This window comes from Candidatus Phytoplasma meliae (assembly GCF_016876135.2).
Genome location: NZ_JACAOD020000015.1, coordinates 1 through 46,811 on the forward strand (window position 1 = coordinate 1; position 46,811 = coordinate 46,811).

Sequence of the window (46,811 nt, forward strand, 5' to 3'; positions counted from 1 at the left end):
GTGCAACATTTAATAAAGCTATCTCATTCCAAAGAACTATGTGTGAATTTATCTAATCAAGCAAGACAAGCAGTTATATTTTATTCCCAAGAAAACTTTGGAGCTAATATTTTAAAACTTTATCTTGATGTTGTAACAAAATATCAACAAAATAATTAAATATTAATAAAAGTAATAAAAATTCACAATATTCAGTTTTTTTGTATGATTTATAATTTTTTTTTGTATAATTGTAAATGGTATTGTTTTGTTTCCATCATTAAAAGTAAACAAAAGCAAACTTATAAATATCTTTTATGTTATTTTTGTATTTTAGTTATATATGAAATATGTGAAAAGAAGAGTTTTTTTCTCTCGCCTGATTAATCTTGTAATTGATTTTTGGGCAAATAGCACGCAAATATTTAATTTTTTTGAAATTAAATACATTTTTATTTTTAGTGCTATTATTTTTATTTTTAAGAGAAATGCTTTTTGAATAGGCATTTCTTTTTTTGTTTATTTCGCGATAATTTTTTGCAAAAAATGATTTCGATTAAAGCTTGCAATTTGTTAAGTTTTAGCAAAACACACACTTTATAAAAACAAAAAGGAGGATTTAAATATTAAATTTCCTAAACCAAAATTAAAAAAAAGACCTAATAACACAGATTTATATAATGAGAAAATTCCACAAGGAAAATATTTAATCATTGATGAAAAAGGAGAAAAATTAGGCATTTTGAACCAAAACGAAGCTTTAAAATTATCAGAACAAAAAGAAATTGATATTGTAGTAGTTAATGCTGATGCCGTTCCAATGGTGGCTCGTTTAATGAATTACCAAAAACATCGTTATAATCAACAGAAAAAAAATCGTGCAGCTAAAAAAAAGACTTCTATTAGTGTTTTAAAAGAAATTCGTTTAAACCCCACTATTGATACTCATGATTTAAATACTAAAGTAAAACAAATTCAAAAATTTTTAAAACAAGGTGATAAAGTGAAAATTAGCATGCGTTTTCGTGGTCGTATGATTAAAAATTACCAATTAGGAGAAACGATTTTACAAAAAATTATTAAAGATTTAACAAGTTTGAGTCAAATAGAAAGTCCTTTAAAATTACAAGGGAATCAATTTATAGTTACCTTGTCTCCTTTGAAATAAAAATTATTGAAATTGGATTAAATTATTACAACTTAATTAAGAAAGGTCAAGCGATTACCAAATGATTAAAAAAAAATCCCATAGTGGTTTAAAAAAACGTATTAAAATCACTAAAAAGAAAAAAATATTAAGAGGTCATGCTTATAAAAATCACCTTGCATCATCAAAAACTACTAAACAAAATAGACAATTAAGAGGCGTGGTATGTGTATCTGCTTCAGATTATAAAAGAATCAAGCCTCTTATTAGAGGTTTATAGAAAGGATTTAGATTATGGCTAAAATTAGTTTTACACCAGCAAGGCATCAACGTCGCAAAAAAGTTTTAAAAATGGCAAAAGGCTATTTTGGTTCTAAAAGCAATCTTTACAAAACAGCTCATGAACAAGTAATGCGTTCTTTACAGTATGCTTATAGAGATCGCAAACAAAGAAAAAGAGATTTTCGTAAATTATGGATTTCTCGTATTAATGCAGGTTCTATGTTGTTGGGAATGAAATACTCTCGTTTTATGCACGGTCTTGCTTTAGCTAAAGTAGATGTTAATCGTAAAATGTTAGCAGATTTAGCTTATCAACAACCAGATGTTTTTGCCCAATATGTTAAATTAGCGCAAGCATCTTTAGAACAATTAAAGCAAGAAACAAACATTACTAAAAATACTCCAACAGTAGAAAGCAATCCTAAACAAGAGCAAATATCACAATCAAAGAGTCAAATAGAAAAACCAGCTATTAAAACAGATGTTTTAAAAACTCAACAATCTACATCTCCTGTGCAAAATAAAGAATCTCAAAAGAGTGTAGTGTTGCCAAACCAAAATTCTGATGCAACCGTTAAATCGGATTCTAAAAAAGAAGCATCTACAGCAAAATCTAATCCATCTCACCCGATTTCTGCTAAGAAAAATAAACCTCTTGCTGCTAAATTGCCTTATGATAAATTATCTCAAATGATACTTCCTGATTTAAGACAATTGGCCAAGCAACATCAAGTTGCTCAAGTTTATAAACTTAAAAAAAATGAAATTATTGATATTTTAACAAAAAAACTTATTAAATAAAATTATTATACCCTTTCGTGTTATAAAAATAAATATTTTTGGGTTTTTTAAGGCAAATAATATTTATTTGTATTTTATTATTTTTTAAAAAAAAGTAAGGAGTAGATGACATGAATCAAACAAAAAAAAGAACAAAGTTTAATTTAGGCTCTATTTTATTAGCTATTTTATTTCTTGCAGTGGCATGTTTTTGTTATTTTGACAGTAATAATTTTAAGGTTCCAGGAACAACTAAGTCAATACGTTTAGGAGATGTTTTTTTAGGAATTTTTTTACTTTTATTTACTTATTTAATGGTTTTTCAAAAATATAAAAAAACTCTTGGAAGAACGCGTTTTATTTTTGCTTTTGAAACCTTGTTATTTGTGTTAATTATTTTAACAGGTTTTTTGCTTCCAGGATTATCTATTTTAAACGTTGATCAACTTCACCGCGATTATCGTTTAATGCGTTTTTTTACTGATTTCAATAAATGTTTGGCTATCCTTTTTTTATTACATGGTTTGATTAACTTATATGTTGAATATTTCAAAAAAGATAATATTTATTTGTTTACTTTATATCTTTTAATGTTTAGCCTTGGTTGTTATGGTCTAAATACTCCTATATTTCAAAACGCTAGAGCCATTATTTTAAAAACATTAGCTTTGTTATCTTTTATAAAATTTCTTTATTTAATTTTTATAGAAATCAAAAAAATGAAAAATCATGTTTCTTATGATAAACACAAGGGGTTTTAAAAAATGAGTGATTTAGTTACTTTGTTAAAAGATTTATCCATGTTAAACGGTATTCCTGGTCAAGAAAAAGAAGTTTCTAAATATGTTGTTAATCAAATTAAAAATAAAGTAGATGCTATTGAATATGATAATTTGGGTTCTGTAATTGCTAGCAAAGGAGCTTCAGGCCCTCGAATTATGTTTGCAGGTCATTTAGATGAAATTGGTTTAGTAGTGACTCAAATTACTCCTGAAGGATTTTTAAAATTCCAAACTCTTGGAGGTTGGTTTTCGCAAGTAATGTTAGCTCAAGTTTGGAACGTTCATGCTTCACAAGGGACTTTAAAAGCAGTTACTGGTTGCAAACCACCACATATTATGACTTTTCATGAAAGAAATCGTATGGTAGAAATTTCTTCAATGTATTTAGATATTGGCGTTGCAACTAAAGAAGAAGCTTTAAAATTAGGCGTTCGCATTGGAGATATGGTAACCCCTTATGTTGAATTTAACTCTTTAGCTAATTCAGATTATTTATTAGGAAAAGCTTTGGATAATCGTGTGGGAGTGGCAATTATTATGCAAATTTTGGCAAACATTAAACCGGTTAATAATCAGTTTTTTGGTGCTTTCACCGTTCAAGAAGAAGTGGGTTTACGTGGAGCAAAAACTAGCGCTCATAAAATCCATCCTCAAATTGCTATTGCTGTTGATACCGGTATTGCCAATGATGTTCCAGGTGGCGATAAAGAAGGCCACACCCTAGGTAAAGGACCGCAAGTTTTAGTTTATGATGGTGGGTTAATAGCGCACCGAGGGTTGCGTAAATTAGTTTTAGAAGTTGCTGAAAAAAATCAAATTCCTATCCAAGAAGTTGGCGGTAGTGGTGGAAGCACTGATGCTGCAACAATGCATTTAGTGCACGAAGGGGCAGCGGCTTTATCATTGTGTGTTCCTGTTCGCTATATTCATTCTCATGCTTCCATAGTACATAAGCAAGATATCCAAAATACTATTAAACTTTTAACTTTATTGGTTAATCAATTAGATGAAACAAAAATACAAGAAATTTTATTTCAATAAATCATTACCACCAAAATTAAATTAATTTTAATTAACAAACTAAATTATTGTCATTAATAATTTAGTTTGTTTCTTTTAAATATAAGATAATTTTATTTTAATTATAAATGTATTACCTAAAACATGTTTTTTAGAGTATAATATTATTAAGTGATTATTTCTTTTTGAAGGAGAAATGTAAAATAATGATTTTAGAAAAAATTAAAACTTTAATTGCTACTCAATTATCTTTGGAACCTAATATAATTACTTTAAAAACACGTTTTAAAGAAGATTTAGGACTTGATTCACTTGATGCTTTAGAATTAGCAATGGAAGTAGAAAAAATATTCAACATTAGCATTAGTGATGTTGTTTTACAAAATTTCAAAACAGTGGAAGATATAGTAGTCTATATCACTAACAATACTTCTTAATTTTGATAGCATTATTTCCATAAATATTTGATTTTTTCAGATTGAATTTTTGTGGCTATAATGAAATTTTTAACTTTTGCAATATTAATGATAAAATTAACAAAATAACAATTAGAAGGTTTTTAATAGTGACTAAGTTAAATTATGATTTTAAAAAAATAGAACATAAATGGCAACTCTATTGGCAACAAAATAAAGTTTTTAAAACTCAAAACGATTATAATAAAAAAAAATTTTATTGTTTAGATATGTTTCCTTATCCTTCTTCAGAAGGGTTGCATATTGGACATATCGAAGGTTACACCGCCACTGATATTATGAGTCGTTTTAAAAGGATGCAACAATATAATGTTTTTCATCCTTTTGGATGGGATTCTTTTGGTTTGCCAGCAGAACAATATGCTTTAAATACTGGTAAAAATCCTAGAACTTTTACTTATGACAATATCAGTAATTTCAAAAAACAAATTCAAAGTATGGGAAAAGCTGTTGATTGGGATAAAGAATTAGCAACTTCTGACTCTTATTTTTATAAGTGGACTCAATGGATTTTTAAAAAACTTTATGAAAATAAATTGGCTGTTTTAGAAAATATAGAAGTAAATTTTTGTCCTAAATTAGGTACTGTTTTGGCCAACGAAGAAGTGATTTCCAATGAACAAGGTCTTTTTTCAGAACGAGGGAATCACCCTATTATCAAAAAAAAGATGCAACAATGGGTTTTAAAAATTACTAATTATGCAGAAAGACTTTTAAATGATTTAGAATTAGTGGATTGGCCTGATAATCTTAAGGAAATGCAAATTAATTGGATTGGTAAAACTTCAGGAGTGCTTGTTTCTTTTACTTCTTCTCAACAAAATATTTGTTTAAAAGCTTTTACTACGCGCCCTGATACTCTTTTTGGTGTTACTTTTTTAGTTATTTCTCCTGAACATCCATTAGTGCCCCAACTTACTACTAAACAACAACAGCAACAAGTTAATGATTATTTAACATATGTGAAACAAAAAAAAGATTTAGAAAGAAGTGTCAATAAAGAAAAAACTGGTGTTTTTACTGGAAGTTACACTATCAACCCTTGCAATAATCAAAAAATCCCTATTTGGATTGCTGATTATGTTTTACCTCATTTTGGTACAGGGATTTTAATGGCAGTCCCTTGCCATGATCAAAGAGATTTTGAATTTGCTCAAAAATATAATTTAAAAATGATTCCAGTCATTCAAGCTCCTGCTACTTATTATCTTTCTTCTGAAGAAAATAACTCAAATAATCAAATGATTAAAGCTTTTGAAGGAGATGGCATACACATTAATAGTGTTTTTTTAAATGGTCTCGACAACAAACAAGCACAAACTAAAATGATTCAATTTCTTCAAAAACACCATCTTGGCGATCTACATCATACTTATAAATTACATGATTGGGTTTTTTCGCGTCAAAGATATTGGGGCGAACCGTTCCCTATTTTTTATGATAGCGCTAACAACATTCATACTATTGACGACTCCCTTTTGCCTTTAGAATTGCCTATTTTAGATAAAATCACTCCTTCAGGAACAGGAGAATCTCCTTTATCGAAAGCATATTTTTGGTTATATTTTGAAAAAAATGGTCAAAAATATCGTAGAGATTCTAACACTATGCCTCAATTAGCAGGTAGTTCTTGGTATTATATTGGTTATATTTTAAAAAACTATTTAGGAATGATTCCTTTAAATACCGTTAAAGCTAAAAAATTACTAGATTATTTTTTGCCAGTTGATTTATATGTTGGCGGCGCAGAACATGCTGTAGGTCATTTATTGTATGCTCGTTTTTGGCATAAATTTTTATATGATTTAGGATTAGTTTCTTTGAAAGAGCCGTTTCAAAAATTAGTCAATCAAGGTATTATTTTAGGACATGATCATACTAAAATGTCTAAATCTAAAGGCAATGGCGTTAGCGCTTCTGGTATGCTTGATAAATGTGGTGCTGATGTTTTAAGACTTTATGTGATGTTTATGGGACCTTTAGAAGAGATTAAAAGTTGGCATGAAAAAGGTTTAAAAGGCATCCAGCGTTTTTTAAACAGAGTTTATCATATGTTTTCTTTTGAAATAACTAATCAAAATCAAGCAAGTTTAGAACCTTTCTTACATCAAACAATTAAACAAGTGACTCAAGATTATGAGAAATTAAAGTTTAATAAAGTTATTAGTCAATTAATGATTTTCGTTAATCAGGTTTATCAAAGGCATCAAATAGGAAAAAAGCAAATTCAAATTTTTTTACAATTATTAAACCCCATTGCCCCTCATATTACTGAAGAAATGAATCAAGTTCTTTTAAAAAACGATCAACAATTAGTAAATATGGAATGGCCTTCATATGATCTTCGATATTTACAAACAAAAGAATGCAAAGTAGTAATTCAAGTAAATGGCAAAATAAGAACGGTTTTAGAAATATCTTGTAACACCCCTTTAGAACAAATTAAAGCTTTAGCTTTGAAAGAACCAAAAGTACATCAATTCATTTATCAAAAAAATATTGTTAAAATGATTTACATTTCTAATAAAGTGTTAAATATAATAGTTGCTTAATGAAAATTATTTGATAATTTTCTTTGTTAATTGCAATTTTAGCAATAATTTTATTTTTTTCTTAAATTTTTTTTGTAGTTCTTCAAAATAATTTATTTAATGGTTTGATTTTTTTATTTCTGAAATATCCTAAAAATCTAAAAAATAAAAAATATCAAAAGTTACATCAAAATTTTGAAGAAAGAAAAAGGTAATTTAACATGAAATTAAATAAAAAAGGACTTTTAATAGTACTTTCAGGACCTTCAGGAGTGGGGAAAGCCACTGTTAGAAAAGCTTTATTTGAAATGACTAATCATAACTTTGTTTATTCTATTTCAGCCACTACAAGGTCGCCTCGTTTAGGCGAACAAGAAGGCAAAGACTATTATTTTCTAACTAAAGAAGAATTTGAATTAGGCATCAAAAAGAATCAATTTTTAGAATGGGCCAAATTTATTGATTATTATTATGGCACTCCACGTCAACAAATTCAAGATTATTTAAAAGCAGGTAAAGAAGTTTTTTTAGAAATAGAAGTAGAAGGGGCCACTCAATTAAGAAAAAAAAGAATTCCTAATGCTGTTTTTATTTTTTTAGTGCCGCCAGAAAAAAAAGCTCTTTATGAACGTTTAAAAAAGAGAGGGACTGAAGCTCCAGAAAACATTAATAAAAGAATTATGAAGGCTAATAAAGAATTTCCATTGGCTTATAAATATGATTATATCGTGGTTAACGATGATGTTGCAAACGCTGCTGATCGCATTATTGCCATTATTAGGGCTGAACACGCCAAAACAAAACGTAGTATTCGCAATTATTTAAAAATTTTGGAGGATAACGGTTATGCCGAACAATAAAAAAATCAATAAGGATGGGTTAAGTTACCCTTCTATTGACAAATTATTAGATAAAATTAATTCTAAATATAAATTAGTACATGTTTCAAGTCAAATAGCACATATACTCGAAACTCAAAAAAAAACATTACCAGATTGTTTATGTCATAAAGAAGTTGGTAAAGCTTTAGAAGAAATCATTCACGACAAAGTAGAATTTGTCTTTAAATAAAAAAATATCATTAATTTACCAAATTAAATACATATTGTTTTTTTAAAAAATAGTTAAATTACAATGCTGATTTGTAATTTAACTATTATTATTTTATACCCTAATAAAATCAATCAATAACTAATTCTAAAAATTATTGATATATCAAAAAAATATTTTTATCATCTTTTCAAAGGAGCAAATAGTGATTTTTAAACATATTTCAGTTCTTAAAAAAGAAGCTATCGCTTTTTTAAACATCAATCCTAATGGTCTTTATGTAGATGCCACTTTAGGGCAAGGTGGTCATTCATTAGAAATTATTAAATATCTAAAAAATGGTTTTTTATATTCTTTTGATCAAGATTTAACAGCCTGCAAACAGGCTTATAAAAATATATCACCTCATTTTCCAATTAACATTATTCATAGTAATTTCTCTTATTTAAAAGATAAACTAGCTGAAAAAAATGTTTTTCAAATAGATGGTATTTTATTAGATTTAGGACTGTCTTCTTGTCAAATTGATAATCCCCAAAGAGGTTTTAGTTACTTATATGATGTCCCTTTGGATATGAGAATGAACCAACAACAAAAACTAACAGCCAAAGATATTGTTAACAATTATTCTTTTCAAAAATTAAAAAATATTTTTTGGTTTTATGGCGAAGAACCCAAAGCATCTTATATTGCTAAAGAAATCATTAAAAGAAGGCCTTTACATACATCTTATGATGTAGTAGCTATTACTGATCTTTTTTATCGTTATCACAAAGGACATAGTGCTAAAAAAATTTTTCAAGCTTTACGCATTGAAGTTAATCAAGAATTAGAATCATTAAAAAAAGTTTTAACACAAAGCCTTGATTTACTTAAAAAACATGGTCGCATAGTGGTCATTAGTTTTCATTCTCTAGAAGATCGCATTGTAAAACGTTTTTTTAAAAAAAATAGTATTGTCGACTTGCCACAAAAACTTCCTATTGTTAATTTTCCTTGTTCTCCCTTGAAACTTATCACTAAAAAAGTTTTTGTGCCCAGTCAAAATGAAATGCAACAAAATCCACGCAGTATATCGGCTAAATTAAGAGTAGCTGAAAAAACATTTAATATTTTAGAAGATTAAATATTAAATCATCTTTAGAGGTGTATTTAGTTATGATACAATAATATTGTAGGTTATTATAATAACTTTTTTGTTTTTTTAAACAATTTTTATTTTTTTGATAATAGATAGTATCATTCCTTTCCTTTTGTCTTGTCATACAAATTAATTAAAAAAGTTTGTTAACCAATCAAGAATCATTAGATGGAGGTTTTAAATGGTTAAAACAGAAGGAATGACTAAATTTTTAATAACTGAAAAAAGAAATAGAAAATTTGTACTAGAAGGGAATCTATGGCAAGTTATTTTTTATTTCACTTTCCCTATTATTATTTATTGGGTTTTTCAAAATATATCTGATGTTATTGATATTTTGATTTTAAAAAGAAAATCTTTTCTCGATGCAACTATAACTTTTATTAGTCGGGTGCATTTATTCAAAGGTGTATTTTATCCCTTTTGGCATTTCAATAGCCACAGGAGGAGTTATTTTAGTAGGTCGCGCTTATGGAGAAAATAATATTACCAAGATGCGTCTTTATTTAGCTAAAACTTTTCTTTTATCTATTTTAACAGCATTATTAGTTTCTTTTTTATGTATTTTTGTTTTTCAAAACCCTATTTTAAAATTTATTTTAAAAATTAGTGCCATCCCACAAGAATATGCACAACAAAAACAATATTATAATTTGATTATTCTTTCTTTTGTTTGCATCATCATTAATACTGTATTTTTAAGTTTGGAACGCGCTAAGGGAAACAACAAAATTCCTCTTTTTTTAAATTTATTAAATGCTTTTAGTAAAATTATTTTATCTTTTGTGTTATTTAAATATTCCCCTTTTATCTCCTCTTTAGCTTGGGCAACTTTTATTTCTAATTTTATCATTACTTTATTCGCTCTTTGGTTTTTGTTTTTTGATCATCACAATCCTTTTAAAATTATTTTTAAAAACTTACGCTTTGATAAAGAGTTTATGAAAAAAATCTCTAAACTAGCTATTCCTGTTTGTGCTAGCATTAGTATTTATGGTTTAGGAAAATTGATTGTAAGTATTGTAGTTAGAGAGTTATATAACGGTGGGCCCGAAAGCCTTACTAGTAGTCAAATTGGGGCTAATTTAGCCTTAGCTGTTGCAATCAATAATATATTTTATAATTTATTAAATTCTTTTTCTGATTCCCAAAACGCTATTATTTCTCAAAATTTAGGTCATAATAATCTTAATCGGGTTTTTGAAGCTTTTAAAAAAATTATTTTATGTATGTGTTTTTTTGCTTTAATAGGAACTTTGGTTAACTATTTTGGCTATAAATTCTTTTTACCATTTTTTTATAATAAAGTTTGGGAGCAAATTCCTAATTTAGAAAGAGAAGCTTTCCGTAAATTGTTATTTTTTGAAACTACTAGTTTATGGTTATCTTGTGGCTCTATTATTTTATTTAATTTTTTAGTATCTTTTAAAAAAATCGCCCCTTCTTTTTATTTGAATTTTTTAAGATCTTTCTTTCGTATATGTTTTATCATCCTTTTTTCTTCTATTTGTTTAAATTGGGGTGTTACAGGTGTAGGATTAAGTATTTTACTTAGTAATTTACTATGTTTTATCATCACTTTTACTATTTTTATTTCTTTTTATCTAAAATTAAAACGTGAAAAATCATTTGAACGAGATTGATTTATTGATAAAATGTTAAAAAAGAGACTTTTGCAAGTCTCTTTTTATTTTTATTGTTTTTTAGTGTTGATCAAAGTAATTTAATTAAACTAATTTTTATAATCGTTAATAAAATGATTCATTTACAATAAAATCTTTTTTATTTCGTTTATTTTATTTCGCTTTCTTCTTGCCAATAGGTTAAACGAATCATTTTTAATCTAGGTTCCAACATTATCGTGCTAAAAAATAAGAAAAAATTTACAGTAACTGTAGGAATAAAATTTAAAACACCAATAATTAAAAACCACTTTATATTGCTTAAATCATTAAAACTATAGTCTCGTTTGCATAAGAGTTTCTCAATCCCTGGTCGAAAAATTATAAAACCATTTAAGGTTTGGGTTAAAGTTTGGATTAAAATAATAATTAATATAATCATTAATAAATGTAAATGGTTTTTGTTGCGTTTAAATGAATGATATTTGTTAGGATATAAAAAACCTGATAAAGAATAAGACAAAGAAGGGATTACAATCCCCAAAAAACAATGTATTAAAAGAAACATAAATGGTTCAAAATTATTTTGAGGATATATTGATTTGTAATGCTCAAAAGTACTAAAATGAAACCCTGTTATACATAATTCTATTAAAACATATATCAGTAACATAATGAAACTGAAACGGTATCCAAATAAAATCCCTATTAAAATCAAAGGTAAATAAGAAATTTAATAAAAGGTTTAAAAACTATAGGCATTGAAATTTTATTTAAATTAATAGTTTTTGCAATTTGTTCTAAAATAAAAGCTAAAGCAAGTAAATAAGAGGATAAAATAATTTTTCTTAAAATAATATTTTTTTGTTGTATATGTGTTTTCATAAACTAATTACCTTTATTTTTTTGAATGATTGAGTATTTAAACTAATTTAAATGATTAATTATAAAAATGTCATTACCAAAATAACTACTTATTTTGTTTATAAGTTATTTAGAAACCTATACTCTAGTATTATAACATTTTTTATAAAACTTGTTTTTATAATTGTTATTTTCTTGCCTTAAGCTTAACTATAATAGTTAATTGTAAATGTAATATTTAACTTAAATAGATGGAAATTTGATTTAAATAGTGTATTTATTACATTTTTTTATATTTTAATCTCCTAATATGTTTATTTATATTCACATTATGACTTGAAAATGTTATAATATGATCGAGTTGAGGTCATAATTATTAAAAAATGAAAAAAATATTTAAAAAAATTATTATTATTATTTGTTTGTTGTTGATGATATGTGGTTTTTTGCTTTATGCACAACAAAAACATTTTGTTTCAAAAACGCAAGAATTGCCAATTATTAAACAACCAATCTCAAAATTAGAATCAAGTCGAAAACCTAACAATTTTTTCATTTATAACGAAGAACCAAGTTCAAAATTAAGTAAAAAAAATTGGATGCTTGTTCAAAAATTAGCATATTTAGGATTAAAAAAATTCCAAAAAGGATTATTTGAAAAGAAAAAAGATTATCAAAATATTTTTGAAGGAGATCCCCAATTATTTCAAGAAAATGTTTTAAATGGGGGTTTATTAACAGCAAGCACTCCCTTGATTCAAGGAACTATAGACTTTTTATCTGAAAGGTTAAATCAAAAAATATGTTTAATAATTAATGATATTCCTTTATTATGTTCTACAACCCAACTTATTAATCCGCAAGAAAAATATATTGATTTAAATTTAAAAAATAATGGGAATCATTTTTTCATTAACACTCCTAGTGATACGGCATCAGATGGATATTGTTTTTTTCATGCAATAACATTTTTATTAAATCAAAAAAAGATTAAATGGGAACATATAATCCATCAAAATTGGGATGATGGTAACTTGATTTCACCAAACAAAAATAAATAATATATATATTATTTATGCCATTTATAATTTCTCTTTTTCAATTTTTACAAATAAGATAAAAAAAACCTGTTTCAATTATCGCCATTATATCAAGTTATTTATATAAAAATCATTAATAAAAAGAGGTTTTTATGTCAACTATTTTTACAAAAATTATTCAAAAACAAATACCTAGTTATGTGATTTATGAAGATGATTTAGTAATAGCTTTTTTAGATGTTACTCAATTTACCAAAGGTCATACTTTAGTTATAACTAAAAAAGAATATCAAAATATTGCAGATGTTCCTGAGGCTATTTTTACACATTTATTTAAAATTGTTCATAAAATTAGTAAAGTGTTGATTAATTCTTTTCACGCTCAAGGAATTAATTTATTAAATAACAATGGTGAAATTGCAGGACAAACTGTTTTTCATTATCATGTTCATTTAATTCCTCGTTTTGATAAAAATGAAGTTAAAATTAAAACATCTAATAATATGAATAGCTTAACAGCAAGTGATTATGAAAACATTCAAAATACTATTCTTAAAAATTGGCATAAGAGATAAACAAATAACTTAACAAAAACACCAATAAAAATAAAAAAACTTTCAAAATTTTTTTTCGCTTTTTATATAGCGACGTAGAAAAATTTCAACAATGTTTTTTCTTTTCTTGTTTAGCATCGCAACAAAATCTCCGACGAAAATTTTTAAACAGACTAACAAAACAACGAAAATCGTCCGCAAATCAAACAAAATTTCTTCAAATTTTAAACTTTTAACTAAAAAAACAACCATTTTTCCATAAAAATCATCAATTTTAAAATTTTCCTTTCAAACAATACAATAATAAAAAAACATTTTTTGTAATAGCTCAAAAACTCAAAATTTTGCCCCATTTTGACGTTTTACAATAAAACTTAGCTAAATTTATATCAAACAGCTTTTCTATTTTTTAATTAACAAATTAAAAATTTACTAAATAAAACCGTTTTCCGTCATTTCCAAAAAAATCAAAAAACAAATTTTTATACACCTTTTTTTTAGAAAAAACGCTAATACATGTATATGAAGAACGAAAAAACAAAACTTCCTTATTTCTTCGTTCCAATTTCTATCATTTTTAAAAATCCAGCCTTTTGGTCTAACTGAGATTTTTTTGTATAAAATTCTTTTTTTAGACTTTACAAAAGGACAAATTCAAGGTATAATATTTTATGTTGTTGAAATATTAAAAAAAGTTGGCGGTTGTGGCGAAGTGGTTAACGCGGCGGCTTGTGGCGCCGATATGCGTGGGTTCGATTCCCATCAGCCGCCCCAAAACACAAAATATTATATTAAGGCCCATAGCCAAGTGGTAAGGCAACGGACTTTGACTCCGTGATTCGTTGGTTCAAATCCAGCTGGGTCTGCCATTTTTTTAATTTTATAATTAATAAAATCAAATTTAAGCGGGTGTGGCGGAATGGTAGACGCACTAGATTTAGGATCTAGCGCTTGTAGCGTGCAGGTTCAAATCCTGTCACCCGTACCACAAACCTCACTTGTTCAAAGGGATATGATGTCAACGGTAGCATAACGGTCTCCAAAACCGCTCGTTCGGGTTCGAATCCTGATATCCCTGCCACTAAAAGATATTATAATTTTATTTTTTTAATTATAAAATATTTATCAAACAATCATTATTAATTAAAATAAAAAGGTTTTTTATACGGGAAATCCTTTTTATTTTGGTTAACTATATTAAAATAAAACTTATTTAACTCCAACAAAAACTTATTGTTGGAGTTTTTTTAATTTCCAAATAACGCCAAAAGGGGGTAAAATAGACAAAAAAGAGGTAAAAGTTAAAAATATTGCATCAACTAATTGACAATTTTGTTTTTTTTTGATTAAATAAAGTTGTAAGTTTAAGAATTTATTTGGTTATTGAAACAAAATAATTAATTTTAATTGTATGTTATTGTGTTATTGTTTTATGGTAAAATTGCAAAGTATAACAAATACTTTTGAATAGGGGTAATTTTTTGCTACTTTTAATATCTGAAATTATTGATAAAATTCAAAATTATAATAAACATGAATTAGCGATTATGATTGGTTTGATTGTTGTTTTTTTTCCGGTTGTGATATTCCTTTTAGGGAAATTAGTTATTAAGATAATTACGCTTATTTATCGCATTAATTTTTCCCTTGCGGCAGCCTTTAGTCATTCTAAAAAAAACAAAGAATCACAAAGTAAAAGTGGTGGGGATAATTCAAGTCATTTACCAAATATTTTAATCAATAACAAAGATTTTGATCCCAATTGCTTAATTAATTTAAAATTATTAGAAATGATGGATAATAAAAAAAACGATACATCAAAAACTGATTTTTTAGAAATGAAACAAAAAATGATGGAAACGTATTTTAATCAAAAATTGTTTGAATTAGAAATGAAACAAAAAATGATGGAATTGGAAGAAAATCAAAAAAGACTTCATGCTAATTCGCCTAAAAATTTTTTGGATGAAATACCTCAAACTTTAAGACGAATTTTAGAAAAATTAACTAATGTCGAAGAAATGCAATTTGAAATTTTAAAAGACGATACAAAAAAAACTTATTATAGCTCAGATGATCGTATATTATATGTCAATCCAGAAGATTTTTTATACATTAACAAAGCCTTAGTACGGCAAAAGCATCAACAACTTAACAAATAAATATTTTTTAAATATTTATTAATATCGCCCATCACTTTTTTTGATAAAGTGGTGGTTTTTTGATTTTTATAATTGCAAAAATGTGCAGAAATATAATTCAAAAATAAGAAAAAAGTTATCTTGAAAAATATTATAATGTTATAATAAGAACGTGAAAAATTAATTTTTTATCTTTTATTTTTTAAAATATCTTATTAAAAAAGTTGATGTCATTTTAATGTCGTTTATTATTTTAAACTTAATTTTTAATTTTAAAAACACAAATATATTGTAAAAATGTTAATTTATTAACATAGCATACTAATGGTGAGGCTATTTGCGTGAATAACAAAAGAATTTTAATACGCTTTGGAGAATTGTTTTTAAAAGGTAAAAATAAAATATATTTTATTCAAAAATTAAAAAAAATTTTACAAAACAAAACAAAAGACTTAAATAATATCGATTTGCAAATTAAACATGATTATGCTTATATAGATTATCCTTTAAATTTAGAAAAACAAATTTTAACAAGATTATCTTATGTATCAGGTATTTCTTCATTTGTAATAGCTACTCAAGCTCAAAAAAATCTTGATGACATCGTAAAACAAGCTTGTTCTTTGCTAAAAGAAAAAATTAATAAACAGGTTTTGTTTAAAATTGAAGTTACTCGAAAAGATAAAAGCTTTTTTTTAACTAGCATGGAATTAACTCAAAAAATCGCTCCTTTGATTTTAGAACCTTTTACAAAATTATTGCATGTTGATGTTAAACAACCACAAGTGATTTTAAATATTGAAATTAGAAAAGAAACAGTTTATCTTTATTGCAATGATGACCAAAAAGAAGCTTTAGGAGGATTTCCTAACTCTTCTATTGGAAAAGGTTTAGTGCTTTTAAGCGGCGGAATTGATTCTCCAGTAGCGGCTTATTTAGCAATGAAAAAAGGAATTGTAGTAGAATTATTTCATTTTGAATCAACCCCTTTAACTCCTTTAGAATCGGTTCAAAAAGTTATTGATTTAACAAAAATTTTAAGTCGCTATTCTATTAACAATCAAATAAAATTGCATTTGGTCCCTTTTAGATCTTTGCAAGAGGTTATCAGCAAAAAGGTTTCTGACTCTTATATTATTAATATTATGCGTCGAATGATGTACCGTTTAGCCGCTAATTTCGCACATTCAAACAAGCATTTATGTTTAATTAATGGGGAATCAGTAGGACAAGTAGCTAGTCAAACTTTAGAAAGTATGCAAACTATTGAACAAGTTACCAATATCAATATTTTAAGACCTTTGATTACTATGGACAAAGGTGAAATCATTAGAATTGCTAAGCATATTGATACTTTTAACATTTCTGTTCGCCCTTTTCAAGATTGTTGTACCCTTTATTTACCTAAATCCCCTGCAACTAAACCTAATATTTTAAAAGCCGAACGAGAAGAGTGTTTTTTTGACTATCAAGATCTATTGAAGATTATTTTAGAAAAAACAATTACTTTAAAAATTAAAGAAAACTCATCATTTAATATTTTAGATTTTGGTTTTTTTGATGTTCAAGAAGCGGTTGCTAATTTTTGTCAACAAAATCCAAATCAAAAAATAGTTTTAAAAAAATAAACAAGAATACTTTAATGAAAAGCACAAATTGAGTTAATATGAATTTATTAACGCTAAAATTATTAGTTTCATTGAAATAAGAATTATTTAAAAGGGAAATTAAATGATTACTTCTAAACAAAATCCTACTTTTAGAAAGTTAAAAAAGTTAAAATTAAAAAAATATCGCGATTTATACCAACAATTTTTAATATATGGCGATCATTTAATTGAACAAGCTGAACAAGAACAAAAAAATAATAAAAACAACTTTTTTATAGAAATTTACACATCTTCTCATACCAAAAAAGGGATTTTTATTGCTCCTGAATTAATGAAAGAATTGTCTCAAACAAAAACAGTTTTTGATCAAATAGCCCTTTGTCAATTCGCTTTATCATCTGAATTGGATTTGATTCATAATAAAATTTTAGTATTAGAAGATATTCAAGATCCTGCAAATCTTGGCGCTTTAATGCGTAGCGCAGTTGCTTTTGGTTTTAATCAAATTTTTCTTAGTTTTAATAGCGCTGATTTTTATCATGAAAAAACCATCAGAGCTAGTCAAGGGGCTTTATTTAACCTTGTTTTGCAAAGAGGCAACATTAAAAAGTTTTTAGAACAAGCTAAACAAAAAGGATATCCAGTTTTTATCACTTTACCACATCAAAAAGCTAATATTTCTTTGGAAAAGGCTAAATCTTATTTAAAAAAAATTTTAATTTTAGGAAACGAAGGATCAGGCATTTCTCTTACAGTAACATCACTTGCTGATTATTGTTTAAATATTCAAACTCAACAAGTAGAAAGTTTGAATGTAGCAGTTGCTGGTAGTATTTTGATGTATCTTTTATAAGATTAATTTTTACTACATAATTAAAATATTTAAAAACAACAAACCCGAAACAAAAAAAAAGAAGCAAAGAAAAAAGAAAGAATAAAAAGGTTGAAACAATGAACATATTACACGACATTAATCCTAAAAGAATTACAAAAGACAAATTTATTGCAGTTATTGAAATTCCTCAAGGAAGTAAAAAAAAATATGAAATCGATAAGGAAACAGGAATGTTAATGATAGATCGTTTTTTAACTACTTCCTTCAGATACCCCGCTAATTATGGCTTTATCCCCTTAACTCATTGTGAAGACAATGATCCTTTAGATGTTTTAGTTCTATCTCAAGAAAACCTTGCTCCTATGACTTTAGTAGAATGCCGTCCTTTGGGTGTTATTAAAATGATTGATAATCATGAATTAGATGAAAAAATTATTGCAGTTCCAATAGCTGATGCTTTTTGGAAACATTGCCATGAATTAACAGATGTTCCTAATTCTTTATTAGATGAAATAAAGCATTTTTTTCAACATTACAAAGAATTAGAACATAAAAACGTAACTATTGAAAATATCAAAGGGAAAGAAGCAGCTTTGCTGGCAATTGAAAAAAGTATTCTTTGTTATCAACAAGTTATTAAACCAAATTTAAAAAAAGCGTAATTTCATTTTTTAATTGCAACAATCACTTTTAGTTATTTTATGTACCTTTAATTAAGTTTGTAACCACATAAGCATTAGCATTAAATGCTTCCTCTCTTTTAATTTTTGTAAGATTTTATAAGAAAGTGTATTTTTGATTATGAAAACAATAATTACTAATAAAAAAGCATTTTATGATTTTTATTTAGAGAAAAAAAAATATCATGCAGGGATTCAATTATTAGGAAGTGAAGTTAAATCAATTCGTTTAGGAAAAATCAATCTCACTAATTCTTATATTTATATCAAAAATCAAGAGATTTTTATAGTTAATATGGTTATTTTAAACTACCCTTTCAGTTGTTGCTTGCAATGCGATGAAAATAGAACCAAAAAACTTTTATTACTCAAAAAAGAAATTATCCAAATTCAAAATAAAATTAAAACTCAAGGATTTTCAGTGATTCCTTTAAAAGTTTATTTTAACAAAAATTTAGTAAAAATAGAAATTGTGTTGGCTAAAGGTAAAAAAAAACATGATAAACGAAATGCTTTAAAAAATAAAGATGCTAATTTATTAATTCAAAAAACTTTAAAAAAAATTAACCAATAACAAAGTTTATTGAATTAACTATTATTTCTTTTTTGTTAGCTGCCCTGTTCCGAAATTTTATAAAAGATCAAAAAAACAATTTTGAAAACATTTATCACTTGACTTAAAAATTTAAAAGTTTATCCAATCTAATTAGAAATTAACGGAAGTTGATTATGAACATTTCAAAAACTCGTTTTATTAAATTTTTAAAAATGCTTAAATATTTAAAATACAAAACACTTTATCAAAATAAAAAACAATTTTTGCTAGATTTTTCTAATGAATTAAAAGTTTTAATGAATGAAGAAACTTTAGATAAAAAAATAAGTTTTTTATTACAAACATATAATGATGAAGATCAAGAAACGACGAATTTAAATGAAAAACATTTAGAAATTATGCAACCTTATTATCAACAATTAGAAATACTTTTAGGCAAATATCTTAAAAATAATTTTCAAGGAAATATCGTTTATTCTTTGGAAACGCACAAACAAAAAAAGTTTCAAATGCAAAAAAAAGAACATCAATTATATTGTTTTTTAGATGGCTATCAAGAAGATGAAACAACTATTCGTATTTTTGAAGCTAAAGCAACCACTAGTCAAAAATTTTTACAATTGCAATTTAAACACAATAATGGTCAAAAGTATCCTTTTTTTCAAAAAACAAACCCCAATCTTTTAACTCCTTATCTTTTCGAAGATAATATCGCTAACCCTTTATATCAAGATAAAATAAAAACATTAATAAATCCTGATTCAAAAGAAGGGCGATATATATATGATTTAACTTATCAAAGATTAGTTATTGAAAATAGCCTTAAATTAGCACAAAAAAAGAAAAAAAGAAAATATTATTTAGTTGTATTTAATGCAGATTATGTGTTAAAAAAAAATAATTGTAATTCTTTTGATGATCCTAATATAATGGCTTTTATTGATTTAACTTTGATAACCGAACAAGGACAACAAATATTAGAACAAGATAGCGATGTTTTAACTTTTCATTTATCTAACAAAAACCAATCAAATTTAACTAAAACACATTTTTTACCTGAAAAAATTGCAACTTTTTATGAAAAAATACCTCCTAAAAACAGCCTTTTTACCTTTTTATTTAATCACCATGGTTTCTGTGATGGTCAAAAAAAATATCATTTAGAAGATTTAATTGAACAAAAGTATTATCATACGCTAGATGTACCTATTAATTATCTTCATCGCTTGGATAACCGAATTCAACAAAAAGTGATAGCAACCAAACTTCCTTATTATTGTTTTGATAAAATTGAATTAGGTCTTAAAACTTTAAAATACCCTCTTTATTATTTAGATTTCGAATCTTTTCCATGTCCTTTTCCTAGATTGTTTGGAGAAAAACCTTATAGTCATTCTCTTTTTCAATTTTCTTTACACATTGAAGCAACTCCCAATTCATGTCATCAAGAATTAAATCATGTTTCTTTTTTAGCTCCTAATCATCAAGATCATCGCAAAATATTAATTACAAAGTTAATCAACGCCATTAAAGATGATGGTGGCTCTATTATTGTTTATCATCAGTCTTTTGAAAAAAACCGTTTAAAAGAATTATCTTTGTTATTTCCAGAATATCGTTTACAATTAGAAAAATTAATTACCAGAATTTTTGATCTTAAAGATCTTTTAAAAGGGAATGCTAATTTTTATCAAAAATTAGGTTTATCAAAAGAAAAAGCAACAGGAATTAATTTTTATCACCATTGTTTACAAGGGTCTTTTTCCATTAAAAAAGTGGCTCCTTTATTTTGCAACCTTTCTTATGCTGATCTTGTTGTTCAAAATGGTATCGAAGCTTTTTTAACTTATATTCAATTACCTTTGATGTCTGAAAAACAATTTCAATTGCAATATCAAGCTTTACAACGTTATTGTCAACAAGATACTTGGGTCATGGTAGAAATTTTAAAAAATTTACAAATCAAAAACAAAAATCGTAATTTCCCTCACCTTACTTTTAAAGATATTGTTGTTTAATTTAATTATTAAACTTAAAATCAATTTAATTACTTAAAAAACAACCCCTCATTTAATTTTTTTATTAAGCGCGCTTAGACCAAAAAGTTGGACTTTGAAAAAGTGTTTTTTTGATTTAAGTTTAGTGTCTTTGAAAAGGACAAATTAAAATGTCAAGTAATGATATATCAAGTAAGTAAAAAAGACAATATTTGACAATAAAAGATTTTTTAGCTGTTTTAATTTGTGGTTCTTTAATAGGTCATGGTTTATTGTGTGCGGTTGATTATTATTTAATTAAATAAAAAAAGGATTGGTAAAAAAATAAAATGATAGAATTAACTTTTATTCATAAAATGTTGTTATTGCATTTAGTAGTATTTTTAATGAATACAATTGGTGCTATAAAGTTTTATATTAAATATTATGATAAAAACAAATCAATTTTAAGTTTTTTAATTTCAATGCTTTTAGGGAATGTAGTTAGTCATGGTTCTATATTTATGGCCTTTTATTTAACAATTAATAAATAGGAGAAAAGAAATGGAAAGTAAACAACAACCAAAAAACTTACTAAAAAAGGACTTTTAGTAGAGAAAGGACTTTTATTAAAATATAAAGTTCAGTCATTAAGAGAAAAACAAGAACGTGCACTGTTTTCTTAGTATTTATTAATTTTTTGAGCATAAAAAAAGAACTAATCTTGAAAGATTGGTTCTTGGGATTATGGGGTTAAGCTGAAGCCTGGCGCAACTGAGATTTCGCATTCGCCTTGAACGAAATAGTCGTTTTCGTCTCGGATGAGAATAGTTATTTTTTTTGGTATGAGGGGTGACTCGGAGCTGTTTCGCCAGTTGAGCCATGACACGAAGTTAAATCGCGGGTTAAATCGCGGGTTAAAAGGTTGTTCTGGATTTTTGAAAGAGACGAAATGTCGATTATCAAGGTTAATAATGCCGTAGTTAAGCAAAAGTTGGCAAATTTCTTCTTTGGTTTTGCATTCAAGAAGTTTTGCTTTTAGTTCATCATTATCGAGTTCGTTGGAGAGATTTTTCTTTTCGGGTTTTAGAGGTTGCATTTTTTGATTAGAATTAGTTGATTCATTTAATTGGAACTCTATGGTTGTGGAAGCGATATTATTATGATATGGGAAACTAGGTTCATTATTCAACAAGTTCAATTGGTATGTTAATTTTAACTGTATTTTTCTTCCAATTGGTACGAAAAGTGTTTAAGTCAGCTTCTGAGAAACCTGATAATTCTTCCTCCTTTAAGGTTATTTTGATAATTACGTCTTTAGCTTCTCCGGGGTTCATTTTTGGTTGTTTTGAATTGTTATATTCTGTCTCTGTTCCGTTTTGGTTGTAGTAATATTTAATGTTTAACAATTTGTTTACTTGTTCTTTTAAGATTGCGTTATCGTTTTTTATTTCGATTTCGTGATTACCTATTTTTAGGTGTAATTGTTCTGTTGGGGATAAGTTAGTGATTGTTGCTTGGTGTTTTATTTCTTTGGTTTCCTTTGTGTTGTCAAAGAGGATGGCATCTTTAGGGACTAATAATTTTTTAGAGTTTGTTTCACCATTATCTATTTTGATGATGTCTTGACGGGGTGCTAAGTTTACCGTGGTTTCGGTTACTGTTTTGGTTTTGTGATATTGACTGATGGCGAATATTCCACCGAATAATGCTCCTGTAGATAGGGTAATAATTGAAATGAAGATAATTGGGTTTTTTAACGTGTTTTTAATTTTAATAAAATTCATATTTTTATTTCTCCTTTGTTTAGTTTTAATCACACATTTTCTATTATACTCTTTTTTTTTTTTTTTTGCAAAAAAAACACTTAGTATCATTAATTTAAGGTTTAAAAATGGATTTATAATTAAAAAATATCGACATATTAAATTAATTGACATATAAATTATTAGATATACTAAGTTTGAAATATATTTATATATCTTATCTACTTATTATCTGCTTATCTGCTTAAAACAAAGACTAAAATATCACCAAAACTCATCTTTGGCAATTATTTTATGGTTTTTGTTAAAAAAATATCAAAAATGTCTTGACCAATGAAATAAAATAATGTATAATTATAATTAATATACTTTTATTTTTTTATTAAAAACAATCCTCAAAATTGAAAAAGTATATAATTTATATTAAAGTTATTTTTAAATTGTATTGCAATCATGACAATCATGATCACGTTTTTGATAAACTAAAAAATAATTTAAAAATAAAACAAAAATAAACTGTACTTTCATAATATTAGTTTTATCTTTAACAAAAAAACGGAAAAACGAAAGGAAGTAAAAAATGGAATATTTAATCGAAATCCAAAATTTACGAAAAAAATTTAATGATCAAGAAATATTGAAAAATGTGAATTTGAAAATTAAAGATAAGGAAATTATTACTATTATTGGGCATTCTGGTTCAGGTAAAACTACTTTATTAAAGTGTTTAAATCTTTTAGAAACCCCTGATTCAGGAGCAATTATAATAGATAAACAAAATATTTTAGATCCAGGTGTTCAATTATCAGAATTAAGAACTAAAGTGGGAATGGTGTTTCAAAGTTTTAATTTATTTGAAGGAAAAACTGTTTTAGAAAACTGTTGTTTGGCTCCTATGAAAGTTTTAAAAGCATCACAAGAAGACGCCGAAGCAATTGCTGTTGAAAAGTTAACTGAAATGGGCTTAGAAGATTATGTTAATTATGATGTTAGCTTATTATCAGGAGGACAAAAACAACGTGTGGCAATAGCTCGAGCTTTATGTATGAAACCTCAAATTCTTTTACTAGATGAACCTACTTCAGCTCTTGACCCTGATTCTACTCATGAAGTTTTACGAGTATTACAAAAACTATCTAATAACAAAAAAATTACTTTAGTCATCATTACTCATGAAATGAATTTCGCTAAAAAAGTTTCTCATACTATTTGTTTTTTAGAAAAAGGTGAAATCGTTGAAAAAGGAACTTCTAAAGAAATTTTTGAAACTAATAAATATCCTAAATCAAAAGCTTTTTTTGAAGAAGTTTAAATCAATTATTATCATAAATAAAAATATTTTAACCTTGTTTTATCCAAAAAATTTTATCCTTTTTGCTCCTTTTAATCTCTTTAAAAAAGTTTAATCACATACTTTCATTCAAATAATGCTTAAATATCTTATTGAATATAAAAAATTATGCTCTTAAACATAATTAACTGTATTATTAATTGCCTTGATAATACAGTGATAACTGGAACAGGACTTTTTTTTGATATAAAAAAAAATACCTAAATTAGGTATTAAAAGCAATTTTATTATAACATTAAAAAAAAAAAAGTAAAACAGTTTTTGCTGTCTTACTTTTTTTTTAGAGAACAAAGGACTTGTCAAAAAATAGTGAGTTTTTGGAAAAGGAAACTTACTATAAAGAATCATCAAATAAGAAAAAATATACTAAGAACAATGGAAAATCGTTGCTAATATTGTTCTAAGCAGTTTTATTATAACATAAAAACTGCTTTTTTAACCTTTTTTTTTTGTCTTTTTTATTATTTTATTTATAAAGATATTATTTTAATAAAAATACTATCTAAGATTAAAATATTATCTAAGATTATATATTAGAAATAATATATTCTATAAGGCCCTTTAAACGCGTTTAAATGCCCTTTAAACGCGTTTAAAGGGGAAAGAGGATAAAATGAACATATGAGAAAAAAAAAANGTAAGACAGGTTGTACTGCCTTACTTTTATGGATTATTCAAAGTTTAAATGCTTTGTGGTGTGTGAACTCCAAAAAGCCGAGGTTTGGCTTTTTCAAAGCAATTTTATTATAACATTAAAATTAATATTAAAATATATGAAAGAAAAAAAACACGTTTAAATGCCCCTTTAAACGTGTTTAAGATAGATATAGAAAAAGATACAAAACGAAATATTATGCTATCAAAAATAAACTCTTCCCAAGTTTAAATTTTCGATAGCGATTTTATTATAACATTAAAATTGATGTTTTAAAACTTTTAATAAAAATACTATCTAAGATTATATATTAAAAGTAATATATTCTACAATACCCTTTAAACGCGTTTAAATGGCCTTTAAACGCGTTTAAATGGGAAAGAGGTTAAAATATATGAAAGAGGGAAAAAATAGATGGAAAAAAAACTGTTTATTAAAAATTAAGGATTGTGTATAATATAGGGAAAGAGGTTAAAATATATGAAAGAGGGAAAAATAGATGGAAAAAAAAGACAAACCGCAAACACTAGCAGAGAAAAAATATTATGACAAGTTGGTTAGAGAATGCAAAAAATATTGTCATGAATATTTGGTTTGGAAATGTCGTAAAAGTGGTTTAATTACGCTAAAAAAAACAGTAAATATAAAAAGAAAAAAAAATAATTATTAAGGCAAGTTGGTTTTCTTTTTCTTTTTCTTTTTCTTTTCTTATAATGCAATTCTTTTTTAGACCTGTGTTTGTTGATTCCGTTTGGCTAATCCTCACACAATAGAGAGTGTCTTTTTTAAGAGAGCTTGGTCGTTTCATCCGCTTGTCAATCCTCACAATATATCAAACATTAAGCTTGACAAAATCGAACGTAAAAAAAGATTTTTTTATGTGAGATTTTGGGCTTAATGTTATATTGTGAGTTAGGATTGACAAGACGGATAAATGAAACGGCCAAGCTATTTTATATTGAAAAATATTTGCTTTTGTGAGAAACTATAAAAAGATATGAAAATTAAAAATGCTGTTTAAGATTATATATTAAAGCTAATATATTATCTACAATACCCTTTAAACGCGTTTAAAGGGCCTTTAAACGCGTTTAACAAGAGAGAGGATAAAATATATGAACATATGTAAAAAAAAATCTGTTGATGAAATATTAATGTCTAATCAAAGATTAGTTAATAATTTTTATTATGATAAATACACGAAAAATAGACAAATTAAAATGTCTTATAATGCTTTTAAAAACTATGATACTATTTTTAATAGAATTGATGTAAAAGATTTTTATAGTTGTTTAGATTTAGAAACGTTAAGTGCGTATCAAAGCGGCTTAGAAATGGTGGTAAAAGAATATGAAAAAAGATTATTTTACGCTAAAAGTGTTGATTATGGTTTAGGCCAAAAAGTAGCTTTTATGGACTATTCCAAGTTTAATATGATTTTGGATTTGGTTCAAAAAAGGAAAGAGGGAATTAGAAAACATCAAGAATATATTATATATTTTGTAGAAAGAAACTTTGGTGAACCATGGGTTCGAGGAGCAAATGGAAAAGTCTTAGATTATAGAAAAATGACTTTTGAACAAAAATATAGACATTGTAAAAATAAATTAAATGCTGAGGAAAATAGAGATAAATTAGACTATATTTTAGAGTATAAAAAGTTAACAATGGTAGAGCAAGATAATTTATTACAAAATGTTAGACGTTTAAACTATGAATATCAGGAGGCAATTATTTATAATTCACCTAAACGTTTTGCGTTAATTCAACAACAAGGAAAAGATACAAAACGAAATATTATGCTTTCAAAAATAAACGCTTTTCATAAAGCCGTATATAATTTTCATACGGAAAAAGTAGTTAGTTTTGTAACTTTAACCTTAGCTCATCATAATTCAAACGGCTGTTTGTCAAAAGAGGTAAAAGACTTAAAGGAAACTAAAAGCTATTTTAGATCGTTTTTACGTTTAGTTAAAAAGAATTATGCTAAATATTTAAAAACAACAAGGAATTACAACAAAGACCAAATCAAAGAGGAAATTAAAAAAATAAAGTACTTTGTGGTTTGTGAACTCCAAAAAGCTGAGGTTTGGCATTTTCATATTATGATAAATGTTGATTTAACAGTTTTAGGAATTGATGATAAAATGATGGTTCAAAACAAAGGACTTGTCAAAAATAGTGAGTTTTTGGAAAAGGAAACTTACTATAAAAAATCATCAAATAAAAAAAAATATACTAAAAACAACGGTTGGGAAATCGTTGCTAATGTTGTTGTGCCTAAGGTTTTTAAGATGTGGGCTGATACTGTCAAAAAAAATAATCCTAAACTTAAAAGATTAAATCCGATTTCTCAAAACTTACAAGTTTACCACAAACTATCAAATAATAAGACATCATGTAAAGAGGTTAGAAAATGTAAGTTAATAAGAAAAGAAACAACTATAAATATGGTTACTATTATTTCAAAATATATTAGTAAATATTTGAATAAAATTGGTGATGATAGTTTAAAATTGTTAATTAAACAAAGGCACAATTTTATTAATGGTTATAGGTTATTTCAATTTTCGATAAATTGTAAAAAACCACCTGTTGAAAAATATTTAAAATATTTGCCACAAGATTTAGCTATTGATGGTTATAGTATAACTAGTTTTTATGCTAAAAACATTTTAGACTATAACAAAGAACATCCTTTAAGAAAAATGTTAGTAGAACAAATGTTAAACGCTAAACTTAATTCGAAAGAAAATGAATTAGTTTTAAAAGATAGTTATACTGGGTACACTCAAAAAGTAAAGAAAAAATATTATGGTGAAAAAGATTTAGAAACTGACAAAAAACCATTTATTGAAGAATATTTAAAAAATAATTCTTATGCATCAATGTTTTATTTTAGTATTAATTATGAAAAACAAGCAAGACCGTTAAACAAGAAAATACATGATAAATTATGTAAAAAACTAAATAAAGTTTTTAAACTTTCAAAAATGAAAAAAAAACAAGTTCCAAGAACTTATTTAGAACAGGAGAAAATGTTTTTAGATTTCAACAACTATGTTGATCCGGTCGACGCCTATTTTGATGTTCTACGAGATAAACCAATGTCATACTATTTGGATGTCTAAAAATACTAAAAATACTTAGAAAGGGGAAATAATATATTATCTATAAGGCCCTTTAAACGCTTTAAAATGACTTTTAAAGGCGTTTACGGGAAATAATAATAAAATAATAAATCATCTATAAAAAAAAACTCTTAATTTTATTAAATAAAATTAAGGGTGTTTTGTGTTGATTTTTTTATTTTTTGTGTTGTAATATGAAAAAGATATGTTGTGGTATAAAAAAATAAATGAGTGCGGACTGAGAAAAAGTGGAATCATACAAAAAAAGCTAAATGGCTTTTTGTTAGATTATCTCTAATAAATATATACTTGACCTTTTCAAAAATACAAGGCAAATGGCAAAACAATGAAAAACCTACAACCAAAATTACAACTATTACAAAAAACAATATCCCAAATTCAAACAATAGACAAATTCATAGTTTTTAAATTAGTCTCCCAATTTCGAAAGGAATTAAATTTAACCACCATTTTGGAAACTCTCCAAATTAAACAGAGCGCTTATTATTACTGGTTATTACTGGTTAAAAACAAAAAAAGAATTAAATTTCAAAAAACAAACCACACCAAATAAAGGATGCGATTTTATGTTGTTTCATTATTTTAAAAAAAATAAATTTTTGTTATTTTTAAGTTTGATAAGTTCTGAAACGAACGACAAAAAACATACATTTAATCTTAAATTTAAAAAATAAGCTAAACTGCTAAAAACAGTTTGGCTTTTTTCATTTTTAAAGTCGAATTAAAAAATAGAAATGAGGAATAAAAAAATGGAAACAACAAATAAAATGAGTAAGAAACAACTTTTATTAGAAATAGCAGTTTTAACTAACAAGTGTAAAAAGATAGTACAATTTAAACCAACTAACAAAACAACATTTAGCAAAATGACTAAAGATCAACTTTTATTAGAAAAAGAGATTTTAGCTAACAAATATGAAAAATTCCAACAAGAACAAAAATTTGACAAACAATTAACCAAACTGGAACCTTTAGTAAAAAAAATGGATATGTTAGAAAGCGAAACGGAGGGTAGATGGTCCCAAATGTTAACAAGTGGAAGGATTTTTTTAAAAATGATATCTAAGGAAAGTGATGAAAACATGAAAGCACACGCTGCTGACATCAAACATTATTTAAGATGTTATAAAAGCATTTTTAAAGATATTAAGATGATTTTAGAAATTGAAAAAACACTTTTATAAATTATTTGTTATTTCAAAAAAGAAACGAGGAATAAAAAAATGAAATTAATAAAAACTAATACAGATGTAAAAAGAAGTAAATTTAACACTATGAAAGAAGTAAAAAAAGGCAGTGTTAGTTTTGTATCACCTCGCCAAATCCCTTTAAGTTATTTTTACCAGGACATAAATAATTTTTTATGTCGAAAGAATAAAGTTTTACCCCAAACCCTCCAAGATAAAATTTATACATATTATGAAATAATATTTGGCGATAAATCCAACGATTTATTTTTTAAAGCATCAATGCGTTCACGAGCTAATTTTTTTGAAAAGAGTTTAGTTAAATTAAAAAATATTTTAAATTTATATGGCACCTTAAATCGTTACCTTGCTTTAAAAGATTTTTTTATAACTTATTTAAAAAAAGATGGTGTTATAGAATTTATGAGTATTTTACGCCAAGGCGTTAGCTCTTGTGGTGTTGATTGTTCGATAATTTTGGAACATTGTTTAGTTACTCCAATAATCAAAGCAATTGGAACAAAACCCACCGAACCATCAAACGAACTTAACCAAATATTAAAATATTTAAACTTAAACATGAAAGAATTAACAAACATTCAATTATCTGATTTAATCAAAATAACTAAAAAAGCTATGGTAGCCCGTCATCCCGACCGTTTAGGGAATAACTCCCGTGTAAAAGAATTTATGCAATTACATAATTTTTATCGCATGATTTCAGATGCTGATTTTAAATTAACTAATGATTCGATTCAATCATTTAGTGAGGCTGATTTTGCAAGTGATGATTACACCGATTATTTCTATAATTTTTCTACTGCCGAAGAGTCAAGCCAATTTAACCAACAACAAACACACTAACACATTTTAAATAGTTAAAGGGTTTTTATCCTTTAACTGTTAGTAAATAATAAAAACAAATAGGAGAACAAAAACAAAAAAAATGAAAACAACAAAACAAAAACTTACTGAAAAAGAGCTTTTATTCGAAATAAACACTTTATCTGAAATAGTAATTTTAATCAACCAACGAAAAAAACTAACACAAAAACAAGAAACATCAAAACAACAATTAAACAAAGTTGAATGTTTAATAGAACAAACAACCATCAAAGAAAAAATAAAAGCTACAAATATTGAAAAATTAAAAATCCAAAGTCGAATTATCAAGAAAATATTTAAATTAAAAAATCAAGATTTTATCCAAAAATACTTAAAAAAAATGGAACATTAAATACTTTATTAAATAAACAGTAATAAGTGAGGGGAAAAATGAATTTAGAAAAGGTGAAATCGTTTTTTAACCATATGGAACAAGAAGCTTTAAAAGTGAAAACTAAAAAAGACTCAGAGCAGTTTTATAAAGATTTTGAAACAGCGATTAAAGAAAAAAGGGTTTTTATAATGGTAGAAGATAATGAATTTACGAAAGAAGAGAAACGCAAACTTCACCCCTATTTTGAAACAGCAAGAAAAGAAAAAAGAGCTTCTATATGGAGGGAAATAGAATATGTTGCGAAAAGCGGTGAGAAACGTAAATTTCAACTCTATGAATATGGAGTAAGCCCAAACATTATGAAACACAAACCTTTTGGCTCCTATAATATAAATAAAAAATATATTCAAGCTTTTTGTTTGATTGAAACAAAGACGGGGCGTTTATATTCTTTTTTAGAATATATAGCTTATTATGATAAAAAAAACGAAATAGGGGAGGAACTTTTTAGAGCGTCGTTGGATGATAGTGTGGAAGGCGCTTTGACAGGTTTTTATATACTTAGACGAGATTTAGGAATGAAAAAGATATTAGACTGGCAAAGGTTAAAAGACGAAGACAAGGAAAACCCAAACCACTTTTTAATTTTGGATGAACTTTTAAAACCCTAAAAGCATATAAACATATAAAACCAACAACAAATCACAAACCAACAACAAATTCCAAATCCAAAGGAGAACTAAAAATGATAAACGAGCCAAAAAAAGAATACAACAAAAACAACCAATTAACCAAACTCACAAATTACAACAAAGGCGGCACGGTTCACTCTACCATCGAATACAACCAAAACGGAACCGAAACCAAAGAAACATACTACCACGAAGACGGTACGGTACACTCTATCATCGAATACGAATACGACCAAAATGACCAATTAACCAAAGAAACAATTTACAACCAAGGTGGCACAATCGACTACATCACCGAATACAACCAAAATGGCGTAATCCACTACATTGATGAATACAACCAAAACGAAAAACTTATTAAATCAACTAATTACTACAAATGTGGTGCAATTCATTTCATCGTCGAATACAACCAAAATGGAGCCAAAACCAAAAGAACATTTTACTACAAAAATGGTACAATCGGTTTCATTGAAGAAAACAATCCAAAAACCAACAAACCGACCAAATACACAAAATACAATCAAGATGGCATAATTGAAGAATCCAACGACAAAAAAACACCAACAATCAAAACCACCAACACCCTTTAAAACGCATTTAAAGTAATATGAATTGATTGGGTAAAATAATGATAAATAAAAAAGATCGAATAAAAGAATATTATAAAAAATATTATCTTAAAAACAAAGATCGCATAAAAGAATATAGGGCTAAAAACAAAGAGAGACTAAAAGAATATTACCTTAAAAACCGAGATATCATAAGAAAGCAAAAACAAGAACATTACCTTAAAAACAAAGAGAGACTAAAAGAATATTACCTTAAAAACAAAGATAGGCTGATAAAACAAGTAAAAGAATATAAAGCTAAAAACAAAGAGAGACTAAAAGAATATCAAAGAAAATATAACCTTAAAAACCGAGATATCATAAGAAAGCAAAAACAAGAATATTACCTTAAAAACCGAGATATCATAAGAAAGCGAAAACAAGAATATAGAGCTAAAAACAAAGATAGGCTGATAAAGCAAGCAAAAGAATATAGGGCTAAAAACAAAGATCGCATAAAAGAATATCAAAGAAAATATGACCTTAAAAACCGAGATATCATAAGAAAACAAAGACAAGAATATAGGGCTAAAAACAAAGATAGGCTGATAAAGCAAGCAAAAGAATATCAAAAAGAACATTTTGCAAAAGAAAAATTAATTATAAATGTTTGTGATTTAATCGAAAAAAATTGTTTGGTTAGTTCATATCGCAAAAAGAAAATAATTGCGGAATTAAGAGATGTAGAAATATCACCAAAATTAAATCCTTTTGCAAAAGAAATATTAATTATAAATGTTTGTGATTTAATCGAAAAAAATTGTTTTGTTAGTTCATATCGCAAAAAGAAAATAATTGCAGGATTAAGAGATTTATTATAAAAGATCAATAGGAGTTATTAAATATGAAAGAATATTATCTTAAAAACAAAGAACGAATAATATAGATTAATAGGAAGGCAAATAAGATGACAACAAATAAAAAAAAGTTTTATGGTAATAATGGTAGCATATTAGTTAGTGAATATGACCCTAAAACCAATAAGAAAATTAAAAATCATTATTATAAACAAAATGATGGCTCTCTTAGTTATACTACTGAATACGACCTTAAAACAGGTCGTGCAATTAAAACCACTTTTTATTATAATGATGGCACCATTGATTGTATTAAGGAATTTGACCTTAAAACACAAAAGAAAATTAAAAAAATTGGTTATAAAAAAAATAATCATAATATTAAATATATTACTAATTACAACCCTCAAACAGGTCGTGCAATTAAAACCACTTTTTATTATGATAATGGCAATATTGATCATGTTAACGAATTCAACCTCAAAACAAACAAAAGAAAAACCACTTATTATCAATTAGACGGCAAAACCATTAACCATATTAAGGAATATGATTTAGTAGAAAAATAAAGAGGGAATACAAATGAATAGAATTTTTAATTTAAGCCAAATCATCAAACAATTACAAATTGATAATTCTTTTAAAATAATAATTTTTAATAAAAAAAATAATAATCTTGAATCACCTACCAATTATAATCGCGGTTTAAAAATATTATATTTAAATCCTAAATTAATATCAAAATTAAAAAATATGTTAGAAGAAATCAAACAACCTCCCTTCACAATTAAAATCGCCCCTAAACTTGACAAAGATTATAACTTTGATGAAGAACAAAAAATATTATTTGTGAAAGAATCAAAAGAACTACAAAATGTAAACGGCCCACTTTGGTTGCAAGATATGAAGCAAAAATGGCAAAATTAATATTTTTGATATTCTTTTAATTTTTATTATATTAAATACGACCCAATTTGTTAAGTCGTTTTATAGCTTTGAAAGCAATTAATATTTTTATTGTTATTATTGCTATATTTGCTCCTTTCAAAGCCTTAAAGGTAAACTGGCAAGAAAAATTATAAAGGAGTGATGAAAATATGAATAATCAAGTGAGACGTTATTTAATGGGCTGGGTTGTATTCTTTGTTTGTTTATTTGCTTTAATTTATACTGTTGATGGCCTTTTGGATAAAGGATTGAATAAACACTTTTTTTGGCAAAACAAAACTGCCGCAAAAGAAGTAAGCGAAGCACAAGTTGTCCGTTCATATGAAGTTGACTATGTCAAAGAAGATGTATACGGCAAATATCTTGCCGAGCAAATCGCCAAAGAACAAAACCCAACAGAAAAAACCAAACTTGAAACAGCTAAAAAAGCATCTGATACGAAAAAAGCTGAAATCAAAGGTTATATCAAATCTGTTAAAGCTTCTGTTGAAGATTACCACAAATCTAAATAATTTGTGGTAAACTCAAAAAAATAATTGAGTAAAAAGAAATAAGAACGATTTTAGACAATTAAATAATTTCATGACTGACTTATTACCTTGAGGAATAAGGAAATAGTAGTCAAACCTCGTTAAAAAAATTACTAGTTATCAAAAATTAGTTGCAAATAACAACTACCCTTTGAATTGGATGCGGTAAAATTATTATTTGTTTAATCCTCGTTTCGCAAATAATAAAGGGTTAATCCCTCATCCATTCAATTCAAGGCCCTTTTAAGAATCAACTATGTAGTTTCTTTTTGAGAGGGTTTAATTTAATTAAATATGTTTATTATTTGGCATTTGAATTTGTTTGATATCTCATTTTTTAAACCCTCTCAAAAACAAATTAATATATCTAATTTGTTTTAAAGATTAAAAATTAAAATTACAAGATAAGGAGAAATAAACATGAGTGAGCTTAAAAATACAAGCGAGATTAAAAAAACAAATGAGTTAAAGAAAACAAATGAGATTAAAAAAACTAGCGAGATTAAAAAAATTGTTTTTAATGGCTCCGAACCTCGGGCTAAAAGCCTTGAAAAAGCTTCTCATTATGTTAATGCACTGTTTAGAGTTAATATTTGGTTTAATAGTGTTCCCTCCGTTAACTTTGCTGATGGAGAAGCTCCACGTTGGCCTATTAAAAATCCCCCAAAAGATTTATTAGGTGTTTATATTAAAGGTGGCGAACGTGAACCGATAGATTATTTTTACACTTTAAGTAAATTGAAAAAATACGCTCAAGAAAGAGAAAGTGGAGTAGAAAAAATGTATATTTTCAGTGTTAAGAAAAAAAATAAAAGCAGTAAAGTAAGCAAAACTCCAACTGTCAAAAAAGGTCGCCGTACTGTTAAAGCTAAACGCAAAAAAACCACTAAAAAAGGTTTATTCGCTAAGTTATTTTAAAGACGATATTATAAAAAAATAAAATAGAAAAAGGAGACAAACAAAAAATGCCAATCGAACAAATTATTAATCATCCCTATTTTTCTTTATCTTTGGCCGGTGGTGCTTTCGTTGTTATCTTGTTTATTATTGGATTTATCGCAAGAAAAAACAAAAAAAGCATCTACCGTTATCAAGATTTACAAAAAGAGGGATACAAACAAATTAAAATAATTAAAAACTCAATTCAAGCGGTTTTTAAAGTTAAAGATGAATGTGAAAATATTAAAAAAATAATTATTGAAACTACCGGACTTAAACCAGATGACAACAAAGAACAAGCCCTTATTAAAACTCTTCGTGATACATTAAACTTCAAAGAACCTAAAAAAGAAGTAATAACGCCACCCAAAACTAAAAAAACATCTAAACCAAAAAAGCATTTCAAAGAAACTTTACAAGAGGAAAACAAAGACCTTTTCCAAGATGTTTTACAAGATGAATTACCCCAAAAAGAACAAAAAGACCAACCACAAAAACACGATGAAGCTATTTTTAAAAAGGAATAATCATACATGGAAATTGTAAATATTAATTTAGGACATAAAGCTACCACGCAAGACGTGGAATATTTTATTTATAAGAAATTTAAAGTTAATGTTGAAGTTTCTTTGAAATGTTTTAATGTTGATAAAAAGCGAGATTGTAGTTGCTCTATTAAAGACGCCCCAGAAGAATTGTTAGCGGTGTATTTTGAAGGGGGACGAATTGCAAACAAGGACGGATTTTTTACCTTGGATGATTTACAAGACCGCGAGGGAGCTCATAAGCCACCTAAAACGATGTACTGTTTTTATGCTAATAAAGAAGCTAATATGTGGCTATTATGGAGTGTGTTAGGTGTTATTAGTTTATCAATGGTTATTGTTGGTGTTGTAGTGTATTTATGTTTTTTTAAAGGCCAACAAAACACAAAGGAACCTAAAATAGATTTAAACAAAGAAAACAAAACTGCTGAAGTAGTAAAGGAACCAGGCAATACTACTGAAAAAATTATTTATGTGGATCAAATAGTTGAAAAACCGGTAGAGGTTATAAAATATGTTGAAGTACCCAAAGAGGTTATCAAATACGTTGATAAACCAATTGAAATTATAAAAGAGGTTGAAAAACCGGTAGAGATTGTCAAAGAGGTTGAGAAAGTAGTTTATCAAGATAGAGAAATTATTAAAGAGGTACCAAAAGAAATTATTAAAGAGGTTGAGAAAATAGTTTATCGTGATAAATTAGGTAAAAAAATAGAACCACAAATAATTTATCAAGATAGAGAAATTATAAAAGAGGTTGAAAAACCGGTAGAGATTGTCAAAGAGGTTGAAAAAATAGTTTATGTTGATAAACCAATTGAAATTATAAAAGAGGTTGAAGTACCCAAAGAGGTTATCAAATACGTTGATAAACCTTATGAAGTGATAAAAGAGGTTGAAGTACCCAAAGAGGTTATCAAATACGTTGATAAACCAATTGAAATTATAAAAGAGGTTGAAGTACCCAAAGAGGTTATCAAATACGTTGATAAACCAATTGAAATTATAAAAGAGGTTGAAGTACCCAAAGAGGTTATCAAATACGTTGATAAACCAATTGAAATTATAAAAGAGGTTGAAAAAATCGTTTATGTTGATAAACCTTATGAAGTAATAAAAGAAATTATCAAATACGTTGATAAACCTTATGAAGTAATAAAAGAGGTTGAAGTGCCCAAAGAGGTTATCAAATACGTTGATAAACCAATTGAAATTATAAAAGAGGTTGAAAAACCGGTAGAGATTGTCAAAGAGGTTGAGAAAGTAGTTTATCAAGATAGAGAAATTATTAAAGAGGTACCAAAAGAAATTATAAAAGAGGTTGAGAAAATAGTAGAGGTTATCAAATATCGAGAAATTGATTTAACCTTAGAACAAAAAAAAGAATTAGTCAAACAATTAAGAGACCGTATAAACAACATGAGTGGTTCATATTATAGTGTTTATTCCTATAAACGCCAACTGAGAGATGAAATACAAGATTTTTTAGATTCTCTTGAATAAGAAAGATAAAAGATTATGAATAAGGAACAAAGACAGTTAAAAGCTGAAACAAGGGAAAGAAAGAGAAAAAAGAAAAAGCAACATGTTAAACATTCTTTCCCACTTGCAAGGCATAATAAAAACACTTATTCAAAAGCAATCTTAAAGCAATTAAAGAAAAATAGAAAATAAGAGATATTCAACATGATTATTTTAACAACACTCCAAATAATAATTTTTTTATTAAATATATTAGTATTTATATATTTTTATAAAACTGCAGGAAATCCCGAGTTTAAAATAGATTTTATTATATTATTTATTTTTACATCAATTGCTATGCACGGTAGTCTTTATGTTATACATTATTTAAAAATTATTTAAAGAAATAGGAGGGGGGATAAAATGGCTTTTTCACAATTAATGCTTTTAGTAGTAAGTATCTTCGGAATTAGTTTTGGAGTAATTGCGGGAGCGCTTCAACATTGTTATATAAATAGGGAATATCAATGTTCTAAAAAAACTATCATTATTGGGTATGTTTTAGATGCAATTTGTATAATTGTAGGTTCTTGTGGTCTATATTCAATTTTTATTAAGAAGTAAATAAAATAGCTATTTCTCATTACCCGACCTAAGTTATATAAGTAATTGTTGAGAGGTTTTTTTAGCCTTTCAGCGTCTATTTTGTTCCTCTTAACAATTAGGGTCGTTAAACTGACTTATTGTTTTCTTGTTTTCTTTGTATTTGTAATAGGTTATGGTCGGGGTAGTAATCAAGCAACACCACTTGATTACTACCTTTTATAAAATAATTAATTTTTTAAGCATTTATGTAAAAGGTGAAAAGCTATTAAGTTTTTTAGCTTTTGCATAAATGAAAACTAATATAAACACACGATACCCTTTAAACGCGTTATTTTGCCCCTATATGGCGTTTGTGAGAAATAACAACAAAATAACATGTAAAAATAAAAAACATTTCCAAGTTTACAAGATTTTATGAGGAGGATTTATGATGTACCAATTTAATAAAAAAATAAGATTACAATTAGGATTATTTATTAGTATTTTGATTTTCTTTTTTAATAGTTTGACAGTGTGGGGGTTGCCACCAAGAGATTTAGAAAAAGAACAAGAATTAAGGAAGAAAGATAAAGAAGAGCGAGAAGAAGTAGAGAGTGGAAGACGCCGTTATTATGATTACACTCATTATTTACGAACATATTTAAGAGACACATATACAGCTGAAGAACTACTAGACATTGGATATACAGTTGAAGAATTATGGAATATAGGATTTACGCCTCAGGACCACTTAAAAAAAATAAGAAATAAAATTAAAGATGAAGGAGCTGTACTTGAAGCATTAAAAGCATTACAAAAACGTGCTAGTCTTTACGCTTTAAACGAAATGGGGTTTACAGCCAAAGACTTAAAAAATGTAGGATTTATAATGTCCGAGTCCGATGGAAGTTTATTTTCTCAGTCTAATTTTCACCCTAAAAAACTAAGAGAAGCAGGATATACAATAGAAGAATTCAAAGCTTGTGAGGATATAAGATTTTATCATTTCAAAGAAGCAGGATATACACTTAAAGAAATAAAAGACGTAGGATTGACAGCTGGTGCCTTTCCCATTCCATACCTCAAAAATGCAGGATTTACATTTAAAGAAATAAAAGAAGTTTTAAAGAATGATTTTGGGGATATAGTCAAAAAACTAAAAGACATAGGATTTACACTTAAAGACTTAAAAGATGATGGATTTACACTTAGAGAAATAAAACATGCATATACACTTAAAGAAATAAAAGACGTAGGATATACAGCTGAAGAACTACTAAACGAAGGTTATAAACCTCAAGACTTAAAAAATGTAGGATTTACAGCTGAAAACTTAAAAAATGCAGGATATACACTTAAAGACTTAAAAGATGCAGGATTTACACTTAAAGACTTAAAAGATGCAGGCTTTTCTTTTAAAGAAAAAGAACCAAAAAAACTACAAGACACTCACATAATAATAAATAAACATAATGAAATAATAAATAATCTAGATAATAACGCCAAAGATATTATCGGCAAGAAAACAACCACTATTGAAGACTTATTAAACAATAATAATAAGGTTGACGCAGTAGTTGTTAAAGAAACATGGCTAATACAGATGTTAAAATGGTTTAAGTCTTATTGGTGGTTATTGGTTTCTTTTATTGTGATCCATCTTGGAATTAAGGTTATATTTGTGATTATGAAATTAGTTATTGCTAAAAATAAAAGACGTAAGACAACAAGCGATAAGACCGAGGAGAAAGGCGAACAAGAACAAGAGCATAAAGGAAATAAAAAGGACAAAGGAAATAAAGAGAAAGGAGGCGATTGGTGGTGATTCAAAAATTAAAACCATATTTATTTCTCTTTTACACTATTGCAGTATCAGTTGTGATTTACTTAGTGTTGCGGTTTTACTTCAAGATTGATTTTGGATTTACCAAAATACAAAAATACGACCACAAAGAAATAGAAGAGTATAAGAAGTTGCAAGAAGAGCATAAAAAAATAGTTAAAAATAATGTTGAATTAAAAATAAATAATATGTTTTCAATTCCTCAAACATCAAATCAACCATCCCAACAACAATTAATACCCAAAACGGAATTAGACGTCAACATAGATAAACTTAGGGATGAAATAGCTACCTTAGTCAAACAAGATGTGAAAGACCCAAAACATGGCGTAGTCATTTATGAATTGCAAATTAAATTAGAAAAGTTAATGTTCCAAAAAAGAGAGGAGTTAATGAAACCTCTTAATAATTTTATTGACGAATGGATAAAACATTACCCGGATGATGATATGAACGAGAAAGAGGAGAAGTGATATAAAATGTGGATTGTAGATGATATCGTAAACGCACTTGTCCCTTATGTAATTTCATATTTTGTTGCTGAATCCTTAAACCTTATTTTTGCTTTAATATTGGCTAATGTTTTTTTAATAGAGTTTAATTTACTTAACTATTTAACTTCATTAGTTGAGAATGCTTTATTTTGGAGCGTCGATGATTGGGGTTGGATTGGTTTTATGTTAAGCAAAATGACAATGTTATTAATTCGGATGTTTGCTGTTAGTAGTGCTTTTTTGCTTTTATTTAAAAACGCTGCTACTGTTGGGAGATTCTTATTAGAAGTTGTCAAAATAATTATTAGCGGTGTGGCAACTATTATTAATCTACATCAAAAAGGTTTAAAGTTTATATTTAAACACATTAGTAACAAGGAAAGTGGGTGATGACTGATGATAAAAAAAATACATCAGCAACAAAGTTTGAAATCTAGACTATTTTATTTATTGGTAGTGCTTTCGTTGTTCTCAATACATTTACATTTATCGCCTAATAACCAAACAGTCTATGGTGGTTTTGGGGGTTGGTGGGAAGATGTTGTCGAAGGAACACGCAAAGGATTAGAAAACACTGGTGATTTTTTAAAAGAAACCACCGAAACATTAGCAACTGCCACGAAAGATGTTGTGATGTTTGTGCCTAATGTAGTTACAGGAGTGGCTAAAATTGAAATAGAAAAAATGCAAGATCATATGCTCCTTACAACGGCGGAATTAACTATTGAGGTATTGAAGCTACAAGAACAACAAACTATCGACTTACAAAATCAAAAAATACAAGAAATACAAGAGAGAACCCAAAGAATACAAAAAGAAATGAAAGAAAAAGTGCAGAAGAAAAAAAAGGAATTATTGCAATATATCGACGATAAAATAAACGAGATCAAAGGATATTCCCAAAATATTAAATCTCAAAAAGATATCATAGAAATACAACAAAAAGTATCTAACATTTTTGCAGATGTGATAAAAGCAACTAATAGCTTACAACAAGATTTAATAATAAATATTAAAGCATCATCTACAAAGGAAATACAAAGTATCGAAGCTATCAAAATCCAAATGCAAGATAAGTTTAATGAGATAGCCCAAACAAGAGCAAAAGCGCAGGATTTAATTGATGAAATAAAAGCAAGAGAAAATAAATATATTTCTTTAGAAAATATTAATTTGACATCTCCAATAAAAATGTTGGAAGGTATAACAATCAACACAATAGTGCAAGCAATTGAAGTTTTTAAAACTATGGTTAAAAAAATTGCTGATGTCATCAATAATGTCATTAATAAGGTAGGAGAAATAATAGTTGTTGTTTGTAATTGGATTAAAGAAGCAATTATGAAAATAGTTGCAGTAATCCAAAAGATAATTGAAACTGTTTTTAAAGTGATTGCTTGGGTATGGCAACAAATTAAACAAGGAGTAAAATGGATTAGTGATAAAATAGTTGCATTTGTAAAATGGATGTCAGATAATTTGGCACAAAGAACAACGATAAATCATAGGAGAAACATCCTTAAAGCTTTTTTTACTTTGAAAAATATTTTAAAATGGGTATCTTGTTATCTTTTGGTTTGGTCAATAATAATTTGGTTAAGGTCGGTTTGGGTCTTAACTTATCATTTTAGTTATCGCAAAAAGAAAGAAAGGGACGTTATAGTGCTAAATGAATATTAAAGAATATTGGGATATTGGAATTAAATATTTAAGTCTTGGGATACAGTATTTTATTTTATTTTTTTTATTTATCATCTTTATTAGATTAGCATATATTGTTTGTTTTAATACTGATGAGAGTGGTTAAACAGTTATCTAAGCATAAAACTTGTTTTTTTTTTTTTTGAGGGTATAATAGTAATTGTTACAAACTATAAGAAAGGTAAAAAAATGTATCATGAAATTACCTAATATAAGGCGTTTGAAAAAGAAGCTTCCAGGAGTTAATATAATACCTACAATTATTATTTTTAGTATATTAATTACTTTCATAGTTTTAATATTTTGGGGTGTTATTAGCCAACATCAAGAAACTATCCAACAAGCAGAAATTAAAAATATTGATGTTGAAGCAGAAGCAACAAAATTGGTTAATGAACGTTTCGAAAAAATTCGTGAAATAGATACTAAAAGAGAAAAAATAGAACGTGAATCGGTAGAAGAGCTGACAGATGTTTTTCATAAAACCGATGATGAATTAAAAGCACAAAGAAAATTGATAACCGATAAGATCTTGAAATTAGAAGAATTAGGACGAGAAAAAGATAGTTTAATAAATGGTTTAAATACAACAATAGACCAATTACAAAAAAGTAAGTCTAAGGAAGCACAAGATGATATAAACAACCTTAGAAAACAATTACAAGAGTTGGAAACAACAAAAAACAAAGTAATTGATGATCTTAAAACACAATTAAATACCTTAGAACAAAACATAACAACTAAACAAAATGAAATAAATAGTTTAAATACAACAATACCTAAACCTTATAAAGAATATAAATTATCATTAGAACCATATTATACCTACAAGGATAAAGAGGGCAACACAATTAGAGAATACCGTTTATTTGATAAAATGCACCCAACTCAAAAAGATATTAAGGGTAACCCTAATTTCTTAGAACGCAAAGACTTTGAATCAATAATGAGTAAATATGGTCTTCAAGTATACCCTATCAAATGGACTAATGGTAAAGAAAACTTATATAATTGCGAATATGATAGTGATATGACAGTTAAAGAACATTATGGTTGGAGAGTATCAAAAGCCAATTATCAATTAATTCAAACTAATCAACCTAACAATACAACTGAATTATTGACAAAAGATAAATATGGTGATAATGGTTTTTGGAATAAAAGTAATTGTTTTTTGAATGGAATTACTAATATACAAATAGATCAAGTATTAAATAGTAATATAAAAAATAAGACTCCATATATAAGATTGATGACTAAAAACCTAGAATTAGAGTTTGATTGGTTAAACTTTATTTGTACTCATTTTAAAAATAAATTACCTAAAACAGCGGATGCACAAGAACGCATAGCGGATGCACAAGAACACGCAAGGTGGGTACAAGAATGGACAATGAGGGCACAAGAATGGACAACGGATAAATATTACACAGAGATGGCACAAGAATGCACAACGATGGTACGAAGACAGATAACCAAAGCCAACCAATTAATCCAACAAGCCAAAGCAAATAATGAACCAACCTTTAATATAATATCTAAACAAGTAACAAAAAGAGTATATGATTATAACAACCCTCAAACATTCACCGAATATGATACATCATACAACACCCAAGAATGGAATAATTGGTTAAAAGGGTTAAACCTTCAACCAAACGACCCATTATACACCATAAGAGAGTTCATATTATATCACACAGATAATGACCCACAAACGACCCATGTAGGACAAGTAAATTATGATCTACCAACAGGACATTAATTAATATAAATTCCTTAAAAGACTGTGGAAAGTCTTTTAAGGGCATCAATAAACGCTTAAAACAAAAAACAAGAAAGGTAAAAAGAAAAAGAAAAAGACCGTGAGACCAAAACATAATCAAACATATAGTGAAAAAGTAAAATGGGAAGCAATCTTAGCATGGAAAAGGGGAAGCGATGCGGAAGAGATTGCCAAACAATTAAACATTACCAATCATCACAATATTTATTATTGGTTTAACCTTAGTAAAAAAAATGATTTTAAAGGATTTAATGATAAAAGAAAAGTCAAAGGGATTAAAAGAAAAGCAATTAATTTTAATGATCCCAAAATAAAACAAATTATCAAGGACTATCATAATAACAAAAATAAAGATGTATTATTTAATGCTATTAAAAAATTAAAAGCTAAAATCAACATTACTCAATTGATGCAACATTTACAACTTGCAAGAAGTACTTTTTATTATTGCAAGAAAGAAAAAGCAACCCCGGAACAAGACCACAATTTAATTACTAATATCAAATTAATTGCTGATAAGTTTAGTTATACCAATAAAAGAGGTGATAAAATTTATACTTTGGGTTGGCGTTCTATTTTTAGAGAATTGAAATTAATGAATATTAATAAAACCTCATATCAAATTCAAAAAATTATGAAAGATCATAATTTATTTTGTAAGACAAAACAAAACACATCCCACTTAACGAAAAAGAAACGACAAGAAAAGAGAGAGAACTTATTACGAGGAAACAAAAAAACAACCAAAGAGGGGCAAATATATTGTACTGATATAACTGCTATCCCATACGGACGATGGAACAATATATTTTATTTATCTACGATCATGGATTTACACACTAAAAAAATTATTAATTATAATTTAGGGAGCAAACAAGATCAAGATTTTGTTTTAAAGACTTTAAACGGGATAAAAAAGGTAGAGAATGATTGCTTTTTACATTCTGATAGAGGCACACAATATCAAGCTAACCAATACGGAGAGGCTTTAAAAGCTAAAAACATCAAACAAAGCTTTTCACGTCCACGAACTCCAAGGGATAATCCCTATATTGAAAACTTTTTTAGCCAATTTAAATTAAATACAATCCATTTAGAACACAAAGAGGATTTAACAAAGTTAGAAATAATTAAAATAACTGATAATTTTATTAAACAGTACAACGATAAGCGCAATAGAATTATCCAAAGTGGTTACACTTGTCCGTTTAGTAATAAAAAAAAGAAAAAATATTTTAAAAATATATAAAAAAGCATCTAAAAAAGCAGTTTTAAAAAAAATATAAGCAAGATATAAGCTATATATAAGCATAATATAAGCTATATATAAGCATAATATAAGCATAATATAAGCTATATATGGTTAAAAATGTGAAAAATTGTAAAAACAAAGTAAAAACATTTAAAAACTGTTAAAAAATCATAAAAACATAAAAAATAATTTAATATTTAATTCACCTTCTTTTAAAAAAGAGGGTATTTAGTGTTGGTTTTTATTATATATAATAAACTATTTAAAAAAAATACATTTTTTTATGTATATGTGTTGACAAACAAAATAATTTGTAGTACCCTATATTTATACGTTAGTATAATAATAGTTTTTATATACTATATAATAAATAAACTAATATATAATTAATTATTAATATAATATTATAATAAAATACTGTCTAAGACAGTCTAAGACAGTCTAAGACAGTTATATAATATATAATAATTTCTTTTTCTTTTTATTCTTTTTTTCTTTTTTTTGGTTCTTTTTTTTCTTTTTTTCTTGTTTTTCTTTTTCTTTTAAGAAAATTGTTCTTTTTCTTTTAAGAAAATTGTTTTATGTGTTGACATTTGTTGTTAACGTGTTATAATATAAGTAATTGATAGTTACAAAAAATAATTTTGTAATTAGCAATTAATTTTTGATAAATAAAACATAGCAAAAGTTTAGCTTATAAGTTAACTCGAAAATTAATTGTATGTAAAAATCTTCTTTTCAATGATGACAAGCAAAGGATTCTCGAAGTCTGAGCTATTTACAATTTTTATTCCTAAATTTAATATTTTTTCGTTTTTTTCGTTATTATACATTTTTTCTTTGTGAGGATTGTTATGAAGTATTTGAATGGTTGTATTTGTTGCGAAATAATATGATAATATATGAATAATTACAAAAATCATACATAATATTGCATATGGTAATATCTTTATTTTTTTAGTATTAGTTTTGGTTAACATTTTCTTGGGGATTATTTTTTTCATTTTTTTCTCTTTTCAACAAGTTTTCTTTGTTTAATTTCTTAGAATGAAAAAATATATAACTTAAAAATTATCAAGAAATTAAAATATCTTAAATTTAACTATTTTATTGTCTTAAATTTGTATTATTTTGTATTAAATATAATTCTATGCTTTTTAGTTTTCATATTTTAAATTATTATAATACTATTTAATATTATATCATTTTTTAACTTTTATTTTATTTTAGATACTTGAGAATTCATTTTTTAACTTTATTAATAAAAAGTGTTAAGAGTTATTGTGGTGATGCGATATTGTTTGATTGCAACAAGAGAAAACATGGATTTAAATAAGTATTAAGGGGGTTAAGCAGTTAATTATTTTATTAATTATAATTTATCTATTTTGTTATAATATCTTAGGATTAGATATTTTTTATCTTTGAGAAATATTTAGGATATCGTTATTATATGTGTGCTATTTTTGTGATTAATCTCATTGATTTTTTGATTTTTGATTAATTTTTATTTTTTGTTAATAATTACGTAATTGTGTGACAACTTTATGATCTTAATTCCTCTTATAATGTGGTTTGATTGGTTGTTATTAAAAATACGGAGGGTATTTTTTTTGAAAATAGGAATTTTTACAGATGCTTATGAACCTTTAATTAGTGGGGTAGTTGTTTCAATTAAAGCTTTAAGGAAATCTTTGGAAAGTTTGGGGCATCAAGTTTATATTGTGACTACTAATTCCCCTCATGTTAAAAAAGAGGTTGATCCTTATGTGATTAGGATTAAAGGGGTTCCTTTGCCATTTAAAATTTTTAAAAATTATCGTTGGATTTTGAGATATAAACATCATTTGCCTCAAATTAAAGCTTTAAATTTAGACGTTATTCATATTCATACAGAATTTGGATTAGGTTTGTTTGGGATTTATGCTAAGCAAAAGTTAAATTTACCTTTAGTTTATACTATGCATACGCTCTATGTTTCTTTTTTTGAAATTAATAATTCTTTTTTGATTAAAATGTTTCGTCAAGCAATGTTAAATTATGCTGATAAAATTGTAAGAAGATCTTTGGTAAATGCTAATGCTATTATTTTTCCTACTCAAAAAGTGTTAGATTTTACTGTTAAACGTTTTCCTGTGGATACTAATCATCATACTTCTATTTCTTCTGTTACTTCAATTATTCCTACAGGATTGAATTTAACTAATTTTTATCAAGAAAATTTAAAC

The 46,811-nt window shown here is 26.5% G+C and carries 50 protein-coding genes and 4 tRNA genes; 49 read left to right on the plus strand and 5 right to left on the minus strand.

The window, feature by feature from the left end:
• Positions 1-604 precede the first annotated feature (604 nt).
• The 11 genes from infC (at position 605) to CHTY_RS02985 (ending at position 10,831) form a co-directional block, all read left to right on the plus strand.
• Positions 605-1,147, plus strand: a complete 543-nt coding sequence (infC, locus tag CHTY_RS02935) for a translation initiation factor IF-3 (protein WP_203552085.1) — start codon at positions 605-607, stop codon at positions 1,145-1,147.
• A gap of 61 nt (positions 1,148-1,208) precedes the next feature.
• Positions 1,209-1,406: a 50S ribosomal protein L35 gene (rpmI, locus tag CHTY_RS02940; RefSeq protein WP_203552078.1), complete on the plus strand. Its 198-nt coding sequence runs from the start codon at positions 1,209-1,211 to the stop codon at positions 1,404-1,406.
• Positions 1,407-1,420: 14 nt separating this feature from the next.
• Complete coding sequence (rplT, locus tag CHTY_RS02945; RefSeq protein WP_203552077.1) at positions 1,421-2,209, plus strand: 50S ribosomal protein L20; 789 nt, start codon at positions 1,421-1,423, stop codon at positions 2,207-2,209.
• A gap of 110 nt (positions 2,210-2,319) precedes the next feature.
• A complete protein-coding gene (locus CHTY_RS02950; RefSeq protein WP_203552076.1) occupies positions 2,320-2,949 on the plus strand; it encodes a hypothetical protein in 630 nt (209 codons plus the stop codon).
• A gap of 3 nt (positions 2,950-2,952) precedes the next feature.
• Positions 2,953-4,011, plus strand: a complete 1,059-nt coding sequence (locus CHTY_RS02955; RefSeq protein WP_203552075.1) for a M42 family metallopeptidase — start codon at positions 2,953-2,955, stop codon at positions 4,009-4,011.
• A gap of 185 nt (positions 4,012-4,196) precedes the next feature.
• The gene (gene acpP / locus CHTY_RS02960; RefSeq protein ID WP_203552074.1) at positions 4,197-4,427 is read left to right on the plus strand and encodes an acyl carrier protein; all 231 of its coding nucleotides are present in this window, start codon (positions 4,197-4,199) and stop codon (positions 4,425-4,427) included.
• A gap of 128 nt (positions 4,428-4,555) precedes the next feature.
• A complete protein-coding gene (gene leuS / locus CHTY_RS02965; protein ID WP_203552073.1) occupies positions 4,556-7,018 on the plus strand; it encodes a leucine--tRNA ligase in 2,463 nt (820 codons plus the stop codon).
• Between the two features lie 200 nt (positions 7,019-7,218).
• Positions 7,219-7,857, plus strand: a complete 639-nt coding sequence (gmk, locus tag CHTY_RS02970; RefSeq protein ID WP_203552072.1) for a guanylate kinase — start codon at positions 7,219-7,221, stop codon at positions 7,855-7,857.
• On the plus strand, positions 7,844-8,068 hold the full coding sequence (rpoZ, locus tag CHTY_RS02975; RefSeq protein ID WP_203552071.1) for a DNA-directed RNA polymerase subunit omega: 225 nt from the start codon (positions 7,844-7,846) through the stop codon (positions 8,066-8,068). The genes gmk and rpoZ overlap by 14 nt, the downstream gene beginning before the upstream one ends.
• Before the next feature lie 184 nt (positions 8,069-8,252).
• On the plus strand, positions 8,253-9,173 hold the full coding sequence (rsmH, locus tag CHTY_RS02980; RefSeq protein WP_203552070.1) for a 16S rRNA (cytosine(1402)-N(4))-methyltransferase RsmH: 921 nt from the start codon (positions 8,253-8,255) through the stop codon (positions 9,171-9,173).
• A gap of 422 nt (positions 9,174-9,595) precedes the next feature.
• Positions 9,596-10,831, plus strand: coding sequence for an MATE family efflux transporter (locus CHTY_RS02985; protein ID WP_308705365.1), 1,236 nt, complete (start codon positions 9,596-9,598; stop codon positions 10,829-10,831).
• A gap of 148 nt (positions 10,832-10,979) precedes the next feature.
• Here CHTY_RS02985 and CHTY_RS02990 read toward each other — a convergent pair whose 3' ends face one another.
• Positions 10,980-11,483: a hypothetical protein gene (locus tag CHTY_RS02990; RefSeq protein ID WP_203552069.1), complete on the minus strand. Its 504-nt coding sequence runs from the start codon at positions 11,481-11,483 to the stop codon at positions 10,980-10,982.
• A gap of 41 nt (positions 11,484-11,524) precedes the next feature.
• Positions 11,525-11,695, minus strand: coding sequence for a hypothetical protein (locus CHTY_RS02995; protein WP_203552068.1), 171 nt, complete (start codon positions 11,693-11,695; stop codon positions 11,525-11,527).
• Positions 11,696-12,057: 362 nt separating this feature from the next.
• On the opposite strand from CHTY_RS02995, the gene CHTY_RS03000 reads away from it, so the two are divergent.
• From CHTY_RS03000 to CHTY_RS03060, 13 genes are all read left to right on the plus strand, one after another.
• Positions 12,058-12,735 carry a hypothetical protein gene (locus tag CHTY_RS03000; protein ID WP_246454056.1) on the plus strand — a complete coding sequence of 226 codons (678 nt, stop codon included), beginning with the start codon at positions 12,058-12,060 and terminating at the stop codon, positions 12,733-12,735.
• 131 nt (positions 12,736-12,866) lie between these two features.
• Positions 12,867-13,289, plus strand: coding sequence for an HIT family protein (locus CHTY_RS03005; protein WP_203552067.1), 423 nt, complete (start codon positions 12,867-12,869; stop codon positions 13,287-13,289).
• 677 nt (positions 13,290-13,966) lie between these two features.
• A tRNA-His gene (locus CHTY_RS03010) sits at positions 13,967-14,042 on the plus strand.
• Positions 14,043-14,062: 20 nt separating this feature from the next.
• Positions 14,063-14,137, plus strand: a tRNA-Gln gene (locus CHTY_RS03015).
• 36 nt (positions 14,138-14,173) lie between these two features.
• Positions 14,174-14,256, plus strand: a tRNA-Leu gene (locus tag CHTY_RS03020).
• Between the two features lie 18 nt (positions 14,257-14,274).
• Positions 14,275-14,349: transfer RNA gene (locus CHTY_RS03025), tRNA-Trp, on the plus strand.
• Between the two features lie 400 nt (positions 14,350-14,749).
• Positions 14,750-15,430 carry a hypothetical protein gene (locus CHTY_RS03030; RefSeq protein ID WP_246454054.1) on the plus strand — a complete coding sequence of 227 codons (681 nt, stop codon included), beginning with the start codon at positions 14,750-14,752 and terminating at the stop codon, positions 15,428-15,430.
• A 320-nt stretch (positions 15,431-15,750) separates the two neighbouring features.
• Positions 15,751-17,037, plus strand: a complete 1,287-nt coding sequence (gene thiI, locus CHTY_RS03035) for a tRNA uracil 4-sulfurtransferase ThiI (protein WP_203552066.1) — start codon at positions 15,751-15,753, stop codon at positions 17,035-17,037.
• A gap of 103 nt (positions 17,038-17,140) precedes the next feature.
• A complete protein-coding gene (locus tag CHTY_RS03040; protein ID WP_203552065.1) occupies positions 17,141-17,872 on the plus strand; it encodes a TrmH family RNA methyltransferase in 732 nt (243 codons plus the stop codon).
• A gap of 98 nt (positions 17,873-17,970) precedes the next feature.
• A complete protein-coding gene (locus CHTY_RS03045) occupies positions 17,971-18,516 on the plus strand; it encodes an inorganic diphosphatase (protein WP_203552064.1) in 546 nt (181 codons plus the stop codon).
• Positions 18,517-18,655: 139 nt separating this feature from the next.
• On the plus strand, positions 18,656-19,108 hold the full coding sequence (gene smpB / locus CHTY_RS03050; RefSeq protein ID WP_203552063.1) for an SsrA-binding protein SmpB: 453 nt from the start codon (positions 18,656-18,658) through the stop codon (positions 19,106-19,108).
• 155 nt (positions 19,109-19,263) lie between these two features.
• Positions 19,264-21,108: a DUF2779 domain-containing protein gene (locus CHTY_RS03055; RefSeq protein ID WP_203552062.1), complete on the plus strand. Its 1,845-nt coding sequence runs from the start codon at positions 19,264-19,266 to the stop codon at positions 21,106-21,108.
• Positions 21,109-21,416: 308 nt separating this feature from the next.
• Complete coding sequence (locus tag CHTY_RS03060) at positions 21,417-21,620, plus strand: hypothetical protein (RefSeq protein ID WP_203552061.1); 204 nt, start codon at positions 21,417-21,419, stop codon at positions 21,618-21,620.
• Positions 21,621-21,811: 191 nt separating this feature from the next.
• On the opposite strand, the gene CHTY_RS03065 is transcribed toward CHTY_RS03060, so the two are convergent.
• Together CHTY_RS03065 and CHTY_RS03070 are read right to left on the minus strand one after the other, a co-directional pair.
• Positions 21,812-22,258, minus strand: a complete 447-nt coding sequence (locus tag CHTY_RS03065; RefSeq protein ID WP_203552060.1) for a hypothetical protein — start codon at positions 22,256-22,258, stop codon at positions 21,812-21,814.
• Positions 22,251-22,853: a hypothetical protein gene (locus CHTY_RS03070; protein ID WP_203552059.1), complete on the minus strand. Its 603-nt coding sequence runs from the start codon at positions 22,851-22,853 to the stop codon at positions 22,251-22,253. Before CHTY_RS03070 ends, CHTY_RS03065 begins: the two co-directional genes overlap by 8 nt.
• A gap of 559 nt (positions 22,854-23,412) precedes the next feature.
• Here CHTY_RS03070 and CHTY_RS03075 point away from each other — a divergent pair.
• From CHTY_RS03075 to CHTY_RS03190, 24 genes are all read left to right on the plus strand, one after another.
• Positions 23,413-24,144 (plus strand): amino acid ABC transporter ATP-binding protein, encoded by a 732-nt coding sequence (locus CHTY_RS03075; protein ID WP_203552058.1) that lies wholly within the window; start codon positions 23,413-23,415, stop codon positions 24,142-24,144.
• Positions 24,145-25,337: 1,193 nt separating this feature from the next.
• Positions 25,338-25,508 (plus strand): hypothetical protein, encoded by a 171-nt coding sequence (locus CHTY_RS03080; RefSeq protein ID WP_203552057.1) that lies wholly within the window; start codon positions 25,338-25,340, stop codon positions 25,506-25,508.
• Between the two features lie 445 nt (positions 25,509-25,953).
• The gene (locus CHTY_RS03085) at positions 25,954-27,969 is read left to right on the plus strand and encodes a rolling circle replication-associated protein (RefSeq protein ID WP_203552056.1); all 2,016 of its coding nucleotides are present in this window, start codon (positions 25,954-25,956) and stop codon (positions 27,967-27,969) included.
• A 346-nt stretch (positions 27,970-28,315) separates the two neighbouring features.
• Positions 28,316-28,543: a hypothetical protein gene (locus tag CHTY_RS03090; RefSeq protein ID WP_203552055.1), complete on the plus strand. Its 228-nt coding sequence runs from the start codon at positions 28,316-28,318 to the stop codon at positions 28,541-28,543.
• A 196-nt stretch (positions 28,544-28,739) separates the two neighbouring features.
• Positions 28,740-29,174, plus strand: a complete 435-nt coding sequence (locus CHTY_RS03095) for a hypothetical protein (RefSeq protein WP_203552054.1) — start codon at positions 28,740-28,742, stop codon at positions 29,172-29,174.
• A 39-nt stretch (positions 29,175-29,213) separates the two neighbouring features.
• Positions 29,214-30,041, plus strand: coding sequence for a hypothetical protein (locus CHTY_RS03100; RefSeq protein WP_203552053.1), 828 nt, complete (start codon positions 29,214-29,216; stop codon positions 30,039-30,041).
• Positions 30,042-30,123: 82 nt separating this feature from the next.
• Positions 30,124-30,414, plus strand: coding sequence for a hypothetical protein (locus tag CHTY_RS03105; protein ID WP_203552052.1), 291 nt, complete (start codon positions 30,124-30,126; stop codon positions 30,412-30,414).
• Between the two features lie 38 nt (positions 30,415-30,452).
• Positions 30,453-31,067 (plus strand): hypothetical protein, encoded by a 615-nt coding sequence (locus CHTY_RS03110; protein WP_203552051.1) that lies wholly within the window; start codon positions 30,453-30,455, stop codon positions 31,065-31,067.
• A gap of 74 nt (positions 31,068-31,141) precedes the next feature.
• Positions 31,142-31,681 (plus strand): DUF2963 domain-containing protein, encoded by a 540-nt coding sequence (locus tag CHTY_RS03115; protein ID WP_203552050.1) that lies wholly within the window; start codon positions 31,142-31,144, stop codon positions 31,679-31,681.
• Positions 31,682-31,719: 38 nt separating this feature from the next.
• Positions 31,720-32,520, plus strand: coding sequence for a hypothetical protein (locus CHTY_RS03120; protein WP_203552049.1), 801 nt, complete (start codon positions 31,720-31,722; stop codon positions 32,518-32,520).
• A gap of 86 nt (positions 32,521-32,606) precedes the next feature.
• Positions 32,607-33,065: a DUF2963 domain-containing protein gene (locus CHTY_RS03125; protein ID WP_203552048.1), complete on the plus strand. Its 459-nt coding sequence runs from the start codon at positions 32,607-32,609 to the stop codon at positions 33,063-33,065.
• 13 nt (positions 33,066-33,078) lie between these two features.
• Complete coding sequence (locus CHTY_RS03130; protein ID WP_203552047.1) at positions 33,079-33,423, plus strand: hypothetical protein; 345 nt, start codon at positions 33,079-33,081, stop codon at positions 33,421-33,423.
• 170 nt (positions 33,424-33,593) lie between these two features.
• Positions 33,594-33,956, plus strand: coding sequence for a hypothetical protein (locus CHTY_RS03135; protein ID WP_203552046.1), 363 nt, complete (start codon positions 33,594-33,596; stop codon positions 33,954-33,956).
• 438 nt (positions 33,957-34,394) lie between these two features.
• Positions 34,395-34,892 (plus strand): hypothetical protein, encoded by a 498-nt coding sequence (locus tag CHTY_RS03140; protein ID WP_203552045.1) that lies wholly within the window; start codon positions 34,395-34,397, stop codon positions 34,890-34,892.
• Between the two features lie 47 nt (positions 34,893-34,939).
• On the plus strand, positions 34,940-35,440 hold the full coding sequence (locus CHTY_RS03145; protein ID WP_203552044.1) for a hypothetical protein: 501 nt from the start codon (positions 34,940-34,942) through the stop codon (positions 35,438-35,440).
• A gap of 6 nt (positions 35,441-35,446) precedes the next feature.
• On the plus strand, positions 35,447-36,961 hold the full coding sequence (locus tag CHTY_RS03150) for a V-type ATP synthase subunit I (RefSeq protein ID WP_203552438.1): 1,515 nt from the start codon (positions 35,447-35,449) through the stop codon (positions 36,959-36,961).
• 15 nt (positions 36,962-36,976) lie between these two features.
• Positions 36,977-37,132, plus strand: a complete 156-nt coding sequence (locus CHTY_RS03155) for a hypothetical protein (protein WP_203552042.1) — start codon at positions 36,977-36,979, stop codon at positions 37,130-37,132.
• Positions 37,133-37,345: 213 nt separating this feature from the next.
• Positions 37,346-37,546 carry a hypothetical protein gene (locus CHTY_RS03160; protein WP_203552041.1) on the plus strand — a complete coding sequence of 67 codons (201 nt, stop codon included), beginning with the start codon at positions 37,346-37,348 and terminating at the stop codon, positions 37,544-37,546.
• A gap of 412 nt (positions 37,547-37,958) precedes the next feature.
• Complete coding sequence (locus tag CHTY_RS03165) at positions 37,959-39,332, plus strand: hypothetical protein (RefSeq protein ID WP_203552040.1); 1,374 nt, start codon at positions 37,959-37,961, stop codon at positions 39,330-39,332.
• Entirely contained in the window at positions 39,326-39,823 is a 498-nt protein-coding gene (locus tag CHTY_RS03170; RefSeq protein ID WP_210634601.1) for a hypothetical protein, read from the plus strand. Before CHTY_RS03165 ends, CHTY_RS03170 begins: the two co-directional genes overlap by 7 nt.
• Positions 39,824-39,829: 6 nt before the next feature.
• Positions 39,830-40,234, plus strand: a complete 405-nt coding sequence (locus tag CHTY_RS03175) for a hypothetical protein (RefSeq protein ID WP_203552038.1) — start codon at positions 39,830-39,832, stop codon at positions 40,232-40,234.
• A 6-nt stretch (positions 40,235-40,240) separates the two neighbouring features.
• A complete protein-coding gene (locus CHTY_RS03180) occupies positions 40,241-41,524 on the plus strand; it encodes a hypothetical protein (RefSeq protein WP_203552037.1) in 1,284 nt (427 codons plus the stop codon).
• Positions 41,525-41,741: 217 nt separating this feature from the next.
• Positions 41,742-43,310: a coiled-coil domain-containing protein gene (locus CHTY_RS03185; RefSeq protein ID WP_203552036.1), complete on the plus strand. Its 1,569-nt coding sequence runs from the start codon at positions 41,742-41,744 to the stop codon at positions 43,308-43,310.
• A gap of 100 nt (positions 43,311-43,410) precedes the next feature.
• Positions 43,411-44,580 (plus strand): IS3 family transposase, encoded by a 1,170-nt coding sequence (locus CHTY_RS03190; RefSeq protein WP_203552035.1) that lies wholly within the window; start codon positions 43,411-43,413, stop codon positions 44,578-44,580.
• Between the two features lie 716 nt (positions 44,581-45,296).
• Here CHTY_RS03190 and CHTY_RS03195 read toward each other — a convergent pair.
• The gene (locus CHTY_RS03195) at positions 45,297-45,587 is read right to left on the minus strand and encodes a hypothetical protein (RefSeq protein WP_203552034.1); all 291 of its coding nucleotides are present in this window, start codon (positions 45,585-45,587) and stop codon (positions 45,297-45,299) included.
• Between the two features lie 609 nt (positions 45,588-46,196).
• Between CHTY_RS03195 and CHTY_RS03200 the strand changes: the two genes are divergently transcribed.
• A partial coding sequence (locus tag CHTY_RS03200) for a glycosyltransferase (RefSeq protein WP_203552439.1) occupies positions 46,197-46,811 on the plus strand: 615 nt, incomplete at its 3' end.

What these genes read in the sequence shown, in the direction of transcription:
- CHTY_RS03105 (WP_203552052.1), top strand. Translation starts at nt 30,124, where the DNA reads ATGAAAACAACAAAACAAAAACTTACTGAAAAAGAGCTTTTATTCGAA.
- CHTY_RS02995 (WP_203552068.1), bottom strand. Translation starts at nt 11,695, where the DNA reads ATGAAAACACATATACAACAAAAAAATATTATTTTAAGAAAAATTATT.
- CHTY_RS03085 (WP_203552056.1), top strand. Translation starts at nt 25,954, where the DNA reads ATGAACATATGTAAAAAAAAATCTGTTGATGAAATATTAATGTCTAAT.
- acpP (WP_203552074.1), top strand. Translation starts at nt 4,197, where the DNA reads ATGATTTTAGAAAAAATTAAAACTTTAATTGCTACTCAATTATCTTTG.
- CHTY_RS03060 (WP_203552061.1), top strand. Translation starts at nt 21,417, where the DNA reads ATGATAGAATTAACTTTTATTCATAAAATGTTGTTATTGCATTTAGTA.
- rplT (WP_203552077.1), top strand. Translation starts at nt 1,421, where the DNA reads ATGGCTAAAATTAGTTTTACACCAGCAAGGCATCAACGTCGCAAAAAA.
- CHTY_RS03120 (WP_203552049.1), top strand. Translation starts at nt 31,720, where the DNA reads ATGATAAATAAAAAAGATCGAATAAAAGAATATTATAAAAAATATTAT.
- CHTY_RS03080 (WP_203552057.1), top strand. Translation starts at nt 25,338, where the DNA reads ATGGAAAAAAAAGACAAACCGCAAACACTAGCAGAGAAAAAATATTAT.
- rpmI (WP_203552078.1), top strand. Translation starts at nt 1,209, where the DNA reads ATGATTAAAAAAAAATCCCATAGTGGTTTAAAAAAACGTATTAAAATC.
- CHTY_RS03150 (WP_203552438.1), top strand. Translation starts at nt 35,447, where the DNA reads ATGGAAATTGTAAATATTAATTTAGGACATAAAGCTACCACGCAAGAC.
- CHTY_RS03180 (WP_203552037.1), top strand. Translation starts at nt 40,241, where the DNA reads ATGATAAAAAAAATACATCAGCAACAAAGTTTGAAATCTAGACTATTT.
- CHTY_RS03165 (WP_203552040.1), top strand. Translation starts at nt 37,959, where the DNA reads ATGTACCAATTTAATAAAAAAATAAGATTACAATTAGGATTATTTATT.
- CHTY_RS03055 (WP_203552062.1), top strand. Translation starts at nt 19,264, where the DNA reads ATGAACATTTCAAAAACTCGTTTTATTAAATTTTTAAAAATGCTTAAA.
- CHTY_RS03185 (WP_203552036.1), top strand. Translation starts at nt 41,742, where the DNA reads ATGAAATTACCTAATATAAGGCGTTTGAAAAAGAAGCTTCCAGGAGTT.
- CHTY_RS03135 (WP_203552046.1), top strand. Translation starts at nt 33,594, where the DNA reads ATGAATAATCAAGTGAGACGTTATTTAATGGGCTGGGTTGTATTCTTT.
- CHTY_RS03075 (WP_203552058.1), top strand. Translation starts at nt 23,413, where the DNA reads ATGGAATATTTAATCGAAATCCAAAATTTACGAAAAAAATTTAATGAT.
- rpoZ (WP_203552071.1), top strand. Translation starts at nt 7,844, where the DNA reads ATGCCGAACAATAAAAAAATCAATAAGGATGGGTTAAGTTACCCTTCT.
- CHTY_RS03140 (WP_203552045.1), top strand. Translation starts at nt 34,395, where the DNA reads ATGAGTGAGCTTAAAAATACAAGCGAGATTAAAAAAACAAATGAGTTA.
- CHTY_RS03115 (WP_203552050.1), top strand. Translation starts at nt 31,142, where the DNA reads ATGATAAACGAGCCAAAAAAAGAATACAACAAAAACAACCAATTAACC.
- CHTY_RS03095 (WP_203552054.1), top strand. Translation starts at nt 28,740, where the DNA reads ATGGAAACAACAAATAAAATGAGTAAGAAACAACTTTTATTAGAAATA.
- CHTY_RS03040 (WP_203552065.1), top strand. Translation starts at nt 17,141, where the DNA reads ATGATTACTTCTAAACAAAATCCTACTTTTAGAAAGTTAAAAAAGTTA.
- CHTY_RS03070 (WP_203552059.1), bottom strand. Translation starts at nt 22,853, where the DNA reads ATGAATTTTATTAAAATTAAAAACACGTTAAAAAACCCAATTATCTTC.
- smpB (WP_203552063.1), top strand. Translation starts at nt 18,656, where the DNA reads ATGAAAACAATAATTACTAATAAAAAAGCATTTTATGATTTTTATTTA.
- CHTY_RS03045 (WP_203552064.1), top strand. Translation starts at nt 17,971, where the DNA reads ATGAACATATTACACGACATTAATCCTAAAAGAATTACAAAAGACAAA.
- CHTY_RS02990 (WP_203552069.1), bottom strand. Translation starts at nt 11,483, where the DNA reads ATGTTACTGATATATGTTTTAATAGAATTATGTATAACAGGGTTTCAT.
- gmk (WP_203552072.1), top strand. Translation starts at nt 7,219, where the DNA reads ATGAAATTAAATAAAAAAGGACTTTTAATAGTACTTTCAGGACCTTCA.
- CHTY_RS03130 (WP_203552047.1), top strand. Translation starts at nt 33,079, where the DNA reads ATGAATAGAATTTTTAATTTAAGCCAAATCATCAAACAATTACAAATT.
- CHTY_RS03195 (WP_203552034.1), bottom strand. Translation starts at nt 45,587, where the DNA reads ATGAAAAAAATAATCCCCAAGAAAATGTTAACCAAAACTAATACTAAA.
- CHTY_RS03175 (WP_203552038.1), top strand. Translation starts at nt 39,830, where the DNA reads ATGTGGATTGTAGATGATATCGTAAACGCACTTGTCCCTTATGTAATT.
- CHTY_RS03125 (WP_203552048.1), top strand. Translation starts at nt 32,607, where the DNA reads ATGACAACAAATAAAAAAAAGTTTTATGGTAATAATGGTAGCATATTA.
- CHTY_RS03100 (WP_203552053.1), top strand. Translation starts at nt 29,214, where the DNA reads ATGAAATTAATAAAAACTAATACAGATGTAAAAAGAAGTAAATTTAAC.
- CHTY_RS03090 (WP_203552055.1), top strand. Translation starts at nt 28,316, where the DNA reads ATGAAAAACCTACAACCAAAATTACAACTATTACAAAAAACAATATCC.
- CHTY_RS03000 (WP_246454056.1), top strand. Translation starts at nt 12,058, where the DNA reads ATGAAAAAAATATTTAAAAAAATTATTATTATTATTTGTTTGTTGTTG.
- CHTY_RS02950 (WP_203552076.1), top strand. Translation starts at nt 2,320, where the DNA reads ATGAATCAAACAAAAAAAAGAACAAAGTTTAATTTAGGCTCTATTTTA.
- CHTY_RS03005 (WP_203552067.1), top strand. Translation starts at nt 12,867, where the DNA reads ATGTCAACTATTTTTACAAAAATTATTCAAAAACAAATACCTAGTTAT.
- CHTY_RS03145 (WP_203552044.1), top strand. Translation starts at nt 34,940, where the DNA reads ATGCCAATCGAACAAATTATTAATCATCCCTATTTTTCTTTATCTTTG.
- CHTY_RS02955 (WP_203552075.1), top strand. Translation starts at nt 2,953, where the DNA reads ATGAGTGATTTAGTTACTTTGTTAAAAGATTTATCCATGTTAAACGGT.
- CHTY_RS03155 (WP_203552042.1), top strand. Translation starts at nt 36,977, where the DNA reads ATGAATAAGGAACAAAGACAGTTAAAAGCTGAAACAAGGGAAAGAAAG.
- CHTY_RS03110 (WP_203552051.1), top strand. Translation starts at nt 30,453, where the DNA reads ATGAATTTAGAAAAGGTGAAATCGTTTTTTAACCATATGGAACAAGAA.
- CHTY_RS03160 (WP_203552041.1), top strand. Translation starts at nt 37,346, where the DNA reads ATGGCTTTTTCACAATTAATGCTTTTAGTAGTAAGTATCTTCGGAATT.